Raw genomic sequence first — 57,671 nt, 5'->3', positions numbered from 1 at the left:
ATCTGCATCATTATCAGAAAGGTCGGCCCACTTGACAGTCTTGTTACCAAAACCGCCAGAAGCAATCAGCCTGATCGAACCGTCAGTTTTTCCATAACAGCTCGCATCAAACACAATCGGTTCTACGCTCAATTCATTGTCCGGCTGGTTGATGGTGAAGGACTTGTTAATCCTACATGCATTAGCATCGGAAACGTAAACTTTGTAGACGCCGGCAGCTTGGCCAGACAAGTTGCGGGAGGTTGCGACTTCGGTTTCTGAAAGGTCCGGATTTACCCTTACCCACTTAAAGTCATAATCTCTGGTACCCCCTTGTATATCCACCAAGTTGACACCACCAGTTTGATCGCCATGGCACAGCACATGCTGGACTTGGTCGCTTTCTATAGTAACCTGGGTGGCTCCTTGTACAAAGACCTCACCTTTGATACTACACTGCCCCCCATTGTTGGCATCATAAAGTGTAAAGGTGTACCGGTTTGGTAGTAATTCCTCTCGTAAAAAATCGTTGCCGGCGGGATCATCCCACACGATGGAATAGTTGCCCACCCCACCACTTGGGAAGATCTCTATTCTGCCATCCTGAACATTGAAACAGCTTTGGTCTCGAACCAAGGAGGTGAAACCCAAGGCCTCAGGCTCTTTAATTTCCACCTGTTGTTCTACACGGCACAACATGGCATCTTCCAAAATCACCTTGTAGGTGCCGGCCTTTAAGCCCCCCCTTGTCAAACCACTGCCTACTTCAACTTCCTGATTGTCAATTACCACAAACCATTTATAAGGCCCTATACCTCCAGCCCGGTTGCTGATGGAGATCGTACCGTTTGACCCATCATGACAGCTGACATCGGTAGCAGATGCTTCAAATCTCAAGTTGGCATCAAATACGGTTAGCTCTTCAATAGTAAAGCAGTCTTTGGCATCGATGACCTTGATTTCATATTCACCGGCCGAAATTCCTTCAAACCTAGCGTCCTCAAATATTACCTCTGAAGTCCCCTTCAGTCTCCACTCATATTTATACCCACCATTGCCACCGTTAGGGGTAACCTCAGCGACCATACTGGATTGCTCACCGCATACTTCAAGATTAGCAACCACTTGTGCTGAAAGATCAAATTCCGGTTCTTCGATGGTAATCGTTTCGGAAAACTCACATTTGCCGTCAGAAACGGTATAGGTATAGTTTCCGGCGGTTAGACCAGTTCTCTTCAAGGACCTGTTGCCGCTGTTTTCCCAAATCACTGAGTAATCACCGCTACCACCTTCAACCTTGAGCTCAATTTCCCCATTGGTCATTCCTTTACAGGTCACATCCTTAATTTCGGGGGTAACTGTTAGCTCGGTAGGCTCAGTTATGGTCACCTGTCCCATCGTGGTACAAAGATTTGCATCCGTCACCGTGTACTTATATGTACCCGGCTCTAAGCCAGTTCGGGTGGCCCCTTTCACATCCGTATCTTCCCAGCTAACTTCTCTGATCCCTGTGCCACCAAAAGGCGAAACTGTGATCGATCCATCTCCCGCCATATAGCATGAGATATTTTTAAATGTATGGCTGGCCGTCAATTTCGCGGCAGGCTGGGTGACCTGGAAAGTCCTATCAATCGAACATCCACTTAAATCCGTTACCACAACCAGATAGCTGCCTGCCTCTACATTGGCTAGATTTCTATCCGTGCTAATTACATTTTCTCTTTGGGTGTCGGAAGCCAAATACCAGTTATAGCTGTAATCACCTCTGCCACCGGATACGCTGATGTTTACACCACCAGTTTCATCACCATGGCACAACACAGGAACCAGCTCCTCTTGGGTAAACCTCATTTGCGTTGCCGCCTGAATGGTCACCTCCCCGTCGTAGAAACACTGGTTTTCATCGGTGATTCTGAAAGTGTGGGTTCTTGGGCTCAGGCTTTCCCGGAGGAAATCTCTATTTCCATTATCCCAGACAATACTCAATTCACCAACGCCTCCAAAAGCTCTAATCTCCACCATGCCATCACCAGCACTAAAGCAGGTTTCATGCTGCAAGGTTTCGAATTCAAAACCGATCTGCTCCGGCTGGTCAATTACCACTTCAATTTCTTCCTTGCATTCATTAGCATCTTCTACTACCACTTTGTAGGTACCGGCTACCAGGCCTGATCTTCTAAATGAACCTTCATCCAATTGTACTCCTGCTACAAAAAACTTGTAAGGCGACACTCCACCCTTGATGTCACTTAAAGTAATGGATCCGGTGTTGCCATCGTGGCAAAGAACATCTGTTGGGGTGGCGGTAAAGGTGATGTTGGCATCATAAACATCAAATGTCTTGGTGATATCGCAGCCTTTCCCATCTTCGACAATAACAGAATAACTACCCGGCTGTACGCCTTCTTGTCTGCTACCCGTCCAAGATGGATCAGACCACGTGTAGGAATAACCGCCATTTCCACCTTGGGCAGTGACTTCCACCACCATGGATGATTGCTCTCCGCATGTTTCCAGCCTCACCACAACCTCTGCTGTAAGGTCGAGTTCCGGTTCGTTAATAGTTACCGTGTTTTCAACAGTACATTTTCCATCGGAAACGGTGTAGGTGTAACTGCCTGGTGCAAGACCGATTCTATTGAAGGTCTTGTTACCGCTGTTTTCCCAGATGACTGAATAGTCGCCACTGCCGCCTTCTACAAGAAGTTCAATTTTCCCGTTATTGAAACCCTTACAGGTCACATCGGTCAGTTCTGGAGTAACTACCAATAGCGTCGGCTCCACAATTGTTACCTCACCATTTACGGTACATCCATTGGCATCCGAAACCAAGTACTTATATGTTCCAGGGGCAAGTTTATCACGGGTTTCCCCTACAAAATCTGTGTCTTCCCAGGTCACGTTCTTGTCACCAGTTCCTCCATTCGCTCGTACAGTTATGACTCCATCATCTGCTCTATAGCAGGTTATTTGGGTCACATCCTCGCTGGCAGTAAGGGCTGCTGTAGGCTGGGTGATCTGGAATGTTCTGGAAAGAATGCTACAATCATTCTCATCAAACACCCGAACTCTATAATTGCCGGCTACAACTCCGGAAAGGTTCTGCTCAGTGGATATCACACTGTTCATATCCAAAGTGCGATACCATTTATACGTGTAGCCAGGCTTGCCACCTTCAACCTCAATGTTCACCCTACCGGTAGGTTGGCCAAAACAGGCAACATTAATAATTTCTTCAGATGAAATCACAACCTGGGTCGCCTCTCCGATATTCACTTCCCCAGGGAATGTACAGCCGTTGCCATCCTTGATTTCGAATGTATGCCTGCCAGGAGCAAGTTTTTCCCTTTCGAAAAGGTCGGAATTATTATCCCACTTGATAGAATAGTTGCCCACTCCCCCAACTGGGGTAATCTTGGCTTTTCCATCTTTTGCCAAAAAGCAAGTTTCATCGGTAACATCTTCTATGAAACCAAGTTGAGCAGGTTCTCCAACAGCTACATTTTCTTCATGCACATTACAGCCTGTTGCGTCACGCACCGTGACTTTATAATTTCCTGCTGACAGCCCTGTTCTGGTCATTCCACTGGTTACCTGCTGATCATTGACAAACCAGGTGTATGGACCAACTCCTCCTGTGATATCTGAAACAGTGATTGAACCGGTGGAACCACCATGACACAATACAGCTTCAGGAGTTGCGGTAAAATCAATATTCGCATCATAAACCGTAAAGGTTTTGGTTATTTCACATTCATTTTCGTCAATGATTTTGACCCAATATTCTCCCGGAGTCACGCCGATCTGTCTTGAGCCGTTCCAAGTTGGCTCGGACCACACAAAGGTATAATCAGGCGTACCACCGATAGGGAATACCTCCACCACCATGGTGTTTTGATCGCCGCAGACTTCCAGTTCCACATTGACTTCAGCTCCAAGATGCTCAAGCGGCTCAGCAATAATTACGGTATATGTTTCCAAACAGAAGTTTCTGCTGTCAGTCACAATTGCAGTGTAGCTGCCAGCTTTAAGGCCAGTCTGCTCAAGCTCTTTGCTTCCATTGTGCACCCAGGTGACTACTGGAGTCCCCATGCCACCGGTGACATTAATTTTCACACGGCCATCATCCCCACCTTTACAGGAAACATCCTCGATTTCTACTGTGGTAATCACAATCTCCTGAGGCTCCTCGACAGTAAAAGTTTTATCTATCGTACAACCATTGGCATCAGTCACCGTCACAGTATAATCCCCAGCTGGAAGTTCCATGCGGTTACGAGTCTGGGACTCCTCTGTGGCTGGAAGGTCATGCCATCTCACATGACGGAAACCTGTACCGCCTTCCAACAAGAGGCGGATTTCACCATTGGCTTCACCATAGCATTTCACGTCGGATACCAAAGCGTCAACACCAAGTGCCTGGGAAGGTTGGGTGAGGGTAAAAGTCCTGCCAATTGTACATTCATTCGCATCCGTGATCGTAACCCTATAATCCCCCGCAGGCACATTGGTCAAATTCTTTTCGGAAGAAATCGCTTGGCCTGTAGCCAGGTTTTTCCACTCATATGAATACGTACCAGTACCTCCAGAGATGTCCAATTCGATTTTTCCGGTACTTTCTCCAAAACATAAGATGTTTGAAATCTGGGAATCCACCTGGATCGGCTCAGCCCTTTCAATTCTTACCGAACCAAAGACCTTACAACCATTTGCGTCAGTTACTTCATATTGGTACATGCCAGGGTAAAGGTTTGTCCTTACCGGACCAACGCCACCGTCAGACCATCTGGCAATCGCGCCGCCTGCACCACCCGCAATGGTCAAAGCGGCCGTTCCGTCATTGGCATTGTAACAGGTTTCAGGGGTTCCCGTTGCGCTTACAGTCAATAAAGGCGGTTCCTTTATTTCAACTTCGATGATATCTGAGCTACATTCTGCACCATCCATCAACCAAACCTGATAAGTCTGTTTTGCCCGCAGGTTGTTAACCGACAGCCCGGTTCTGGAAATTCCGTCAATGATCAAGCGGTAATTCCCTCTTCCGCCCTGGGGATTTTTGATGATGATACTTCCCGTATTGCCTCCGAAACAAAGTACATCCTCCACATCCACCTCAAAAGTAATTTCCTCAGGAGCTGTGATTTCATATCTTTCAACAATATCACATTGTCTGTCATCATAAACCCTCACCTCATACTCACCTTCCGCTAGGTTGCTTACCCGGTTGGTGTTTCCGATCATGTCACCAGTTGCCAGATTTGTCCATTCGTAACGGATCACGCCAGTGCCTCCGGTGACTGTTATTTCAATTTGGCCATCACCTCCTTCAAAGCAGGTGGTTTCAGTGACTTTTGCCTGGCTGATCTGGATAGGATCGGGCTGGGTGATGGTAATTTCTCCCTCCCAGTCACAACCTTTTTGATCCTCAACTCTCAGTTGATATTGTCCGGCAGGCACCTCATCAAACATGATTTGGTTGCCTTCCAAGGTGATTTCCCTTTCATTGAGGAAAGCAGTATAGATGCCGTTTCCACCTTGGATGTTAAACACCACATTGGTGGTACCCTCAAAACACCTTACATCTTCCTGGTACTGCAGGTTGACGGAAATCCCCGCCAAAGGCTGGTTTACTCTTATTGTCTTTGTTTCACTGATACAGTTACCTCTGGTAAAATAGGCAGTGTAATCACCGAATTTGAGATCCCTGATTTCAAAAACCCCACCCACGGCTGCAACTTCTCTGTTGTTGACAAAAAGTCGGTAATCCCCGGCAAGACCGCCCTCAGGTGTAAAACGGATACTGCCATCTTCCCCGCGGAAACAGGTCACATCGGTGACATCAAAATTGAAATCAAGCAAATCAGGCTGTGGCACATGGATTTCATCTTCAAATTCACACCCCTTATCATCTGTAAGTACATATTTATAATACCCCGCATAAGCGTTGGAAAGTGTACGCCCAGTTTCTGCAAGTTGGGTGAAGGTGACGTTATCTTGGGAGTATTGCCAGGAGACAGTAAATGGAAGTGTACCCCCCTGCACGGAAAGCTGGATTTCAGTAGTGCCTCCAAAGCAAAGAATGTCCTGGAGCCTGTGGGTAACCTTGAGTTCATCAGGCTGGGTCAGCGTTCTTGGGAACAATACCAACGCACAACCATTGGCATCAACTACATCGAAATTATACTGTTTTTCAGCCTCCAGGCCCTCAAAAACTTTCATTTCATTTTCCGCAAGGGAATAATCCATACCCTCAAAGGATACGGTATAAGGCGCCGTGCCACCACTCAGTTGCAGACTAATCGTACCATTTTCGGACTCAAAGCAACTCAGGTTTGTCTGGCTGTAATGGGTATAGGAGAAGGCCTGCTCAGGACCATCAATTACGACGGTTTGTGCAGGACTGATACAGCCGTCGGCATTCATTACATACACCTGATATTCACCTTTACCCAAACCTGTGATGGTGGGATTGGTGTAGGCGCGGTTGTTTACATAATATATATATGCCCCGTCATTGCTTCCCTCAGCAGCGATTTCAATTTGACCGTTGAAGCCATTGTAGCAGGTTTCATCGTCAGAAAGGAAAGTGAACTCTAGCTCCTGGCCTTCATCAATCACTATTGGTGTTTCTGACTCAACCAAACATCCGTTGCGGTCAGTGATTTCATAAACATAGGTGCCGGCACCTACATTATTATATACGCTTCGGTTGCCATTGATCAGGTGAGAAAACTCCTCAAACTTATCCCCATTTTCATTGAGGGAGAAATATTTCACATCGAAAGGTGCAATGCCACCGCTAAGGTTTACCTCAATAAATGTGGTTCCGCCCAAACATAGGATTGACCCGTAATTTTCCTGGGCGATAAAAGGATCAGGTGTGTTTATGGTGAAGGTCCGGGTGTCCATGCAGTTCTCCTGCTGGTCGGTCACCTCAATATGGTAATCTCCCACTTCCAGTCCTTCAAAAAGCACAGGATTTCCTTCACTGATACCGTCGATCTCTTGGCTGAAAGAGCTGTCCCCAACCTTGGTCAGGACCGCACGGTAGGTTTGCCTACCCCCAAAAATCTCAAAGGTGGCCTTACCGTCACCGGCTTCAAAGCAGGTGATGTCGGTTTTCATGAAGGAGGTAATCTCCAGCTCTCTTTCGGGCTCCTCAATGTCGATGACAAAATCCTCGGAAGAACAGCCTAAAGCATCAACAATGGCAACGATGTAGCGCCCAGGAGTCTTGGGACCAAAAATCATCTGGTTGCCGTCCATAATTGGGGATTCAGCCGTTCCATTTACCAAAACCTGGAAACTCCGGCCTTCTTCAACCACAGGATTGACAAAAATGAACCTTCCATCTGCAGCCCCTTGGCAAGTCACATCATCGACAATAACCTGATCCACTGCAGGTCGCTGAATGCTTTCAATATGGAAGGAACCGGTAAGCGGATCACAATTGACATCCTCAACTACATAGGAATAATCCCCACTTGGCAAATCGGAGAATATGTAGTCTGTTCTATTATTTACATCTTCAATGGTCTGGAAAGTATTATCCGGATAGGTTAGAATGATTCTTTTATCCGCATTTCCACCATCCACAGAGATGGTGAAAGTCCCCTTCTCATCCCAACATACTGGCTGAACCTCATCGGCCTTCACAAGCTCAAACTCAACCGGCTCAATGATGACGATGTCTTCGCTGTCTTCAAAGCAGTCATCCACATTATTATAGAATACTCTTAATTTATAATAACCTTCGCCTAAATCTGGCAACCTCTGCTCTCCCTCCTTAGTTTTGATAAAATCATATCCCGGTACCACTTCCCACACAGAGCCTCCGGCAGACTTCAACCAGCTGTATTGGGTTGCACCACGTATTTCATATAGGATTTCCCCGTCAGCTCTTCCCCAGCAGCTGATATCCTGAACTTTCTCAGCACTTACGAATGCTGGTGCGTTTTCTGTCAAAGTGATGGTTTTTTCATCTATACAGCCTTTGGAATCCACCACGCGGAATTCATGATCCCCAGCAATCAGGGAAGCAATCACCGCATTAGTAGCCCTCACCCACTGAGTGCCGTTAAAATACTCAAACCTATAGGCCGGGATACCGCCTTTGGCAAAAAGCGCGATGCTTTCAGGTCCACAGGTATTGGCTTCCATATCAATAACCAACTCAAGCGCCTCACTAGGTCCTCTTACTTGGAAAATTCTTACCAGCTCGCAATAGCCATTATTTGAATACCTCAGCTCATAAAAACCTGGAGTAAGGTTGTCGATTCTGTTGATTCCCTCGCCTTCAGCCACCACTGTTTCAGTAGTAAGATTGGTCCACTTCGTGGCTCTCTGCCCTTCAATTCCTCCCAATAAGTTAACTTCAATATGGGAAGGTGAGCCAAAACACTGGGGATCCAGGATTTCAGCCACCGTTATGCCCAGCTGTGCTGGTTCCACCAAGGTGATCTCCTCTGAAGTGACTTCACAACCATACCCATCCCTTACCGTGACGGTATAGGTACCACCGCCAAGGTTTACAGGATCCTGACGGCTGGAACCATGGCTCCAGGAGTAATTGTAAGGGCCGCCGCTTCCCCCCTGCACATCGATTTTGATGCTTCCATCATTTACACCAAAACAAGTCGGGTTGGTTACCTCTAATACAGTGATGGTCAATGGATCAGGATTCATTAATTCGACTTCCAAATCATCCATACAGCCATTCTGATCAACTACTTCCGCCATAAATTTTCCAGGCGCTAATCCGGCTAGCGTTGAGGTCGTCCCCGGCACTTGCTCATATGCGCTGCCGTTGAATTTATACCAAGAGATGGTTTTCACCCCTGTGCCGCCATTTACATTGATCTCTATTCGACCATTGGCACCGTTGTGACAGCTTGGATTTACGGCATTGATAAGGTTGATTTCAAGTGGACCGGCAGGTTCTCTCACCACCAAGTTGCTCATGGAGAATTGGCAAGACTTGGAATCAAGGATGGTTACTGAGTAAGATCCTGGCTTGAGTCCGGAGATGTTTGGCTGCACGCTGCTAAAACCATCAGGCCCTTCCCAAGTAATGAAATAATCCTCACCGGGAGTCAAGGTACCCCCGCTGATTGCTAGGTTTATGGCTCCATCCTGCTCATCATAGCAAAGAATATGTTCAATGGTAGGCACGGCCAAAAGTTCAGGGGTTCCCTCTATGGTATACTCCCTTGTAACCTCGCAATTGGGGTTATTCATGTCCCTAACCCTTACCACATATTCACCGGGACCCAGACCATTCAGCTCCTGATCGGTTCCAATAGTACTAGTGCTGCCCCTTCGCGTCCAGCGGATGTCGAGATCACCTGAACCTCCACTTATATCCAAATGGATAAAGCCGTCCCTGCCGTTGAAGCAGCTTTCAGGCTGGAGTTCGAGTTTTTCGATGATGATTTCATCAGGTTGCTCGATTTCGAAAACGATCGGAGCCAATTGACAGTTGTTGGCATCCCGGATTTGGATCACATTGTTATCCCCTGCCGGAAGGTTTGGGATGGAAAGCAATACGTTTGAGGTGGTGACTTCAGCACCACCGTTAAAACTATAGGTATAAGGAGCCACGCCGCCTGAAATAACAATGGCCGCACTCCCATCCCTAGCCCCAAAGCAGCTTGCATCGGTAAAGGTTTTGTCTACTAGTTTGAATTCGCCGGGTTGGTTGATCGTAAATACCTCATAAAGGGAACAGCCTTTTGCATCCGTAACATATAATCTATAAGATCCTGCACCGATTCCAAAAATATCAGACTGGTCTTCACCCTCTATTTTGACGAAGTTGCCACCGATATTTTTTCTCCATTCGTATTGGTACCCACCATTTCCACCAATGGCCTTAATACCGGTGATTGAGCCTGTCTCTTCACCAAAGCAAAGTACGTGCTCCCTTCTAAGCTCACTATTGTCGATTTGGAGCTCGGCAATATCGGGAACTGTAGCCCATTCGATAATTTCGCAACCATTTCCATAGCTGATCACTACTTCATAGGTGCCTGGAGAAAGGTTATTAAAAGCGATGTTGTTGCCAGGCTTGGTCTCTCCGTTTACTGTGGTTAGAAAATTGTGATCACTATTATCAATCCGTACATGAATTTCCCCATTGTCCTGGGCATAACATATGGGTGCGACTGGATTAACCTCTATTTCGGGAATTTCGGCGATAGGCACATTGAAAGGAAATTCTTGGGTACAGCCTTTTTCATCTGTGATCAAAACAAAGTTTTCTCCAGGGGGGAGATTCGTGGCTATTTGACCTTCTTGGCCATTACTCCACAAATAGGTATAAGGGCCACCCCATCCACCTGATGCTGTCACTGTAGCATTTCCATCAGCAGTACCCAAGCAAGTTGCCGGATCGGTGTCAAATACAGCTGTAATCGGTCCAGGAGGACCTATCACTTCTACTGAAAAAATTTCCTCACAGCCCTCTTTATCTGTCACAGTCACTTCATACGTACCTGCCCTTAAGTTTTTGGCAGTTGAGGTTTCCTGTTGAGCTGGATCATTCCACTTATAGGTAAAACCTCCCCAACCTCCTTCAGCAACCACCGTAGCAGTACCGTCTGCCCCATCAAAACAGGAGACTGGGGTACTCGAAATCTCACCAGCCGAAATTGGCGCATCAGGAGCCATTACCTCTACCTCAAAATGAAGCCAACAGTCGGTTACTTGATTGCCACCTTGTCTAATCCGGAATTTGTGAATACCAGCCTCCATATTGGTATATTCCCAATATGGGTTATTACCCAACCCTATCGACTGGTTAGGATCATGAATCTCTGTTCCACCAGGAGGTGTCCTATAAACTCTCAAGTTTTGTGGAACCCCTAACTGTTTATCCAAATGCCTATTTATTCTATGGAAGTCAAGAATGATTGTACCATCATTTCCTCCATAACAGGTCACGGGGGAGGTCCGGACACCAATTTCAATTCTTCGCCAATCAGGAATTTCTATACTGATTATTTCAGGACACTCCTCTCTTCTGTACTCATCTATTACGTGAAGTTCATATAAACCCGCTACCAAGCTGCCAACCTCTACATGATTACCGTCAATTGACACCCAACTTGAGGCTGGATGATCGCCATTTATTTCTCTACTTGTAATCCTAAAAAGCCTATATTGAATATTTTCCCCACCATTTTCCACAAAGTAGCTAAAGGAACCGTTAGCATCGCAGTCCTCAGGGTGTATATTGTCCAAGGCCAATTCAAATGTCTCAATTTCTTCAAAAACCACCTCCAAAATCTCCCTACAACCTGAATTGTCAATAATCTCCAAGGTGTAGGAACCCGAAGGTATTTCATCCAGGTAGACATCCCGTCCCACTCCGCTTTTCGAATATACCGGGCTGGAGGAATGCTCCCCATAAAGATTAAAGGCAAAGGGGGCGGCACCCCCGACAATATTTCCCACAATTTTGCCATAAGACTGCCCCTCACAGTAGTGATCCTTGTCAAAAGACAGATCATATTGGAAATTCCTACTGTCGACAAAGTTAAAGGTCTGCGTCAGCTGTTGGATAGGACTGCTGTTATCGAAAACGGTAACCGTATATGTTCCGGACTGGGCCATGGACAGGATAGACATGGAGCCATCAGAAATATTATCGACCTGCACCCCGACACCGTCCTTTTGCCAGACGTATTGATAGGGCGGCAATCCCCCTCTCACCCTAAGCTCGGCCGTTCTTGCGCATTGGGTAAATGACATGTGATCCACCTGAAGAGGGATGTCGTCAAAAGTGGCAGAGCTGAAGTGGCTGTACACCATTGTCCCCGAACCTACTAAAAGGAGGGTGGCGACTAAAAACTTGTAAAAAATACTACCGTAAAAGTTCTCCATATAATAATTTCACTACCGAAACCCCAATTTATCGTATAACCCACTGGTTTTTGGATATGAAAATTGGCGTTTTACTTAATTTTATTTGGATTTGGTGTTTTCAAATATCATTTTTTGCACTTTGCTAGTTATAAAATGATATTTGGATTAACCTCATTTAACTTAGAAATAAAGTAAATAATTGGCGTAATATCCAAATAATCTTGTGATTATATTTTCTAAGGTGTATATCAGGAGGAAAACTTCGTGGGACTTAAAGCAAAAAACGGGATGGGGAGGGCAAAATAAAAACCCCGGAGAGTTGGCTCCGGGGCTTCATGAAATAGTTACAACTACCAGGGCTATTTGCAGTGGTCAACTTGTTTTGTAAAAATATCAATTTGCTTTAAATCCTCAAAGCAAAATCTTGTTAAAATTTCAATAAAATCTATAAATATGAATAATTCAATTTATAGCTCAATTGCTATCTGATGCCTCAAAATATCCTCAAATGATTCCCTTTTCCGTATCAAATGGGCCTTGCCGTTTAAAATCATGACTTCCGCGGGCCTTAGGCGGCTGTTGTAATTAGATGCCATGCTGAATCCATAAGCTCCCGCATTTTTGATCGCCAAGATATCTCCCTCTTTCACTTCCTTCAATTTTCTATCCGCAGCAATCGTGTCTGTTTCGCAAATGTATCCCACTATAGTGTACACACGCTCAGGACCTTCCAGTCTGGAAATGTTTTCCACACCATGGTAGGCATCATACATCATCGGCCGGATGAGGTGGTTCAACCCGGAATCCACACCAATGAATGTCGAGGCAGGCGTGGCTTTGATCACATTTGCCTTTACCAACAAAACTCCGCATTCACTCACTAGAAACTTGCCCGGCTCAAACCAGATTTCAAGCTCCCGCCCGTATTCCTTACAAAACTCCTTGAAGGCAGCCGACACTTTTTCTCCTACCTCCAAAATATCCGTAGCGATATCTCCTTCCTTGTAGGCCACTTTAAAACCTCCCCCAAAATCAAGGAAAGTCAGGTCTTTAAATTCCCTAGCAGCATCAAAAAGGATTTCGGCACCTTTCAGAAACACCTCGGCATCCAAGATATCAGAGCCCGTATGCACGTGCAGGCCCGTCACATTTAGCTTGTGGGCCTCCACTATCTTTAGGATGTGTTTTAACTGGAGAATGCTGATGCCAAATTTGCTATCAATATGTCCTACCGAGATTTTGGCATTGCCACCGGCCAAAATGTGGGGGTTGAGGCGGATACAAATCGGCACTTTGCTGCCATACTCCGTCCCAAAGTGCTCCAACATGGGAATGTTGTCAATGTTGATCATTACGCCCAAATCCACGGCTTCCTGGATTTCCTCAAACGAAACACAGTTTGGCGTGTACATAATTTCATTAGGCTCAAAACCAACATGCAGGCATAACTTGACTTCCTCTATGGAAACCGCATCCACACCGGTACCCGACTTTTTCATCAATTTTAGCACATTGATGTTTGAAAGGGCCTTGGTAGCATATTTGATTTTCAGGTTGACAGTGGAAAAGGCCTGTTTGAGCAGATTGACCTGGTCTATGATCTTTTGCCCGTCATAGACATATAATGGTGTACCAAACTCTTTGGTCAAGTCCAAAAGGGACACCCCCTGAATTTCAAATTGCTGATTTCTGATTTCCATATTTCCTTATTTGCCGACAAATATATAGATTGCCCTACAGGAATAAAAAATAGTTTGTGAATTCTCTCTACCCCTTCCGTCCTCGGTCTCCTGTCTTCCAATTCAACCCAAAACCTTGGTTAAATATTGTTAAGCCAATAGCCCCCAGTGGATTTATACTATAAATTTGTAACATGTCCAAAACCAAAATGAACATAGTGATCGTCTTGATGTCCATCGCCACGTTGGGGCTGGTGGCCTTCCAGTACTACTGGGTCAACGACGCACTGAAGATTAACCAGGAAAGGTTTGAGCAAAATGTCTATCAATCCCTTGCCTCCACGGTGGACAAATTGGAGAAAAGCGAGGCCAAGGACATGTTTCTTAACAACCTTATTCAGGACACGGCCATGCAGGAGTCATTTTTTCAACGCATAGAGCCAATTGAATTTACAGTGAGAAGGCGGCAGGTGAGCCGCAAGCGCCCATCTATGGTCGACAGCATATTTACGACCACCATGCCGGAGATTTCCTCCTCCTTTGAAAAGCTGATCCAGTCATACGGTGGTGACCTCGAGCTCATCGTGGATGTGGAAAGCTTTTTCACCTACATGCCTCCCTCCGTAGCCAAGCAGCATCTAACCCCAGATGAATTGGAAATCCTGCTCAACGAAAAAGAGAGGGAATACCAGTATCTGCAGGATCAATCCAGAGGCAACAGGAACAGACGGGCTTCTAGACCTGAAGTCTTTCAGAGTGAAATCGTAGAGGATATCAGGCTTCCCAAGGATGCTGCAGACCGTATCGTAAAGGCCAACCTCAAAATTGAAGTGATGGAAAAGGTGTGGAATGAGATGATGGAAGGGCAGAAAAAGATCATGGACAGGATCGATTCCGATGAAGTAAAACATACCATCACCTCGCAACTCGCCCAGCGTGGCATCAACCAGCATTTCAAACTTGCAGTATTGGATGATTCCGATTCTATCATTGGATTGAGCGACCCCAACCTGAAAGAGGAAATGCTATATGGGGGTATCAAAGCCAGACTTTTCCCCAGTGATATTGTGGGACGGGAAAATTACTTGCTGATCCATTTCCCGGAAAAGCAAAAGTTTTTGCTCAAGCAGGTATGGATGCCTTTGATGAGTTCATTGGCATTTCTCGTGATCATCATCGGCTGTTTTGTATACGCCATCAGGGTAATAATTCGCCAAAAGAAGCTTTCTGAGACGAAAAACGACTTTATCAACAACATGACCCATGAGTTCAAAACCCCCATTGCTACAGTGAGTTTGGCAGTGGAAGCTTTGCAGGATCCGGACTTGTTGAATGCTGAAAACTTCCGCAACCGCTATTTGGGCATCATCAAGGAGGAGAACAAAAGATTGGGAGTGCACGTAGAAAAGGTATTACAGGCGGCGGCACTAGATAAAAAGGATTTTAAACTCAAGTTTGAAAAAGTCAACCTTGCGGAAATTTTAGAGAAAGCCAAACAACATATCGCCCTGCAAGTTGAAAAGAGGGATGGGGTGATCAAGTCGGAAATAGATCTCAAAAACCCTTATGTACAGGGGGATCCTTTCCATTTGGCCAATATTATCAACAACCTATTGGACAATGCCAACAAGTATTCTCAGGATAAACCTGAGATCACGCTATCGGCATTTGAAGATGACCACAGAGTGGTGGTCAAGATCCAGGACAAAGGGATTGGGATGAACAAAGAAGCACAAAGAAAGATTTTCGATAAGTTTTACCGAGTGCCTACTGGCAACGTACATGATGTAAAAGGCTTCGGACTTGGATTGGCTTATGTCAAAACGATGGTAGAGGCACATAGAGGGGAGGTTTTTGTAGAGAGCGAACCTGAGAGAGGAAGTATTTTCACTATATATTTACCCAAAAAGAAATGAGCAAAGCAAAACTTTTAGTAGTAGAGGACGATCCTAATTTAGGGGATATATTGCAGGAATACCTAACCATGAAAGGGTACGACACCACCCTGTGCAAAGATGGGGAAGAAGGCTGGAACAAGTTCAAAAAGGACAAATTCAATCTTTGTATCTTGGATGTGATGATGCCTAAAAAGGACGGCTTCACATTGGGAAAAGAGATCAAAAAAGTAGAGGAAAACATCCCCATTATTTATTTGACAGCCAAAAATCTCAAGGACGATGTGATCGAGGGCCTCAAAGTAGGCGCGGATGATTACATCACCAAGCCTTTTAGTATGGAAGAGCTCCTGTTGAGGATTTCGGCCATTCTGAAAAGGACCATGCGAGGTAGCGGTGCTGCCAGCAGCCTCAAAAGCTACAAATTCGGAGATTTCACCCTGCACTACGATCAGCAGATCCTCGAAAGCCCGAACGGCAAAAACAAACTCACCAGTAAAGAGAACGAACTTCTCCGCCTTCTTGCCGCTGAAGTCAACAACAACGTGAGCAGAAGCCATGCCCTAAAGCAGATCTGGGGGGATGACAGTTACTTCAATGCCAGAAGTATGGATGTTTATCTCAGTAAGATCAGAAAGCTATTGAAAGAAGATCCCAAAGTGCAGATCATCACGCTTCATGGCGAAGGGTTTAAGCTCGTGGTCGGGGAGGTATAAATGAACGGACAAAACAGAAAAGACATATCAATTGGCCAGCTGGTCAATGTGGTCCAAAAGCAGGACCAGAGGTCCGGAGACCTTACCGAGGGGGTGGTCAAGGCAATTTTGACCAAATCTCCCTTTCATCCACATGGCATCAAGGTCAAACTTGAAGATGGCACGGTGGGTAGGGTAAAGGAAATATTGGAGGAATAAATCAAAAAGCCTCACCGATGAATATATAAAACCCGGTTCCTTCCTGCGTGAAGGCCACATCAAGCCGGGTGTATATATCTTTTTTGGGAAAAAGCAGAAACCGCAAGCCACCCCCAGCGGAAAAGACTACTTTTTTGAACGCGGAGGCATCAAATTCAGGAAAAACAGTGCCCGCCCCTGCAAAAACCGCGGCTCCTATCCTATCAGTAAAACCCAACGGCAAAGGTAAAAACCTATATTCCACCTGGCTTGCCAATTGGTGATTGTCCCTAAACCGGCCATAATAGTAACCCCTCATGATACTTTCACCTCCCAGCAGGGCCAACTGATTGAAAGGGACCTGTCCAAAATTAAATTGACCAAGCAATTGGGCCGCCAGAACGTTATTTTTGCCCATAGGCCGATAAATCCGGGTGTCAGATATCACGCTGGTAAAATCAAAGGTACTCCCCCAGGCCCCATCAAATTTTAACAAAGCCAGTTCCGAAAAGAAAGCATCACGGACATTCAATACATTGTGTCGTGAATCATATACCAACCCAAGCCCTAAACCCAAATTATTGCTCCCTTCATATCCCAGTGGCAATTCGGCAACGGTGTCCTCTGACCTGGGCACAAAATTCACAGAGGAGGTTCGTTGAAAGTCCAATTCCGGTCCCACGAAAAAGTTTTTCCCCACCTTTCTAAGGGCCCTCTCCTTTATGATAATCTGGTTGGCATCTACCCTGGCGGTGTAATCCTCGGGGGTATCCATTCCAATGCCATGATAAAACAGTGGAAAGCTTTGGACCCTGATTCTCCCTAAAAACAACCATTTATTCTCATCGGTATACAAAGCGTGGTCAAACCAAAGGCCGTATTGATTTTCCAAGGTAACGAAGGTGAAACCATTGACCTCACTCAGTCGGTTGGTGGTATCACGATTGGCATAATACACGTAAAGTGAGCTGAGGCCTATTTCCCAGCTTGTTTCCGGTGCATAGGCGAGCGTGGGATACACCAAAAACTGTGGACGGGTAATATCGCTGGTATCCATGAGAATACTATTGATATAACGCTTGAAAAGACTTTGGCCAAAACTGTTGGGAATCTGAACAAAGAGAGCAATTAGGACCAGTAAAAGTGTAAACCGAAATTTCATTAAAGAGAATTAGGCTGCTAAATTACAACTCTCTCTTAACTGTTGGACCAACAGAATAGTTATTTTTTTACCCTGCGAGGCAAGCAATTATTTAAATCGCACCACTTTGCCATGGGCTTTGCTAGTCATGGCATGAGGAATGGCCACTGTGATTTCTTCAAAGAGAAGCTCCACAAGCTTTTTCTTTAAAAATGAGCGGGTCAAAACTATGCTAACTTCCCGCACCGGCTGTTCGAGCCCAACAAAGGTTCTTAACCTGGATTTTTCTTCCTCATTGAGGTCATGCGTGGCCAGCTCAGGCAATAATGTCACCCCCTGGTATCTGTTTACCATATTTTTGAGGCCTTCAAGTGAACCGCTTTCATAGTGAAAATTCATCCTGTGAAATTTTGCCTGGTCGCAAAGGTTCAAAACCTGGTCCCTGAAACAATGGCCCTGCTGAAGCACCCACAGTTCATCATCCAAAAGCTCCTCAATTTCCACTTGCTTTTTTTCCAGTAATTTATGTCCAGGAGAAAGGAAGGCATAAAAGTTTTCATAAAACATGGGCTTCTCCAGAATCCCCTGTTCTGCTAAAGGAGTAACCACAATCCCTAAGTCCAACTCATCGTTTCGAAGTCTTTTTACCACTTCTTCGGTCACCATTTCTTCCACCTCCAGCTGCACATTGGGGTATTTTTCGATAAATTGTCTTACAAACAAAGGCAAAAGATAAGGGGCAAGCGTCGGAATAATCCCAAGCTTGATCACCCCACTAATATCACCCTTCAGAGCAGCTACCATTTCGTAGATCCCCTTGCTTTCCGACACTACCCTTTTGGCCTGCGCCAAGATTTGGGCACCGACTTCAGTAGGTATCACAGGCATCTTGGAGCGGTCAAAAATGATGATCTCCAATTCTTTTTCCAACTTGCTGATTTGTGCGCTCAAGGTAGGCTGGGTCACAAAACAGGCTTCTGCTGCATGTCCAAAATGACGGTGTTTATCTACGGCAAGGATGTACTCTAACTGCTGTATAGTCATGCTATAGGGTTTTTTACTTACAGGGCGTAAATATAAAAATGTTTTTTCCTTTTATTTAGATTTGATTTAAATAATGATTAATTTCGCCTCAAATTAAATCGCATCATGCTTAAAACACTCAAAAAAATTGTACTTGGGGCCGGTGTGGGGATGTTTTTACTCTCTTGCCAATCCAGTGACGAAAACATCGTAAATGTTTACACCCACCGTCATTACGAAGCCGACCAGCAGCTTTTCGATAAATTTTCTGAGCAAACAGGAATAAAAGTAAATGTAGTAAGCGCTAGCGCGGATGAATTGATCCAGAAACTTGAATTAGAAGGTGCCGGCTCCCCAGCCGATGTCTTGATCACAGTGGATGCAGGCAGGCTTTACCGCGCCGAAGACAAGGATTTATTGCAGGAAATCTCCTCGGATGTACTGGAGAGCAACATCCCTGAAAAATACAGAAGCCCTTCCGGAAAATGGTTTGGCTTGACTTACAGAGCAAGAATTCTGGCCTACAGCAAAGACAGGGTCAATCCAGAAGAGCTTTCAACCTATGAAGATTTAGCTGACCCAAAATGGAAAGGCAGAGTGTTGACCAGATCCTCTGAAAACATCTACAACCAGTCTTTATTGGCTTCAATTCTTTTGGCAAATGGTGAAGAAAATGCCAGCCAATGGGCCAAAAATGTTTTAGGCAACATGCCAAGATCTCCAAAAGGCAACGACCGTGATCAAGTGAAGGCAGTTGCGGCTGGGGAAGGTGATGTAGCCATTGTAAACACCTATTACATCGGCATCATGCTGAATGACTCCAATGCTGAAGAAAGAAAAGCGGCAGAGCAAGTTGGAATTTTCTTCCCTAACCAAGACGGAAGAGGCACGCATGTCAATATCTCTGGAGCGGGAGTGACAAAGCATGCTCCCCATAAAGAAAACGCTATAAAACTCATCGAATTCCTTTCTGAAGCGGAAGCACAAGGCATTTTGGCCAACATCAACTTTGAATATCCTGTGAATCCGGCGGTAGATCATTCAGAACTGCTCAAGTCATGGGGGGATTTCAAAGCCGACGAAATCAATTTGGCCCAGTTGGGAGCCAAAAACAAGGATGCGGTCATCATTTTTGACCGTGTGGGCTGGAAATAAGTATTAATCTGAAAGTATATAGTAGTCTTGGACATAGCAAAACAAAACTATTATTGGTGGAATAAATGGTCAGGAGCTGCAGTCATCATATTGATGGTGATTGCAGTTCCTGTATTTACGATCTTTTTTAAAATCTTTGAGCCTCCGGGAAACAGCTGGAGGCATTTGTCAGAAAACCTCCTGGCGGGGTATTTTCTCGACACCATCCTGCTTTTATTGGGGGTGGCATTTTTCACCTTTCTAATAGGTGTTACCTCTGCCTGGTTGGTATCCAATTATGATTTTCCGGGCAGAAGATATTTTGAATGGTTGTTGATTTTACCTTTGGGCTTTCCCGGGTATATCATGGCCTACACCTACACGGGCATGCTCGATTATGCGGGTCCGATTCAGTCTTTCCTCAGAAACAGTCTGGACATCCACATTACCGGAAGCCTTTTGGACATCATGAATTTGCCTGGGGCGGTTTTCATCCTGTCCATCACCCTATTTCCCTATGTATTTGTCATCAGCCGCTCCTCATTTCTTCAGCAATCCAAAACGCTCCAGGAAGCCTCGGCCCTATTGGGCAGCAGTCGCTGGAGGACTTTTCAAAAAGTGGCGCTTCCTCTGGCCAGACCGGCCATCGTAGGCGGGATCGCTTTGGCATCCATGGAAGTCTTAAACGACTATGGCACGGTGAAGTATTTTGGAGTCAACACCTTTACTACCGGAATCTTCAGGGCATGGTTTTCTATGGGAGATGCCACCACGGCCATTTATCTTTCCGCAATCCTGATGCTGTTTGTGTTCACCATCCTATATCTGGAAAGTCTTCAGCGTGGAAACAGACAGTTTGGAAACGCAAACTCCCTGACAAAACCTCTGGAAAGAGTGCAGATCAATTGGCAAAAGAAAGCGGTATTTACCACTTTCTGCACCATGCTGTTTTTGATAAGCTTTCTTATCCCCCTGATTCAGATCATCTATTGGGTCTTATTGACCTATGAAAAAGTTATCAACTATGATTTTTTCCTGCTGATTTTCCGCAGTTTTAGTCTGGCAGCAGGTACTGGCATTGCCGTGGTCATATTGGCCGTAGTGTTGCTTTACGCCCTTCGCTTGAGCCCATTCAAGTGGATGAAAAATGTGACTAAAATTGCAACACTTGGATACGCCATCCCGGGAGCGGTGATCGCTGTGGGCATAATGGTTCCCTTGCTGGGGTTTGATAAATGGGTAACCGGGATCATTTCTCCTGACAATGTGAGGTTGCTGCTTTCCGGAACCCTCTTCGGGCTGGTTTTCGCCTACATCGTGCGCTTCATGGCCGTGGGATATAATCCAATCGATTCCGGATTTCAAAAAATAGGCATCCATATCAATGAGGCCAGCCGTCTACTCGGCAAAGGCTCGACCAAAACACTTTGGAAAATCGATTTGCCGCTGATCAAGCCCAGCCTGTTTAGCGGGATATTGCTGGTCTTTGTGGATGTTTTAAAAGAATTACCCTTAACTTTGATCCTTCGCCCGTTCAACTATCACACCTTGGCCACCAAGGCCTTTGACATGGCCACCAATGAGATGATAGCCGAATCGGCCAATGCTGCCCTGATCATCATTTTAACCGGTATTATCCCGATTATATTTCTCAACCGGATGATCAGAAGAAAAGAAGCTTAGGATAAAAAATGACGATCTTAGAACTACAGTCTGTAGAAAAAAAATATAGCCAGGCCGAAAATTTTGCGGTCAAAGATGTATCCTTTAAGGTTACTTCTGGGGAGATCCTCGCCTTAGTAGGCGAAAGTGGTTCCGGAAAAACCACTTTGCTACGTTTAATAGCAGGTCTGGAGCATCCCGACAATGGCATCATATATCTTTCAGGCAACAAGATCGTCGAAGGCAGAAAGTCTGTACCTTCCAATCAGAGAAAGGTTGGAATGGTCTTTCAGGACTACGCCCTCTTTCCTCACCTCACCATACTAGAAAATGTAAAGTTTGGGCTTCCCAAAAACCTCCCAGACCCTGAAAAAGTGGCCAAGGACACCCTCAAACTGGTGGGGCTTTCCGAAAATTTCAGCAAGTACCCGCACCAGCTTTCTGGTGGACAGCAACAAAGAGTAGCCCTGGCAAGAGCCATCGCTCCCCAGCCCTCGATATTGTTAATGGATGAGCCTTTCAGTAATCTGGACGCCATGCTCAAAGATCAGGTAAGGGAAGAAATAAGGCAGATTATCAAGAAAACCGGTGTGACGGCCATTTTTGTAACGCACGACACCAGAGATGCGCTTTCCACCGCCGATAGAATTGCCATTCTCCACAAGGGGCGTCTCCAGCAGATCGACTCTCCCCGCAACCTTTACGAAAAACCGGTGAATGCTTATGTAGCTAATTTTTTTGGCAAGCGAAATGAAATCCTGGCTACCCCAACTGTGGATGGCTTTTATACCCCATTTGGCTTTATTGCCGACGAACGCTCCAAACAATATTCCGAAAAAGTCAGGCTGCTTTTCAGACCCGAGCACGCCACACTATATAACGAGGTGGGTCAAGTATTGAATGGGTCGATTTTTAAGGTTTCTTATTACGGTGATCATCAAATTGTTAAACTTGCAGATGAGGATGGCAAGCGTGTCAGCATCAAGACTTCCCCACATTTGGATCTGAGCAACTTGACCCAAGTAGGGTTCAGTTTAGATTATTTTGAGGTGGAGCCTGCCTTTTAAGACCACAAAAGTGGTGTCCTTACCTATTTTTTTGGCAAAATGACCGCTGGTGTAATTTAAGCATTTTCATATTTTCAATTCCTTGAGCCAAAAACATGATCTTTAGCATGTTTTAAGACTTCTTTATTGCGAAATCTGGAAAAACACTAAAGTTTTGTTGTTAAAATTATTGATTGTGCTTCTTTTGTATTATATTTAGAATACTGTAATAGGAAAATAATGCCCTTATGACTCGAACAGTATTGTTATCGGTCACCTATTATACCCCATTTTATCACCTTGTAAATTCGTAATTATGTTTGAAATAATTCCATCTATTTGGCTAATTAATGGCAAGTGCGTCCGCTTGAAGAGAGGGGATTTTGCCACACAGGAGGTGATTTCCAACAACCCTTTGGAAATTGCGCAGGCATTCGAAGATCATGGCATCGAAAGGTTGCACTTGGTGGACCTTGATGGAGCAAGAAGAGGGGAACCTAAGAATTATCATATACTTGAAACTATTGCAGGATATACCAATCTAAAGATTGACTTTACGGGGGGTATCTCCACAGATGGCGATGTGATCAAGGTGTTTGAACATGGAGCTCTTACCCTTACAGCTGCTTCGATTGCAGTTAAAAATCCTGATAAGTTTACCCAATGGATGGTCTCTTATGGGCGCGAAAAAATTAACCTTGCCGCCGATACCAATCCTGTAGATCACAAGATAAAAATCCGTGGATGGCTGAAAAAGACAGAAATCGATCTTTTCGACCATATCCAATATTTCTATGACAGAGGGCTCAAGTACCTCAAGTGTTCTGACATTACCAGAGATGGTGTAATGGAAGGCCCTAACTTTGAACTTTACACCGAGATCCAGACCAAATTCCCCGACTTGAGCCTGATTGCCAGTGGGGGCGTGAGAAATGTGGATGATTTCAGAAGACTTAGAGACATGGACCTTAAAGGGGTGGTCTTTGGAAGGGCGTTTTATGAAGAAAAAATTAGCTTGGCCGACATCGACAAGTTCATGTCCGAAAAGGTGGAGAAATAAAAAAAGGAGATTAAATCTCCTTTTTTTATGCTTTATTATTTTACCTCAATCATTTTCTTTAAACTTATCCACAATGTATAGAAAGAGGTTGAAGGATAAGGTGGATACATTATCTTTCCTTACATCCTTTTCTCCGCCTTGCTTATAGATATTGTTACTAGCCCTTGGAGTGCTTTGCTTTTCCTTTACGGGATTAACTCTTTCAGACACCCGTGGCGTATTATATTCCTGAATAGCTTCTGGGCTTTCCATACCGAAATGTTCTTCAACACGTGGCTCCGGCATATTCCTATCTCCTTCATGGCTTTGCGCCATGGAAGTTACCGCCAGAGCTGTGCAAAACACCGCACTCAATGTAAATACTTTTTGCCAAAAAACCGAAATATTATTCTGTACAACCATTTTTGTTCTGAATTCTATATATTTCCAACGCCAACCTAGCAATGAAAGTTTCCAAATATACAAAATATAAAATGTGATGCAAACGATTGACTTTATTGATTTCCAAAAGGTTGAGATCAGAATCGGGACTATAATTGAGGCTCTGGACTTTCCTGAGGCCAAAAAACCAGCCTATAAGCTAAAAATTGATCTTGGTCCATTAGGGATAAAAAAATCCTCTGCGCAGATCACGGACCTTTATGAAAAAGATGACCTTATCGGCCGACAAGTTATCTGCATCTGCAACTTCAAACCACGCCAAATTGCTAACTTTATGTCAGAGGTGCTAGTTACAGGTTTTAGTGATGAAGGCGGCGCAATAATACTTGCCTCCTCTGACCAACCAGTGCCCAACGGGTCCAAACTTCATTAACCAATGATCAAACCACTTCCCCAGCCCTTGCTCCTTTCCGTGGTGGAAGGTAAAGTCATCCTTCAAGGTGAAACCTTCGATATTGACCATATCGTCACGGATACCCGAAAAATCACGGCAAGCCATAATTCCCTTTTCATCGCCCTCGCAGGCCCCCATTATAATGCTGTACATTACCTAGCCGAGGCATATGAGAAAGGGATCAGGATGTTTTTGATTCAAGAGGAACCAACTGACACTTCGAGCTTAAAGGAAGCCACCTTAATTCTAGTCAAGTCAACCCTAAAAGCCCTCCAACAGATCGCTGCCTATCAGCGGAGACATTTCAAAGGACGGGTAATTTCCCTCACCGGCTCCAATGGAAAAACTATTGTTAAGGAATGGTTGAGCCAGATTTTGGGCGAAAAATATTTTCATTATAAAAGCCCAAAAAGCTTCAACAGCCAAGTGGGGGTCCCCCTATCTATTATGGGAATCAAGGAAGGGCATAAATTGGCTATCTTGGAAGCAGGAATTTCCAAGCCAGAGGAGATGGAAAATCTCGAGACTATCATCAAGCCCAACTTGGTAATTTTCACTAACCTGGGTTCCGCCCATGCGGAAGGATTTGAGAGCAAATCCCAAAAGTTGAAAGAAAAAGCCAAGCTTGCCAAAAATGCGGATTTTATTATATATCGAAAAGAACATGCAGAGGTAGCCCACTTTCTGGAGGGCAATTTTGCGGATGCCAACTTGATCTGTTGGTCGGATAGTGTGGGAGTAGATTATTGCCTTACGGTAAAGCAGCAGGATGAGCAATCCAAGATTGTTTTGTTACAACCCAACCTCCAGATGTTTACTTTCACAGTCCTTTTCAGCGATCAGGCAAGCCTTGAAAATATCCGCCATGTGATAGCAGCAGCTTTGTCGCTCGGCATGACTCCTCCGGAAATACAGAAGGGACTGCAAAACCTCCGGCCGCTGGATATGCGCATGTCAATCAAGCAAGGGATAAATGATTGCACACTCATAGACGACACCTACAGCAACGACCTAGAAGGCCTAAAAGTCTCCTTGGAATTTATGCAGCTGCAGCGGCCAAAAAGACGTAGAGTTTTAATTCTCTCCGACTTTCTCCAAACCAATCAAGCAGATACCTACGCCGCAGCCGCCGATCTCATACAACAACATAGAGTGGATAAAGTCTATGCGATTGGGGAGCGGATTACCCATTTGCGGGATTATGAGGATTTGAACTGCATTTTTTTCAAAGACACAGGGGATTTTTTGGAAAACCTTTCTCTAGAAGATTTCCGACAAGATCTCATACTGATAACCGGAGCTAGGAAATTCCAGCTGGAAAGGATTGTCCACCAATTGGAACAGAAAGTTCATGGCACGTCCTTGGAAATCAACCTGAATGCGTTAGCCCACAATTTTCATTATTACAAAAGGCAACTTCATCCCCACACCAAGGTCATGGTGATGGTGAAGGCGTTTGCCTATGGGGGCGGTTCGGCCGAAATTGCCAATATGCTCGAGCAGGTAAAGGCTGACTATCTGGCCGTGGCTTATACGGATGAGGGCATTTACCTCCGAAACCATGGCATCACCCTTCCCATCATGGTACTCAACCCTTCTCCGGAATCCTTTCCCCTTCTTTTCACCCATCAGCTCGAACCTGTGGTCTACAGCTTTTCAATGCTTCAGCAGTTGGGGGCTTTTATGGAGGATAAGGAAAGTGCTATAAACATTCACTTGGATTGTGATACAGGCATGCACCGTTTGGGTTTCATGGAAAATGAGGTGGAACAATTGAATGGGTTTTTGATGCAGCACCCAAACTTGAGCGTTGCCAGCATCTACACCCATTTGGTGGGAGCCGATGACGATCATTTCAAAACATTTTCCCAAAATCAGCTGGATACCTTTTCCAGAATGGCTGAGCAAATTTGCTCAACACTGCCCGACCGTCCCTTATTGCATGCCCTTAATTCTGCTGGAATCATTAATTTCCCACAAAGCCAGTTTGATATGGTTAGATTGGGAATAGGCCTATACGGAGTGGAAGTCACAGGTAAGCATGAACCCCAACTGCTAGCCATCAGTACGCTGAGAACGACGGTTTCCCAAATTAAAACCTTGCCAGAAGGAAGTACGGTGGGTTATAGCCGCAAAGGTCAAATGCCAAATGGCGGAAAAATTGCAACCTTGGCCATTGGGTATGCAGATGGCTATGATCGAAGGTTTAGCAACGGAAAAGGGCATGTCCTAATCAATGGTCAAAAAGCCCCTGTGATAGGTAATGTGTGTATGGATATGACCATGGTAGACATCACCGGCCTGGAGGTCAAAGAAGGCGACCAAGCGGTAATATACGGCGAAGGCATCTCTCTCAAGGAACTGGCTAGTTCCATTGGCACCATTCCCTATGAATTGCTAACCAATATTAGCAGCAGAGTGCGGAGGGTATATTATTCGGAGTAAAAAAGATAGATCTATGGATTAGACCTATCACTTGTATCTTTTTTGGTGGGGGCAAAATTTCCAAGCCCTCTCCTTAAAAGATTTCTGGCCTCGTTGGCCGCTTTATTTTTGGCTTCCTCCACTTGGCGGTCGGCTTCGCGACGAACGCTGTCCCGCGCCATATCGGCTTTCTGCTTCAATTCGTTTTTCAGACTGTCCTCCTTGGCCCTGTATTGCTCTACCACATCAGCTTGCACCTGCTGAATCTGATCCTCCACACGCCCCCTTTCTGCGTCCACTCGTGAGCGAACGGCTTGGGTAAGGAGATTCTCAATACTATTCCCCCCAGCCAAGTTAAATCTAGGGTTTTGGTAAGAACCACCGAGATTTATGGCCACCGGAATTATAGTTGACTCAGCACCGGCACCGGCACCTGAAATGGTTGAAAGCAAATTGTTCACCTGCCCACCAAAACGTCCTGCAGGAACCTTCATGTTCAAAAGGTAATTAATAGTCCCGTCAAAACCTGTGCTTCCCTCTATGCTGGTTTCATAATCCCACAACCTCACAGTAAAAGGACTCACCAACAGTCGACCGTCCTCAATCTTTGTACTCAACACTACATCACGGAAATTAATGGATTGGGTATCTCTCAATTGCGTCAAAGATGTAATCCCCTGAATCAGTCTGCTATCCTCCACAGCGGCTTGAATAATTTTAATCAAACCGCTGCCATCCAAGCTGGACAGTACCGGCATCATATTAGGCCCAAGGTCGCCACTCAGGGCAAAATTGGTATTGAAATTTCCTTTTACATTTTGGGCTATGGGAGCAAAGGCCTGCACCGTGTTGAGGGAGGCAAAGGCTTCCTGAATGCTAACAGCATCAACCTTGAAATTCATGTCAAAAGATGGGGCTTTGATATCCCGTGAATCGTAGGTACCATTAAAAGTCACTTGGCCACCTAGTGTCTGCGTGGCCACGTCCTGAAGAGAAAGCACCCCGTCCCTAAGGGCCATCCTCCCACGGGCATTTTGCAGGACCAAATTATCATACAATACCTCATCAACTGCCACCGTCATGGCAAAATCTATATTTCTCGGCAATTCGATTACCGACAAAGAAGCAGTATCCTGCGTTTCATCGTCTCCAGTCATCCATTCATTGACATCAAATTTTGGCGACTTGATATCCAATTGCCCCTTCAGCACCTGATCCTGACTCATGGCATAAGCGATATAATTGCTCAAGCTACCAGAGGCAGTCACGGGGCTCTGACCTAGCCTTGCGTCAAAGTTTCGTAGGTTGATACTGTTAGGGGAAAAATCTGCTTGGGCATTTTTGATCCGCACACCTTGTGGAAGGTCCAGATCAGTATAATATAGATTCATGATTTCCACATCTCCACGTGTATCCACACGGTCATATCGCCCGGCTTCTACATCGACATACCTTCCTTTGGTATCAATATCCGCGCGGATCTTACCTTCCATGATTACATTTTCCATTGGGAAAATAGCCATCATTTTACCCAAATCCACGGTCCCATGCAGGCTACCATCCCAATTGAGTTGCTTAAGATGGGACACTTTCATGTTGCCACTAATAGACTCGCCCTCTAGATCAAAACCAAACTGGCTAATATCGACCTGCAAGTCATCCATGTTCCCGGTATTGTTAACAATACTGGTGTGCACCTGGAGGTTTTCGATAGGTGCAGGATATTCAGCGTTTCTCACAAAGCCATTTCTTAAGTTCATCGTCGCATTGATGGCGGGGATTCTATTAGTGGCACTGTCGTATCTCCCCTTGGCAGTGGCATCCACGGATAAGGTTCCGCGAAGCTCTGTCCCTTCGATTGGGAAGATACTGGTCAGCTCCTCCAGGTTAAGAGAGCCTTTTAGCTGCCCATCCATATCATAAGTCCTCAAGTTATCCACAGCCAAACGGCCTGAAACGGGATTCTGGCCAAAATTCATCCTAAATACAGGAATCTGGACTTGTGTGTTATCCACATCGGAGGTGCTATTCCTTACCAGCATTTCCATATTCACATCGCTGACAGGCCGTGGAAGATCTGGGTATTGAAACATCCCATCCTCGACTTTTAGCGACATTTCAAAGGATGGCATATTCTGCTCATCATAAACACCTCGCACAAATCCCGCAAAATCCATGGTGCCTGAGGTCTGCAAACCTTGGAAATTCTCATTATAAATACCGGGAACAAGTGAAAGTATGCTTCTAAAGGAATTATCCTTTCCCCCAAATGCCAAATCCATTTCAATGGCATCGGTAGGCATGGCCAGCCAGCCGGTCATATCAAAATTAAAATCATTGAGCCGGAAATCACCATCTGAGAAGGCAAACCTCATCTGGTTCATATCCACATTGATCTTCGTATCACCTTTGAACCTCTTATGCTGGAGGTAATTTACCCCCTCATAATCCACTCTTACGATATCTGCACGGGCATCAGCATACAGGTCATAAACATCAAGGGTGAAATCCCCTTCGCCGTCCATGTCAACATTGGCCAAAGCCATAAAAAAGTCCATTTCCCGATCGTCATACACGAAGTTCAGGTCTTTTACCTCAATTAGGTTGATGCCCATCCGGAACTCCGACGGCTCGGCGGTAGCTTCATCACCGGTATCCACGGCGATATCATAATTAGCCCTGCCATCTTCCAGCACCTTAATGTACATGGAACCTCCCAGAAGGTGTATGCCACTTAACTCAGGATAATCATCGAAAAGTACCGAACGCAGATTGACATCCACCTGCAGGGAATTGAGGTGCATCAAGGTGTCGTTTTCGAAGGGTTCATTGCCCCGAATGCCAAACTCCCTAATTGTCGCGCTTACATTGGGAAAGCGACGGAGCAAGCTAAGGCTTACCTTGTCGTAGTCATAGTAAACCTGGGCATTTACAGAGGCCGCAATTTCCTGGTCTATGCGTGCAAGGATTTTATCTTTAAAGAAAAAGGGAATGGCAATCAAAACCAGAATGATGAATAAAAAAATACTTCCTGTAATTATGAGTGCTTTTTTCATGAGAACACGTGTAGTTTAAGGGATTATCGCCAAAAAGAGGCCAACATCTATAACGTAAAAAGCCTTCCAAATGATTTGGAAGGCTTTAATGTTTTCAATGCTGCGAGCTTATACAGACATTAATTTGAAGTGATAATCTGATGAACTGTTTTTTACATGAGTAATTTCTTTTCTCAGGTGATAAAACGCCTCCAACAAGAACGCATTCTGAAGTTTTCCGGCATCAATAGCCTTGAAACCGATGAGTTCGATAAGCTTTTTCACCCTTGTTTTTTCATTTTCACAGTCGCCGCAGAAGTAAGTTTCCTTCAACAGCTCCAATGGATCTGATTTTGGGTAATCCAATCCGAGGTTGTTAAAAGCTTTATATATCTTCTGATGGCCGGCAGTCTGCTGAATGTAGGTAGTGTTGCATCCAAGATCCGGGCAATACTGTCCGTTGGTGCAATCGATAATGATTTTTTCTGAATTGTTGGAGTTGTTGAGGCAGGAAACTATTTTGGGTAAGTACTCATTTTCGCAGCATAACATTACTACATCGGCACTTTCTATAGCTTGGCAATATCCAAAGAGCTTGTCTTTCTGCATTTCAAGAATCTTCCATTCTATCTGCTTTGGCTCAAACTCGTCCCGCACACCGAAAATAACATCCACACCTCGGGACATATATTTGTTCCCTAATGTTACGGCTAATTTCGTTCCTCCTATTATTGCTAATTTCATTCTAATCTAGTTTAGTAAATTTAACTAAGCTCTATTGGTTAACGCTGTCTTTTGAGTATTGTGTTATTAGGTGAATAAAAACCTCAAAGATTTTTTTTGCTACTGCCTCGTAGCCTTTTCGTTAATCTTCTGAAATGTAGCGAAATACACCAATAATACCAAATTAATTACCGATAAAATGGTTAAAATATAGCACAATACAATTAATCATTCAAGAAATCCTTAATTTTGCCTGTGAAATACCTTAGGATTTTTTGAAGATTTTGATCTCTTCCAACATTTCTTCGTGAATATTGCCATTGCTGGCTATGATATTTCTTCCAAACACATGATTGGAACCTCCGTCAAAATCAGTCACTTTACCCCCAGCTTCTGACACAATGATCGCTCCTCCGGCCACATCATACGAGTTGAGGTTATACTCAAAATAGCCCTCCACACGTCCACACGCTACATAGCACAAATCCATAGCGGCACTACCCAATCTACGCACCCCGTGGGTCTTCTTCATCATGTTGGCCAATAAAGCCAAATACCTTTCCATCAATCCAAAATCGTAATAGGGAAAGCCCGTAGCCACCAGGCTGTCTCCCAAAGTAGGCGCCTTAGAAACCTTTATAGGTTTACCGTTGCAGAAAGCGCCCCCGCCCTTTTGGGCATAAAAGCACTCATCCCGATTTATTTCATATACCACACCTATCTGCAGCTCATTCTTGTGGATAAGCGCTATACTTACAGCGTACACAGGGATGCCATGGACAAAATTGGTAGTGCCATCCAGAGGATCTATGATCCAACTGTAGGCCTCCCCATTGCTTTCTGCAGTTCCCTCCTCGGTAATGAAACCAGCTTCAGGCAAAATTTGGCTCAAGTTATCCACAATGATCTTTTCGGCCTGCTTATCCACATAGGATACCAAATCATTGAAACCCTTGTGTTCTACTTTATCCACATTAAAACTTTCGCTTTCCTGCCGGATAAACTCACCGGCCTTTTTAGCTGTTTCTTTTGTTCTTTCTAAAATGACATTGAAGTCTAACATTATGCTTTGGGGTTTTTTCCAGCCACAGTAAGTACAATTTCTCCCTTGATGGGATGCTGGGTGTAATACGCTATTACTTCATCCAATGAGCCAGCAATGTTTTCCTCAAACATTTTGGTAAGCTCCCGGGAAACACAGGCCTGCCTATCACCACCAAACGCTTCCTTGAACTGCTCCAGTGTCTTCATGAGCCTGTGAGGTGACTCATAGAAGATCATCGTGCGCTGTTCCTCGATAAGCGCCTCAATGCGGGTCTTTCTACCCTTCTTATGGGGAAGGAAGCCTTCAAACACAAAACGGTCGTTAGGCAGTCCAGAATTGACCAAAGCGGGAACGAATGCTGTAGCTCCGGGCAGGCAGTTAACCACAAGGCCAGCTTCCCTAGCGGCCCTTACCAGCAAAAACCCCGGGTCGGAGATAGCAGGCGTGCCCGCATCACTGACCAAGGCCAATTGCTGGCCCTGTCTCATCCTATCAATCAGCTTTTCTACAGTCTTGTGTTCATTGAAAATGTGATAGCTTTGAAAAGGTCTTTGTATTTCAAAATGCTTTAATAACTTCCCCGTAGTGCGGGTATCCTCTGCCAGGATAAGATCCACAGATTTCAGCACATCCAATGCGCGTAAGGTGATATCCTGGAGATTGCCAATGGGGGTAGGGACCAAATAGAGGTCAGGCCTGGTAGCTTCACTCATACTTAAAGCTTATCGATGGCCTCAGCCAATTTGCGGTCCTTGTCAGTTACAGTATTGCCGGCATCATGAGTAGTCAGCTCTATATCCACTTTGTTATATACATTGCTCCAATTGGGATGGTGCTGATGCTGCTCGGCCAAAAATGCCACTCGGGTCATAAAAGCAAACGCTTCCTGAAAATCCTTGAATTCAAAACTCTTTCTTAATCTGTTGTTTTCTTCAGCCCACATAGGTTTACATTTTTTTAGGTTAAAGTGAAATAACTCCCTCAATGGATGAGGCTCTCTCATACACTTCCAGCACAGCATCGCTGCTAGGCATCATGGCCTTGATCGTGGCGCTCACATAGGTCCCCTTGGTGGATTCCTTTACCGTCATGTCACAATTGGGTAGCAAGGCCGCTATCTCATCCTGTCTGCCGTTAGGAAGGATAAATTTAAACATATAAATGGAAGGAAAGTTGGTTTGAGCCTCCAGCTTTTCCTTAAAACTCTCCTTATCAAATTTCTTCTGCATGTTTTCTTTAATTAATAAATGTACTAATCTGCATTTATCCCAGCTACCACGTGCTAACTTTACTTATCACTTTTATGAATGTTTCTCCGCGAAGGAGCTCTGTGCAACTCCTCTGTGCCCCTTTTTTCCGCGAAGCCGTCCCCTCATAACGCCCTGGCTTCCAAATAAAATCCCACCAACAAAAAAATCCCACCCTCAGCAAGAGGATGGGACTTAGTATATGTAGGATTCTCTTAGAAGAATCTGTATCTGTAATCTTTCACTTCAGCCAACTCCTCCATGGCCATCATGAGCATGTAGGCCGTTCTTTGAGAAGAATTCGTAGTCAATTGACTCTGGTACCTGGAGTAATCAGAAAGTTCACCCGCTGGGGTCACATTGTTTACTTTTACCAAAATCACACCTACATCTTCTTTAATAGGTTGGGAAACCTTTCCACTTTCAATACCAAATACTTTACCGATTGCTCTAGGAGCAAATCCAACACCTGGAATTACAGTAGAACCTAGTCTCAAATCAGGCGTATTACCCAAAGAAGCATCCCCGTCAAAAACGGCCTTCATGTCTTCAAGAGAGTTCTTCCCTTGCAATTTGTCAGCAATGATCTTAGCTTTCTTTTCGTTCTTCACCAAAGTGGTAACCTCTTCTCTCACTTGCTCCAAGGAAGCAGTTCCTTCTTCGGTTTTATCAGTCAATACTGCTACTACGTAAGCATTGTCCAATTCAAACACATCAGAGACTTTGTTCACTGAGGCGTCATTGAATGCCCATCTGATCACTTCTCTTGCATTAGAAATGTTGTTCAAGTTTCTAGATCCTTGATCAAGACCATTAGCCTGCAATACTCTATAGTTTTCCTGCTGAGCATTGTCTCTGAATTCTTTTTGGTTTGAGCTGCTAGCTGCGAAATAATCGGCATTTCTGTAAGCCTCGTTTCTTGTCATATCGCTGGCGATAAGTTCAAGTTCCACGGTAGCTATTTTATGAGCCTGAGTTTTAGGCATCTCAGTTACCTTGATGATATGGAAACCATACTCTGTTTCTACCAATCTTGGGATCACCCCGGTAGACTTGGCTGCATAAGTCACGTTAGAGAATTCCTCGATAAAATCATCCTTACCGAACCATCCTAGGTCACCACCTCTTTGGGAAGTGCCGTCCTGACCGTGCTGCATGGCCAAAGTGGCGAAATCCTCATCTCCACGGGCCTGCTGCAATACTGCCTCGGCTTGGTTTCTTACTTCAGCTTTTTGGTTTTCATCCATTCCCTCGGTTGCAAATAGGATGTGGCTTGCTCTCATTCTTGGAGTACCATCAAACTTGTCTGAAACTTTATAAGTTACGAAAGTGGATCTTTGTGTAAGGAATGGACCATATACAGCACCTTTCTCCAAGTTTTCCACATTTGTTGTCAAAGTGTTTGGAAGGGTCTCACCTGCTTGGTAAGTTCTGAAGGCATTGTTGGTCTCTGAGTTTCTGATGGCAAAAACTGAATCAGACTCCGTAGCTCTCAACTCTTCTGTCAATCTCTCGATCTCTCTTCTCACCTGGGCTGAATCCTCAGCACTTGGTGTAAGCGGGAAGGCCACATACTCGATGTCTCTGGAATTTCTTACCTGAAATTTATCCTTGTTCTTCTTGATGTAATCTTTCAGTTCACTGTCAGTAACCTGAACATCGTTATCAGATACGGCGTAGTAAGGGATGAACAAATGGTCCACATCTGCTACAGTGTTTTCCATTTTGTGCTCCAATTTACCTTCAGCCTTAGAAGCGTAAACAGCGGTAGATAGAAGGTTGTCATACTTGATTCTCAATCTGGCATCGGCAAACAATCTTTCCTGCTGGGCCCAGAAGGCTCTCTGCTGTGGGTCTGCATCGTCAAGAGACTGAAGGAAGGCGATCAATTGCTCCCTGTCAAACTCGCCCGTCTCCGGATTGGTCAATTGCTGACGCAACTCGGCTACGATATTTCTACCTTGTACCATGTCCACCAACTCTGCGTCAGAAACCATCATACCCAGTTCTTCATACTGCTCAGCAAACATACGCTCTACAATAAGCGCCTGCCATGCCTGCTCACGAAGGCTGTACATTTCATTCTCAGAAGGGGTTCTTCCAGTGTTTTGCTGAAAGGAGAACTTTGCTTCCTCTATCTTCTGCACATATTCCTCATAGGAAATTTTCTCACCCGCTATTTCACCTACGGTGTTTGAGCCTCTGCCCAAAAGCGTTGAATTCGGGCTCAATATATCTCCTCCTACAAGGAAAAATATTAAACCTACCGCAATAACACCTATTGCAAGACTCGTTCTCTGTCTGATTTTTTTAATTAATGCCATTCTTCTAGTTTTTGAAGTGTCGCAAAATAATTACATCTGGCCGTAAATTCAAAATTATATGCCTTCAATAATTATAAATTGAGTTAAGATACGGGGAGTATTTTCAATTTTACCGTATCAATCCGGTGCTCCTGCTTGGATACAACCGTAAAATGATAAGGTCCAAACGTAGCTGAAGCTCCTTTTTTGGGTATATCTTCCGTAATTGACAAAATAAAACCCGATAAAGTTTCAAAATCGCCAGAGGGAAGATTCCAGGAATATTTTTCGTTCAAATAATCTATTTCATGCCTCGCGCTGAGCAAATATTCATTGTCGCCAATCTGCTGCTCTATCAAATCGTCATTGTCATACTCATCTTCGATCTCCCCAAAAATCTCTTCGATGATATCCTCCATACTCACAATTCCACTTGTGCCCCCAAATTCATCCACCACCAAGGCCAAACTTTTCCGCTCAGAAATAAACTGCACCAAAAGGTCATTTGCAAGCGCTGACTCAGGCACGATGATAATGGGAGTCAGAATATCAGAAATGCTTTTGGGCTTTTTAAAGAGCTCAAGCAAATGGCAGTATCCGATCACATCATCAATGCTGTCCCTATAAACAATGACTTTGGAATGCCCGCTTTCAACAAAAGTCTTTCTCATGTCCTCTATATCATCCTCAATATCCACAGCCACCACATCGGTACGCGGCACCATGCATTCTCTTACCTTAATGGTCTTGAACTCCACGGCATTATCGAAAATCTTGGTGTCAAGATCCATCTTTTTATCGTCTCCCACCACTTCCAGGTTATTTTGGATAAAAGAATTTAGATCGGTGATCTTAAAAACCGGTTTATCCTCACTGTATTCCAGCTTTAAGACATAAACGATAAAAATCCTAGAAAGCCAGACTACCACCCACACAACGGGATACATCAAAGTATAGATTACCAAAAAAGGGGCTGCAAAAAACGCCAACAAGCTGTTGGGGTTCAACATAAAAATACTTTTAGGTATAAACTCGGCAGTTATCAACACTACCAGAGTGGCAATTACTGTCTGCAATATCAATAGAGAGGCTTGGTTTTCGAACGCTGACGGCAACCAACCCAATAAGGCAGGTTCCAATAGGTTGGCCATAAAAATACCATACAGCACCAGTGAGACGGTGTTTCCCAAAAGAGTAGTTCCCAAAAACTGTCCGGGTTTTTTATTAAACCTGGATAGGACCCTTCCGGTAAAATCCCCCTGCTTCCCCTGAAGTTCTATATGAAGTTTGTTTGCTGAAACAAAGGCTATCTCCATGCCAGAAAAAAAGGCTGAAAACAACAGCGTGACCAACACATAGCCCAAATACGAATAGTCCATTTAGCGTTTCTTTTTCCTTTGAAGCCTTTCCTCAGGCTTATGGTCAGGGTTATTCTCCTCTTGCTTGTTGCGCCTAAGCTTAAACCAAAACAGCAACGCCACAGCAAACATAAACATCGGGTAGGAGACCCCGACACCCTGCGTAATCGAAAGATGAACCCCGATAATAATCATTGCCGCCGAAAGGGCCAGCAGTAAAACTTCTTTTATTCCCATTACTCTTCCCCAGGGATTGGCAAAATCCCCGTTACTTTTTTGAATTGATATTCATTGAAACCTTCATCGGCCTCTAGACCGGTACCGTTGATAATACGGCCCTCTTCCTGAACGGTGACAAATTTTTCAGTATAAATGATCTTCTTATCCGGGTCCCAGAAAAGCTCTTCAGAGTTCAACTTCTGGTTTTTCTGAAGGTTGTTGACCCTCACATCCCCTTCGCCCCTATATAGATTAGATTGCCTATCATAAAAGCCTTTATCGGCTTGAATAGTACTGGACATCTCTCCATCCTTTTCAAAGAAATGGATTTCAATACCTTCAGGAAATTCATAATCCCCATTGGCAAACTCCATCTGCTTGTCACCCATCAGCTTGGTCCGCACGATGGCTGAATCGCTGTGATAAAGGACGATGTTATAACTCACGCTAGTAGGTCCTGTGTAATCCTCCAACTGGCTGGGATCCACATCTTCCCTACAAGAAAACAGACTTATACTTACCAGCATAAGCACGAAGAAAATTCTCATGATGCAAATTTAGAAAATAAATCAGGAAACTAAGCTTTGTGCCTCAACCACAAAAAAAAGAGCGGCATTCCTACCGCTCTTTAAATTTATGATTTTTTTGCAATTAATCTCTTGTTGCCAAGGTCACATTTTCACCTATCCAGCAGCCAGTATTGATGGTCTGTCCTACTTCATAGCCTTCAGTAAACAATTCCTCTTTAGAAGGGAATCTAGCTTTGGCATTGGACATGCCAGAGTTGTCACCAGCTCTGCGGAATGCGTCATAGGCAGCAATAAAGATAGAGTAATCTTTCACTCTACTCTGACCACCTCTACACTCTTGAGATGACTGCATGTATAGGTTACCGATCAACGTCCAAGCTTCAGTAGCCTTGTTGGAGTTGAGTTCAGCAGCTTTCTTAGCAGAAGATCTTGCAGATGACTTTTGTCCTTTTTGGGAATAAGCTTTAGCAATATCATAATGCACATCACCTTTCTGTTCATCGTTAGCAGCCAAAGTCAAAGCTTTTTCGAATAGCTCAATTGCTCTGTCATACTCCTGGTTCTGCATATATCTCATACCTCTTACTTGAGATGTGGAGAAAGTTGGGTCGTCATTATCGATGATTTCAAGTGAAGCTGTAAAAGCCTCAGTGCTTGTACACTTATATTTCACAGAATACTGGAAAATCTGCTGGGCAAGCTTGATGTTTTCCGGCTCGGCCTTCAATCTTGGACCCAACTTGTTTTCAATGAAATCACAATCGATCAAATCCATCGCAACTACCAATTGCTCAACTTGTCCTCTTTGAGTAGCCACATCGGTACCCTCAGCTTCAGCATTATCAATGATTTCGGTCACTTTGGCCAACTTATCCAGCAAATCATCCGTGGACAAGGATTTATTCATCAGATAATGTCTTCTTACCAAGTCAAAGTATGCAGGAGTCAAAGTATGGCTAATGCTACCATGTATTTCAATGGCTCTGTCGAAATCCTCCACAGCACCACCTACTCTGTCTTTGTCATCCTTGAAGTACTGATAGCCATAGTAAGCTTTATTCTCGATCCATCTGTCTTCATTGTCATAAAGCTCATTTCTCTTGTCATAGATCACCATTACAGAATCCTGATAAACTTTTTTCTGATCAGCATCATCTACAGCTTTCTGAGCTCCATCATACACTTTCACACCGTTGATGTAAAGAGCTTCATTCAAATCTGGTGCGTTGGTCAACAACCAGTTCAAAGGTTTTGTCGCGGCAACGAATTCGCCGGACTTCAAATAGTCATTATAGGCAGCGTTATACTCTCTGGCTTTAGACTCCTTTTCTGGATCTTCTGGCCAGTTCCAAGTTCCCTGAGCTTGAACCATCCCCACTACCATGAAGGACAGCACGCCTAATAAGGCTGATTTTGCTTTCATCTTTTTCATACTTTATTCAAATACTTTTTTATAGAACCAACTATTGTCATTTATTGAAAAACCCAAGGAAACCTTAAAATAGTTCTCTCTTACCAAACCATTATCTGCAGTTCCTCGAGTTCCCAGCTTCATTGCGACGTTCATCAGGGAGAGCTGATTCATAGGAATCGACGCTCCAAAATTAATGCCAAGGTCATTGATCGCGGTGTTGTTAACTAAATAAGGCGTTTGTTCAAATTCTACCCCCATTCGGTACATAGAGCGGGCAAACACACTTTCCAAAGAAAACAAATCCGGGATGTACTGACCTCCCAAGGCTACCCTGAACGAATTGTTCATCATTCCGCTTGCGCCATCAAAAGATCTATATCGAGAGAAATCCTGATGCTGGGCTTCAAGTCCCACTACGAACTTGTTGAGTTTTTCATAACTGACCCCATAACCTAACCTGTTAGGCAAATAGATGGATCCTTCCACATTATCTCTTAAAACGCTGCCCGGCGCATTCGGGTTGCTAGCTTGGCCAAAATCGCCAACTTTCGCAAACTCTTTTCCACTAATGTCTCCGTAGGCCTGATAAATGGCCCCAAAGTGCATATAACGCTGTTTTCCCAAGGGCAACATGTAGTGGGCACCACCCTTGAAAGCGATATCGTTCAATGTTAATCTTTCATAATATTCAGACTCCACACCGACTCTTTCTCCATTTTCATTCTCCAACCTCAGCTGGTTTGTTCTGACAGTAGAACCAAAAACGTAGGATGCCTGTAAACCCAGATGGAAATTTTTGGCCACCTTAAACCCGGTGTTCACATAAGTTTCGCTCAACCCGCCATTCCCTTGGATTACATTGTTGCTGAATAGGTCCGAATTCTGTACAGGTCCCCTTTGGGATAAGTCATAGTTGACCGCACTAATTTGGTTCAAGCCCACTCCAACTGACATCTTCGAAGGGCTCACCGGAAGGGACATGGCAGCATAGCTCAATCCGCCTCCATCAAGTTCGGCCGTCCTGTCACCAGAAGTGGCCGTCAGCCTGTTGTAATTGAAAGCTGCCTGAAAGTTAAATGCATAATTCTGCACCGAAAGAGCAGGATTGACGTGGTTGACTCCCAAGCTGTTTCCATAACTGATGCCCAAGCCTCCCATTGCCTGGTTTTGTGTCAAACCCGAGGTATTGAGCTGGCCTATGCCCAAAGAGCTGTAGGTAGTCGTCCCCGATTGGGCAAACACGGTAAATTGTATTAAAAAGGTGCTCATCACACCTAGGAAATTCAGTCTAGTTTTTCTCGACATTGTAAGTTAAAATTCTATTTAATCCATGAAGGACCAAATTGGGGATTACAAATATGTGGTCTTTTGTCAGACTTTCAAAGAAATTTGCGTCTCCACCACAAATAAACACCTTCAAACCTGCATGATTTTGAGCATATTGATCCACGAAGCCCAAAATTTCCGCCTTCACCCCGTGATAGATTCCGCTCTGTAGACAGGTCACAGTGGTGTCACCCACTTCCCTCACCATCGGATCCACCGAAACCATCGGAAGCTTGGCCGTAAACTCGTGCATGGCCCTGGCCCGCATCAACAAACCCGGTGAAATAGCCCCTCCCAAATAAGATTGCTTTTCATCTAATAGGTCGTAAGTGATACAAGTACCCAAATCAATGGTCAAAACCGGGCCTTCTGCCCAATCCAACGCACCGATCACGGCAGCAAGCCTGTCCAAGCCCAAAGTTTCCGGTGTGCCATACTTGTTATTAATAGGCAATGGGAGGGTGTGGTCGAAATACAGAAAGTCAAACGACCATTCGGCCTGCAGCGTATCCATATCATCTTTCACGGAACTCACCAGCACCTGGTCTTTTTCCAGCGACTCCACGTATTGTGTCACTTCGGAAAGCAGGCCAAACCAGCGTTCCTCCTGAAGCTTGTTGCCCCAGAATAGCCCGGTTTTGATGCGCGTGTTACCAATGTCAATGATTAGGTTTCTCAAAATTGCGAATGGGAGTAGATTTTGGCCATATCCGAAAGTTCGCTCTAAATTTAAGGAATAATAAAAAGGGGCGGGTTTTCAATAGAATAAATTTAACTTTACTGCCTTGTATTTAACAAACTTTAACCCAGCATGCCTACACGCAAAACCTATGGAATTATCGGCCTGATGTCAGGCACATCGGGCGATGGACTCGATATCGCCTATTGTGAATTTGAAAGAAACCAGGGTTGGAATTACAGGATTGCAAAAGCAAAAACGGCCATATTCCCAACAGATTTGGGACTAAAGCTTTCCAAAAGCCATCTATTGGGTGCCGAAGAGTTACGGATGTTGGATGTCGGTTTTGGAAAATGGATGGGGGAACAGGTTAGCATTTTTTGCAAGGCCGAAAACATCAAACCTCTAGCAGTAGCCTCCCATGGACACACCGTTTTTCACCGTCCCGATCAAGGCAATACTTTTCAGATCGGCAATGGGTGGAGCCTGCAGGAAAGCTGTGGCCTGCCTGTGATCAATGATTTCAGGATGCGCGATGTGCAGCTAGGCGGACAAGGCGCCCCCTTGGTACCCATCGGCGACATGCTGCTTTTCCAGGAATACGATTACTGCCTCAACCTGGGTGGCATTGCCAATATTTCATTTGAAACTGATGGACAAAGAAAGGCCTTCGATGTGTCCCCTTTTAATTTGCTTCTAAACCATTTTTCCCAAAAGCTTGGGAAGCCCTATGATGAAGGCGGGCAGTTGGCCAAAAAGGGCAATGTGGATAACCCTCTGCTTGAAAGGTTAAACAATATTCCCTTTTACACTTCCAAAAACGCCAAATCCCTTGGCCGGGAGGATATTGAAGAGGTTTTTCTTCCTTTGCTGAAGGCTGCTGGCCTAGCCCCAAAGGACACGCTGGCTACTTTAAATGCCCATTATGTAACACAACTCGCCGAGGCTATTCCCGTAAAAGACCAAAGCCGCTTGCTGGTGACGGGAGGGGGTGCTTACAATGCTTATTTTATAGAATGCCTTAAGGAAAAGTTAGCGCCCAGTATCCAGGTAGTGGTGCCTGACGCCGATGTGGTAGAATATAAAGAAGCTTTGATTTTTGCCTTCATGGGGGCTTTACACCTGAGAAACGAGCCTAATTGCCTTGCCAGCGTGACAGGAGCTAGCAGGGACAATATCGGCGGTGTATGTTATGGCAGGGAGCTTTTGAACGATCTTCCTTAAGAAAAATTATAGCCCATTGCCGGCACCCTTCTTATATATGTAAACAATTTTAATATTTTTGCCTGAACACTATAAACCCAAATGTAATGAAAGAATTATTAGCCAAGTTTGAAAACAAACAACCTGAAATTGTTTTTGAATGGAGCGATAGCGAAACCGAAGCGGAAGGCTGGGTTGTCATCAATTCACTCCGTGGCGGTGCAGCCGGCGGAGGGACCCGTATGAGAAAAGGTTTGGACAAAAGGGAAGTAGAATCCCTAGCCAAAACCATGGAGGTAAAATTCACCGTATCCGGCCCCGCAATTGGCGGCGCCAAATCGGGTATCAACTTCGACCCCGCTGACCCAAGAAAAGACGAGGTATTGAAAAGATGGTACAAGGCGGTGATGCCATTGTTGAAAAACTACTACGGCACAGGGGGAGACCTCAACGTGGACGAAATCCATGAGGTGATCCCAATTACCGAATCTTACGGCCTTTGGCATCCACAGGAGGGCGTAGTAAATGGGCATTTCCACGCCACCGAACCACAAAAAATCAGAAAGATAGGCCAACTGCGCCAAGGAGTTTCCAAAGTTTTGGAAGATCCCCACTATACCCCTAACGGACCAAAAAAATATACCGTAGCCGATATGATTACAGGCTATGGCGTAGCAGAAGCCGTAAGACACTATTATAAAACCTGGGGCGGAAACCTGAAAGGAAAGAGAGCTGTCATCCAGGGATGGGGCAACGTAGGGGCTGCGGCCGCATGTTTCCTTGCCGTAGAAGGCGTGAAAATCGTGGGCATCATCGATCGAGAGGGTGGATTAATCAACGAAAAGGGCTTCACTCTTGACGAGGTTCGCGAGCTGTTTGTAAACAGAGAAGGTAACAAGTTGGTGGCGGAAAACATGGTTTCCTTTGAGGAAATGAACCAGAGGGTTTGGGATCTTGAAAGCGAGATCTTTATTCCGGCTGCGGCTTCCAGGTTGATCACCAAGGAGCAAGTAGAGAGAATGGCCAATGCCGGCCTTGAGGTTATTTCTTGTGGTGCCAATGTACCTTTCGCGGATAAGGAGATTTTCTTTGGTCCTACGGGCGTTTTCGCGGATGAACGCGTGGCAGTTATCCCTGATTTCATCGCTAACTGCGGGATGGCAAGGGTTTTTGCCTATCTGATGTCTGAAAAAGCGGTGTTGACCGATGACGGAATCTTCAAAGACGTGAGCAGGACCATCGCCAAGGCCATGAAAAAGACCTATGAAAAGAACCCATCCAAAACCAGAATAGCCCAATCCTCATTTGAAATTGCGCTCAACCAGCTGGTATAAATTAAAGTATCCAAACCAGGCCCCTCCACAGGCCTGGTTTTATTTTTAAATGACTGCGGAGAAGATTATGGAGCCTCTATTTTCCGCTCACACAATTTTTTTTCTAAATGTAAAAATACACGCTTCGAATTTCTAAATTTGGATTCTATTATAGAATCAAACCTTAATGAAAAACTATGTTGCCGTTGTAATGCTGCTGTTGGGCATTTGTCTTTCACCCGGACAAGAACTTTTGGCACTGCAAACAACCCCATCGCAAGAAACCACCCCCGAGTACCAAGAAAATATCCAAGATTTAGACACAGATGAGGTTCCCGAATCCATATTGGAGCCTGAGCATCTGGATGAACATGGGCATGCTCCTGGTTGGTTGGTGATTCCCTTTGTGCTTCTGCTGCTGATGATCGCCACAGGCCCACTGTTTTATGAGCATTTTTGGCATCACCACTACCCCAAAGTAGCCGTGGGTCTGGCTTTCATAGTGGTTTGCTATTACTTGTTTGTCCTCCACAATGTGCACCACCCCGTGCATGCCATGGCGGAATACATTCAATTCATTGCCCTTTTGGCTTCACTTTATATAGCATCGGGCGGGATTTTGATTGAGATAGACAAGAAATCCACACCACTGGCCAATGTGGCTTTGTTGGTGATCGGGGCTTTGGTTTCCAACCTAATTGGTACCACAGGAGCTTCCATGCTATTGATACGGCCATTTATACGCCTTAACAAAAACAATATTAAAGCCTACCATATCATCTTTTTCATTTTCATGGTGAGCAATGTGGGCGGTTCATTGACTCCGATTGGTGATCCACCGCTATTCTTGGGATTCCTAAAAGGAGTACCCTTTTTCTGGACGCTGGAAGCCAACTGGCCGGCATGGGTACTGGCTCTGGCCCTGTTGTCCACAGCTTTCTACTTTATTGACCGCAAATTTGGCAAAACCGAAGATGAGTTGGCTTTGGAGGAGGAAGTGACCTACACCAATAAATTCAGAATGGTAGGGGCAAAAAACTTCCTTTGGCTGCTAATTGTGATCCTATCGGTCTTCTTGGACCCAAATGTACTGGACTGGGTTCCTGCCATCCATTATGATGGGCAGAAGTTTTCCTTTCTAAGGGAAATCATTATGCTCAGCGTGGCATTTTTATCCTACAAATTTGCTAACCAAGAAGCCATAAAGGGCAACGAATTCAATTTCGAGCCTATCCGGGAAGTTGCTTTTATCTTTATCGGCATATTTGGCACCATGATGCCGGCCCTTGAACTCGTCGGTAATTTTGCCAAATCCCCTGAAGGAGCCGCCCTGATTACACACAATACGCTTTACTGGGGCACAGGATTGCTTTCCGGGTTTCTGGACAATGCACCTACTTATTTAAACTTCCTGGCAGCTGCAATGGCCTCTCAAGGGGCAGATATCAACAGTGTGACCATGGTACAGGATTTTGCATTAAACAGGTACGAGGACTCAGCATTTGAATTGATGGCTATATCCATTGCTGCCGTATTCTTCGGCGCCATGACCTATATAGGCAACGGACCCAATTTCATGGTAAAATCTATCGCGGAACAAAACGGCATAAAAATGCCCTCCTTCTTTGGCTATATCCTGAGGTTTTCAATTCCTCTATTGCTGCCAATCCTGATAATAACTTGGCTGATTTTCTTCGCATTTGTCTAAAGCGGAATACAACCTCATAAAAAAGGTCGCAGAAAACATCCTGCGACCTTTTTTTTATAATTTGCATTAAAAGAATCATGGTTGCTCCACTTGGCTTTTCACCTTTAAAACCCTGGGGCTCAACAGCAAGACCTTTTGGGTAGTCTCAAGCTCATATGTGGATAAGTTTCCCGAAACCGGGTCTGTGGATAACTTTGCCATGGTTTCGGACTGGTAAAAAGTATTCTTGTCGAAAGCTTTCACCAATATTTCATCCACTCGATCCCCATCATATATTACCGTCATTTCCTCGATGTTTGAATTTTCACCTGGCTTGAGTCTATAGCTTGTAGTCCCGTTTTCATCCACAATATCGTAAGCGGTGGCCAAAGATGCTTTATTGATATCGGCCTGAATAAACCAATCCAGTTCACTCCTCCACTGCTCCCTAGTGAGTTGCTGCCTTACTTGTTCATGATCTCCATTCACATACAGATCCTTCCGCAAGTCTACCCCCTCCAATCCGTCTATCTGTTTGTTGATAAAGTCAGATATGGGAAAATAAGTATCTATCTGTGTGGGGTTCTTTATGGGCTTTTCCACCTGATTTCCACAGGAAGCCAGCATCCATACAACTGCACAAATTCCTAATTTTCTCCACATACTATTTCAAAAGCACTTCTCCGGTCATTTCTTTTGGGATATCCACACCCATCAGTTTGAGAATTGTGGGTGCAAGATCTCCAAGCTTACCGTCTTTTACCTCCAATTTATCCACAGGGTCCACCATTATACAAGGCACCAAGTTAGTGGTGTGTGCAGTATTTGGCGTACCGTCCTCGTTGATCATCATGTCGCTGTTGCCATGATCAGCGATCACGATGGTGGTGTATCCATGCGCCAAAGCTTTGCCAATCACTGACTCAGCACACTTATCCACAGCCTCACATGCTTTGACGGCGGCCTCAAAAACCCCTGTATGTCCAACCATATCCGGGTTCGCATAATTCAGGCAAACAAAGTCTACCTCTTCACGCTCCAATTCGGTATTAATCTTGGAAGTGATTTCAAAGGCACTCATTTCAGGCTTTAGATCATAAGTTGCCACTTTGGGCGAGCTGCATAGGATACGGCTTTCTCCTTCAAACACGGTTTCACGTCCTCCAGAAAAGAAAAAGGTAACGTGTGGATACTTCTCTGTTTCAGCAATCCTTATCTGGCTTTTTCCAGCTGCTGCCAACACTTCACCGAGCGTCTGTTGAAGATTATCTTTGTCGAAGATGACCTTCACGTTGTTGAAAGTTTCATCGTAATTAGTGAAAGTGATGTAATCCAGATCAAGTTTTCTCATCTGGTACTCATCAAAATCCCTCTGGGAAAGCACCTGGGTGATTTCCCTACCACGGTCGGTACGGAAATTAAAACACACCACCATATCCTTATCCTCAATCACACCCAAAGGCTTGCCTTCATTGTTCATGCCTATGATAGGACGGATAAACTCATCTGTCACCCCATTGTCATAAGATTTTTGGATCGCATCAATGATGTTTTTGGATCTTTCTCCTTCACCTTTGACCATGGCATCGTATGCCAGCTTTACCCTTTCCCAACGGTTGTCGCGGTCCATGGCATAGTATCGGCCAATTACCGAAGCAATTTTTCCGGTCGAATGCTCCAGGTGAGCCTGCAAATCCTTTAAATATGCCACTCCGCCTTTGGGATCGGTATCCCGGCCATCGGTAAAGGCGTGGATAAACGCTTCCTCCACCCCATTGGCCTTGGCTGCATCGCAGAGGCCTTTGAGGTGATCAATATGGGAGTGCACACCTCCATCTGATACCAACCCGATAAAGTGCACCTTGCCGCCTCTTTCCTTGACATTGGCAAATGCCTGCGCCAAGATTGGATTGCTGGCCAGCTCACCGTTCTTTACAGCATTGTTAATCTTAACCAGGTCTTGATAAACAACTCTTCCTGCGCCTATATTCATATGCCCAACTTCAGAATTGCCCATCTGCCCTTCAGGCAAACCAACAGCAAGACCGGAAGCTTCCAGTTTGGAGTGAGGGTATTTTTCAAAAAGAGAATCGATAAAAGGCGTCTTGGCCTTCGCTATGGCAGAAACCTCCGGGTTGGTGGCAATACCCCAACCATCCAGAATCATCAGTAACACTTTCTTATTCATATGGCAAATATAGCAATTTTGATTCAAGGCTAGAATCCTTCCTCAGGTTACCTTTTTATGAATCATTTTAGGTTCAAATGGTTTTTGAAATTGAAATATTTTAGGTTGCTTTGCACCCAAAACATCCAGAGTCCTATTTTTTCAAGATTAGTTAAATTGGCAAAGTATTTGAAGAAGCCATGGTAATGAAAACCCCTAATGCCCTTTCTGCTTTAGTTTTATCCTTTTTGCTCCTGCTTCCAGTCGTGGCAAACGGCTTGGCTGTGGAAGAAATTGTAACTTCCTTCAAGATAGGATCGAGCAGAGATTTGGCTAAATATTTCGAAAACACCGTTGAGCTGAATGTCAACGGCAGCCAGGGCGATTTTTCAAGGAGCCAAGCCGAATTGGTCTTCAGAGATTTTTTCAAACGCTATCCAGCCGAGGATTTTCAGGTCGTGCACAAGGGAGAATCCCTCCAAAACATCAAATATATGATTGGTTACTACTCCAGTCAAGAGTGTACATTCAGAGTGCTCATCAAGGCCCGTGAAGTAAACGACCAGATGAGGATCTACAGCATGGACTTCAAAAAAGACTAAATAACCAATTTTACAACCCCTTCCGTTTTGCGCTTATCGAGCATCAGGGACTTAGGTTTGCTGCCTGAATAAATGTGGACAATATTCTGCTGACCTTCAAAATATTTAAGCAGCAAAGTGTTCTTATACCTCACTTCTTTAGGTCTTTTCGCTTTTTCGCTTTCCAAATAGAACCAAGCCGCATCCTCCTCTACCTCAAAACCCAGATAGGACAATCGCAGAATGTTGCCATTGACCTCAAGGCTGTTGTTTTTCAAAAGGTAATCCTCCACCATTTTCTCCAAAGTCACATTATCCGCAGGATTGAGAAAATTGATAGACTCCCCGCTTTCACCGGCAAGGGCCTCCTCCAAGTCATCCCAAAAAATTCTTTGTGCGATTTCAAACCGTTGGGTGTCCGAATTATACCTAGCTTCGGTTAGGCTGATGTAAAAGGGGTGAAAATTTACCATCCATCCTAAAATGGCGGTTAAAATAAAATGGACAGGCATTTACTTATGGCTTTTGCTATTTTTGTGCAAATTATACATTAATATTACAATCCCGAAAAGGGCCATCTTAAAAAAATATAATACAAAATACAATTATGAGTCAATTTGAAGTTTATTTCAAATTAGGTATTGCCCATATCCTGGATTTAGAGGGTTTTGACCACATTCTTTTCGTCATTGCGCTCTGTGCAATTTATCTCGGAAGAGACTGGCGAAAGATCATCATTCTGGTCACTGCCTTTACTATCGGACACTCCATCACCTTGGCCCTTGCCACCTTGAACATCATCAAAGTCAATAGCGCAATGGTCGAATTCCTCATTCCGGTCACCATTGCCATCACCGCCCTTTTCAACATCTTCAAACCGCGCCCTACCAACGGTCGGGGAGTTCAGATAAACTATTTCTTTGCGCTTTTCTTCGGACTTATCCACGGTTTGGGTTTTTCCAATTACCTGCGATCCCTTTTGGGCAGGGAAGCCTCCATCTTCCAGCCTCTATTGGCTTTCAACCTCGGCCTTGAGGTTGGGCAATTGGCCATCGTCGCCATTTTCCTGCTCATCGGATCCATCTTCGTGGGCATATTTGGCAACCGCAAGGAGTGGACTCTGGTCACTTCGGCGGTAGTATTGGGTATGGCCGTGATGATGGTGCTGGAGAATAGGTATTGGTAAAGGGAGACCGGAGACCGAAAGCAAATATATTGAGGGAAGGCTGAGGGGGAATATTTATAAATCACACTATGAAAAAAACAATTCTATTCGTTTTAATGGGCTTTATGCTTTCCCCATTGGCCCAAGGACAGCACAGCGAACAAAACCATGCCGAGCGATTCGAGCAACTCGGCCCCATGTTGCGCTCACCAAACGTTTACCGGACCGCCTCTGGGGCGCCCGGACACATGTATTGGCAACAAAAGGCCGACCATGAGATCGAAGTAGAGCTGGATGATGAAAACCAGTCCATAACCGGTACCCAGAAAGTCACCTATTTCAACAATTCACCTGACCAGCTCAATTACCTCTGGATTCAGCTCGACCAAAACGAGCGGGCTAAAGATTCAGACACCCATAAAATTGCCCCAAGCAAAATAGATTCCCGCATGTCGCTCAGGCAGCTGGAAACGATCCTCTGGCATGACCTGGACCTGGGATACAAGATCAATTCGGTGAGAGACCTTCAGGGCAATGACATCCCGGTCACCATCAACAAAACCATGATGCGGGTAGACCTGCCCGAACCGTTGAAAGCAGGGGAGACATTTGAGTTTCGTGTGGATTGGAGCTTTAACATCCATGACAGGATGAGCTTCATCGGTGGCCGCCCGGGCTATGAGTATTTTGAAAAGGACGGCAACTACCTTTATACCATGGCCGAATGGTTTCCAAGAATGGCCGTTTATTCTGATTTTGAAGGCTGGCAAAACAAGCAGTTTTATGGCAGGGGAGAATTTGCCCTGACTTTTGGGGATTATAAAGTTTCGATCACCGTTCCTGCCGACCATATGGTGGGTTCCACAGGTGTTTTGCAAAATCCGGAAGAGGTGCTCAGCCCAACGGAACTTGACCGTTGGAATCAAGCGCAACAGACTTTCGACAAGCCGGTGGTGATCCGCACCCAGGCCGAAGCCGAAAGACTCGAAAAAGGCCGGGCCAAGGACAAGAAAACCTGGATATTCCATGCCGAAAACGTACGCGATTTTGCTTGGACCAGCAGCCGAAAATTCATCTGGGATGCCATGGCAGTGGAACTTGGCGGCAAGAATGTGATGGCCATGTCCTACTATGGCAAAGAAGGCAACCCGCTCTGGGAGCAATATTCTACAAGAGTAGTGGCACACACGCTAAAATCATATTCCAAAAAGACGTTTGATTATCCCTACCCGGTGGCCATTTCCGTGGAAGGCAGCAATGGCATGGAATACCCCATGATCTGCTTCAACTACGGCCGGCCTGATGAAGACGGCACCTACTCGGAAGCGGTGAAATATGGGATGATCTCCGTGATTATCCACGAAGTAGGCCACAACTTTTTCCCCATGATTGTCAATTCCGACGAAAGACAGTGGTCCTGGATGGATGAAGGGCTGAATACCTTCATGCAGTTTATGGCAGAACAGGAATGGGACAGGGATTATCCCTCCCGTAGAGGCCCAGCGCATAAAATCGTGCCCTACATGCGCTCCGAAAAGCACCTTTTGGAGCCCATCATGACCAATTCTGAAAACATCATCCAGTTTGGGCCAAACGCCTATGCCAAGCCAGCCACGGCGCTAAATATCCTTCGTGAAACTGTGATGGGAAGGGAATTATTTGATTATGCCTTCAAGGAATATTCCCAACGCTGGAAATTCAAACATCCTACACCGGAGGATTTCTTCAGAACGATGGAAGATGCTTCGGCAGTTGATTTGGACTGGTTTTGGAGAGGATGGTTTTTTGGCACAGAGCCAGTGGACATGGCCATCAGCGAAGTGAACCATTACAAAATGGACAGCAAGGATCCAAAAGAGATCAAAGCCCGCCAAAAAGAGGCTTTTGAAAGAGAAGAGGATTACATCAGCAAAGCCCACAACCGTAATGACATTGCCCAAACGGTGGTGGAATCAGATCCTGAAACCAGGGATTTCTACAATTCTTTTGACAGATTTAGGGTCACTCCTGAGGATGAAAAAGAATATAAGGAATTTATGGCCAGACTTTCTGAAAAAGAAAGGGAATTGTTGAATTCTGGCATGAATTTTTATGAAATAACTTTCGAAAACATCGGCGGCTTGGTAATGCCCTTGATCATTGAATTCAACTATCGGGACGGAACTTCAGAAATTGAAAGAATTCCTGCTGAAATTTGGAGATTGAACGAGTCGGAGGTTACCAAAGTATTCCCGAAAAAGAAAGAGGTCCAAAGCATCGTCCTCGATCCATATAGGGAAACAGCTGATATCGACGAAGCAAATAACTACTGGCCAAGACAACATTTGCCTTCCCGATTTGAGCTTTTCAAGCAAAACTCAGGAGCAAGGGGCGCATCCACGGGAGATAATCCCATGAAAAGGGCCAGAAGAAGATAATACCTTGATTACATAAACCAACTAATCCAGGTAAGGCGGACCTCTCGGGGCCCGCCTTTATTTTTATAGCTTTCCCCGTCAAAAGTCATTTACCCCAGCAGCTCCAAACTTTTAATGCTCAATTAAGCATTAAAAATGCTTTTTGTCGAAGAGGACCCGAAGAGGAGGCGAAGAGGAGGCAAAGAGGAGGCGTAGGAGCTGATAGACCGAATTAAAGTATGTGAAAGTTAATAATCGCTAATTTCACGCTAGTACCAATACGGATATTTACTCTGCAACAAGCGACACCTTTGGCGCAATTTATGGGGAATGGTGCACTATTAAAGTCCCTAATGGATTCCTAGCTTGGAATAAATTCTTTAGTTTTGGGCTTTTGATCAGAAAACGAAAATAAGATATAGAAAAATGAGCAAACCAACACTTTTAGTACTGGCCGCCGGAATGGGCAGCAGATATGGAGGAAATAAGCAGATAGACGGATTCGGACCAAATGGGGAGACCATCATCGAGTATTCCATTTACGATGCCATCCGCACGGGTTTTGGCAAGGTAGTTTTTATTGTGAGAAAAGAAATATTGGAAGAAGTGAAGGAGAAATTTCTTCCAAAGCTGGAAGGAAAGATCGAAGTGGAATTTGTGCTTCAATCCCTGGATTCGTTTGTTCCTTCTGAATACAACAATCCAGAGAGGTCCAAGCCATACGGAACGGCCCATGCAGTGCTTTGCGCTCAAGATGTGATCAAGGAGCCTTTTGCGGTCATCAATGCAGATGATTTCTATGGACAGGAGGCTTTCAAAGTGCTTTCGCAGTTTCTGAGCAATGGCGTGCAGCCAAACCTCCACTGCATGGTAGGGTATGAGCTTCAAAACGTGCTTTCCGAAAACGGAACCGTTTCTAGAGGCATCTGCGAAACCAACGAGGAAAACCAGTTATTGGGCATGGTAGAGACGACCGATATCGGTAGAGACGGTGATAAAATCGTGACCAAGATGAACGGTGAGGCTATAGAGTTAGCGCCTACTGCCCAAGCTTCCATGAACTGCTGGGGCTTTCATCCTTCCTTTATGGAGGCCATCAACGACATGTGGTCGGAGTTTTTGAAAAACAACTACACCAATCCCAAGTCGGAATTTTATATTCCCACTGTGGCCAATCACCTGATTCAGGAAAACAAGGCTGCTGTGGAAATCCTTGCCGGCGGCAAGACCTGGTTTGGCGTTACCTACACAGACGACAAGCCTGAGGTGATCAGCTCACTTAAAAAACTTCACGAGGAAGGGGAATATCCCCAAAACTTGTGGAACTAAACACCTTCAAGCCATGCGAACAATAGCATGGCTTTTTTTTATTCCTTCCTGCCAAAATACGGATAAGCATGCATGCTGTGCTCATGGATATCAAGTCCCTCTTTTTCCACAGATTCGGGGACCCTCAAGCCGAAGACTTTTTTGATGGCAAGAAAGAATATCAAACTGAACCCTACGCAAAATCCTCCCACAATTAATATACCCAGCCCTTGAGACAAAAGCTGGCCCAAACCAGCCTTTTCACCAATCAGCCCCACTGCCAGAGTGCCCCATATCCCACTCAAAAGATGGACAGGGACCACACCTACGGGATCATCTACTTTGATTTTATCCATAAAAATCACCCCAAATATCACCATCACCCCCGCCACAAAGCCTATCAGCCCTGCCTGCCAAATATTCATCACATCGGCCCCGGCAGTAATGGCCACCAGTCCAGCCAAAATCCCATTGAGGACCATGGTCACGTCAAAGGTTTTGAATTGGTAGTAAGAGGTAAAATGCGCCCCCACCGATGCGGCCGCAGCAGCCACACCCGTGGTGACAAAGATCCTGGAAAGCTGCCCCGGCTCTGCGGAGCCCAGGGAACCACCATTAAACCCAAACCAGCCGAACCAAAGAAGAAATACGCCCAAAGTAGCCAAGGGAATGTTGTGCCCAGGAAAAGCCTTGATTTTTCCATTGGTGAATTTCCCCAGTCTTGGCCCTACCACTATGGCACCTATCAGGGCCGCCCAGCCTCCCGCACTGTGAAGCAGGGTGCTCCCGGCAAAATCATAAAAAGGAACCTCCCAATTATCCATAAAGCCACCTCCCCACTTCCATCGGGCCACTATAGGAAAACAGAGGCCGATGTAAAAGGTGGAAAAAAGCAAAAAGGGCCGTAATTTTATCCGCTCCGCCACTCCTCCCGAAACGATAGTGGCGGAGGTAGCCGCAAACATGGCCTGAAAAATAAAATGCGTGTAGTTGGTATATTGATCATCAATGGTATCAAACCCGTCATTTCCGTCGGGAAAATAGACTCCAATTCGGAGAAGTCCTTTTAAGTCTTCGGCATGCATGATATTATACCCAATGAAAGCATAGGTAAGAATGCCAATGGAGGGGATAATGGAATTTTTATAAAGGATGTTGATCGTGTTTTTCTGCCGGGTTAACCCAGCCTCCAGGGCCGCAAATCCAATATGCATGATAAAGACCAGAATGGTGGCCATGATCATCCAGAGGTTATTTAGCATCAGGTTTTCCCCCATTACGCCTCTGTTTTGGATGGGATAAGAAATTCCCTGATTTCTACCACTGCTATTCCCACATTGGGCTCCAAATGGTTTTTTATTAAACTGATGACCTCGTCAAGCTGTTCGGAATGGATAATCAATTCGATTTTGATCCTATCAGAAAAATTTGTCGAAGAAGGCACTCCCCGATATTGCGTGCCTTTGCCTTTGATCAGGGATACATTGCTTACCTGATAAAAATTAATGTTCAGGACCTTTTCAGAGCCTATCTTATCAAGAAAGGCATCCAGCTCATCCATCGGCAAGTAAGACTCTATTTTTAGCATAGGCTTTTCGGTCATCATTATTGCCCAACTAAGCCCTAAAGGGAATTGTTTGATAAACGGCCTTGAGACTCAAACATAAATATCTTAAAATTGGTATTCTTTAAACGGAATATTTATTGCGGGGAAGTTTTTCTAAATAACACGCTCATGAAACAATTGATATTTTCCACCCGACCCTTCTTCACCGATGTTGGACTGTTGATTTTCCGCGTTGGGGTGTCATTGATGATGATGACCCATGGCTGGGCAAAGATCCTTAACTTCAGCGAAAGGCTGGGCTCCTTCCCTGATCCATTGGGCATAGGGTCTGCTTTCTCCCTTCAGCTGGTGATTTTTGCGGAGTTTTTCTGCGCTATCCTTGTAGCACTGGGTTTTGCCACCCGATTGGCTTTGATCCCTTTAATCATTAACATGTTCGTGATTTCCTTTGTCGTCCATGCTGGGGAGGGATTTTCGGACAAAGAATTGCCTCTCCTATTTTTGCTTTCCTGGATATTTTTATTCTTGCGGGGAGCAGGCATCTACTCCATGGACGGGCAGATGATGAAACGAAAAAAATATTAATCTTCGGCCCGAATGGTCCCGTTATCAATTCGGAAAAAGGCCTTTTCGGAATCAATAGATGCCAAAATCTGCTTGGACCTTTCCGGTCTGGCGTCGGTGATAAAAAGTTGCCCAAACTGATGGTCGGCCACCAGGCTGACCATTTTTTCTATCCTGGCATCATCCAGCTTGTCAAAGATATCATCCAAAAGCAGAATCGGCTTCACGCCCATCCCCTCTTCCAAAACCTGGAACTGGGAAAGCTTCAAGGCAATCAAATAGCTTTTCTGCTGACCCTGAGAGCCGTATTTTTTTAAGGGAAACCCATCTATTTCAAAAGCAAAATCATCTCGATGAATCCCTTTATTAGTTCTTTTCAAAGCTAAATCCCGGTGCAGGGAGTCCCTAAACACTTTTTCAAAGCCCTCCGGTTCACAATGGCTTTCATAGCCAACCGAAACCGCCTCTTTACTATCCGAAATCACCCTGTAATGATGCTCAAACTTAGGACTGAAGTTTTCAATAAACTCCAACCTTTTCTGGGAAATCACCTTACTGAGGGAAATCAACTCTATATTATAGGGTTCCAACAATTCTTTATCAAATCTACCACCCTCGGCAAACTGTTTCAAAAGCGCGTTTCTCTGCTTGAGAAAATGCTGGTACCGCACCAGAGATTGCAGGTAATTACGGTCTAGCTGCGAAAGCATGCTGTCGACAAACTTCCGCCTATCCTCGCTTCCGCCTTTGATCAGCTGTATATCATCGGGGGCAATCATCACTACGGGAAATTGCCCGATGTGGTCACTCATTTTCTCATAGGCCTTTCCGGCCAAGACAAGCTGCTTCTTTTTTCCCGCCTCAAAAATGCACCGCAGCTCCAGATCTTTTCCCTCCCTATCAAATTCCCCTGCTATAGTAAAGAAGCTTTCATTATGCAGGATGTTTTGGGAATCAATGGAATTAAAAGCACTGCGGGTAAAGCATAGGTAGTGGATGGCATCTAGCAGATTGGTTTTCCCGCTTCCGTTCATTCCCAAAAAGCAGTTGATCTCTTTTGAAAACACAGCCCTTTCCTGTTTATAATTCTTGAACTGGTTGAGCTTGATGTTTTTCAGGTGCATAAGGAATGGTTTGGGAGCATAAAAGTACATTTATTGTACCAATATAGAAAACGGAAAAGCCTTTACTAATAGGTCCAAGGCAGGCTCCAAAACATGGAAAGGTTTTGCTAATCAGCGAAACATGGCCTATATTTGACCCGCAAACTTAGGCTATTTATACAAAATTCGATATGGCGAAGAAGAGTTCGAATAAAACCAAGGCGAAAGCAAAATATTCAAAGGAGACCTATACCTATTGGTATGAGAGCATGTTGCTCATGAGAAGGTTTGAGGAAAAGGCAGGCCAACTTTATGGACAGCAGAAGATCAGAGGTTTCTGTCACTTATATATTGGCCAGGAGGCCTGCGCTTCCGGTGCCATCACGGCACTTGAAAAGGATGACAAGTGGATCACTGCTTACCGTGACCATGCCCATCCGTTGGGACTAGGCACTGACCCGGGTGCTGTAATGGCTGAACTTTATGGCAAGGCTACCGGTACCACTAAGGGTAAAGGTGGCTCCATGCACATCTTTGACAAGGAAGTTAACTTCGTAGGTGGACACGGTATCGTGGGTGCCCAGGTGCCTATGGGTCTTGGAATCGGCTTTGCCGAAAAATACCAAGGAACCAAAAACCTTTGCATCTGCCACATGGGTGATGGTGCGGTGAGACAAGGTGCCGTCCATGAAGCATTCAACTTGGCTATGCTTTACAAAGCTCCGGTGATTTTCGTCATAGAAAACAACGGTTATGCCATGGGTACAGCCGTGAAGAGATCCTCTAACGTGGAAGACCTTTCTACCATTGGTGAGTCTTACGATATGCCTTCTTTCCCAGTGGACGGTATGAACGTGGAAGCTGTTCACGAGGCAGTAGCTGAAGCAGCGGAAAGAGCCAGAAAAGGTGATGGACCAACATTGTTGGAATTCAGAACTTATAGGTATAAAGGGCACTCCATGTCCGATCCCCAGAAATACAGAACCAGGGAGGAAGTGGAAGAATACAAGCAGCGTGACCCAATCGAGCAGGTGAAGAAAACCATTTTGGACAACAACATCCTGACCGAAGAAGAAATCGAGGCAATCAACAAGAAAGTGAAAAAGCAGGTAGAAGATGCGGTGAAATTTGCCGAAGAATCACCTTGGCCTGATGGACAGGATGCCTTCAAGGACGTGTATGTTCAGGAAGATTATCCTTTTGTGATGGAATAAATTGGCCATATAAGATATTTTAACCCCCAAAATGAAATCATTTTGGGGGTTATTTTTTTATTAGACAAAAGAATGTCCTAATATTAGGGCTTCATTTGCCAAGCTCCTTTAGTTATTGGCGAATGAGAGGGGAAATAAGATATTGCTATTAAATAAAACATCCTCTATATTTGCGACTGAAAATTAGTAAAAATGGCGAAGACAGACATTAAAAACGTAAAAGCACAACAAGAGCAGGCAAATGAACTTCTGGAAAATCCAGATGTGATTGCCGACAGGTTAGGAAGAGGAGAGGCGTTCTTGAAAGAGAATTCCAAAATTGTAGGTGGGATAATCATTGCTATTGTTTTGGTCATCGCCGGTGTTATCGGTTTTCAGATCCACAAAGCAAACCAAAACAAAGTGGCCCAAGCCGAAATGTTCCAGGCAGTATATTACTGGGAGCAGGACGAAGCTGACTTGGCTTTGAACGGTGACGGTGAGCATGCCGGTTTCCTAACTATCATTGACAAGTACAGCGGTACGGACGCTGCAAACCTGGCGCACTTCTACACCGGATCTCTTTATTTGGCCGAAGGCGAGCACCAGAAAGCCATCGATCACCTTAAGAAATTCTCTTCGAGCGACTTCTTTGTTCAGGCCAGAGCTTATGCCTTGATCGGCGATGCCCAGATGGAACTTGGACAGGTTGGCGATGCCATCAGCTCATACAAAAGAGCTGCTGATTACAAGGAAAACAAGTTTTTCACCCCTCGTTATTTGAACAAACTGGCTATTGCCTATGAGGAAAACGGTGATATCAACAATGCAATCAAGACTTACGAGCAAATCGAAGAGAAATACTTCGAGTCATATGAATTTACTGCAGCACGAAAGCATAAAGCGCGC

General features: G+C 44.9%; 43 protein-coding genes (2 of these 43 running past the window's edge). 19 read left to right on the top strand and 24 right to left on the bottom strand.

The window, feature by feature from the left end:
• Both KI659_RS05945 and lysA read right to left on the bottom strand, forming a co-directional pair.
• Nucleotides 1-11,862 carry the 5' portion of a T9SS type B sorting domain-containing protein gene (locus KI659_RS05945; RefSeq protein WP_213944446.1) on the bottom strand. It extends 2,325 nt beyond the left edge of the window, so 11,862 of the gene's 14,187 nt are visible here — the first part of the coding sequence; it begins with the start codon at nt 11,860-11,862; its stop codon lies beyond the left edge, outside the window.
• 449 nt (nt 11,863-12,311) lie between these two features.
• Complete coding sequence (lysA, locus tag KI659_RS05940) at nt 12,312-13,544, bottom strand: diaminopimelate decarboxylase (RefSeq protein WP_213944445.1); 1,233 nt, start codon at nt 13,542-13,544, stop codon at nt 12,312-12,314.
• A 173-nt stretch (nt 13,545-13,717) separates the two neighbouring features.
• Here lysA and KI659_RS05935 point away from each other — a divergent pair, with 173 nt between their 5' ends.
• The 3 genes from KI659_RS05935 to KI659_RS05925 are packed head-to-tail and all read left to right on the top strand — an operon-like array spanning nt 13,718 to nt 16,332.
• Nucleotides 13,718-15,439, top strand: coding sequence for a sensor histidine kinase (locus KI659_RS05935; protein ID WP_213944444.1), 1,722 nt, complete (start codon nt 13,718-13,720; stop codon nt 15,437-15,439).
• On the top strand, nt 15,436-16,134 hold the full coding sequence (locus KI659_RS05930; RefSeq protein ID WP_213944443.1) for a response regulator transcription factor: 699 nt from the start codon (nt 15,436-15,438) through the stop codon (nt 16,132-16,134). The genes KI659_RS05935 and KI659_RS05930 overlap by 4 nt, the downstream gene beginning before the upstream one ends.
• Entirely contained in the window at nt 16,135-16,332 is a 198-nt protein-coding gene (locus KI659_RS05925) for a YwbE family protein (RefSeq protein WP_213944442.1), read from the top strand. It begins immediately after the preceding gene.
• Between the two features lies 1 nt (nt 16,333).
• On the opposite strand, the gene KI659_RS05920 is transcribed toward KI659_RS05925, so the two are convergent.
• On the bottom strand, nt 16,334-17,473 hold the full coding sequence (locus KI659_RS05920; protein WP_213944441.1) for a BamA/TamA family outer membrane protein: 1,140 nt from the start codon (nt 17,471-17,473) through the stop codon (nt 16,334-16,336).
• An 87-nt stretch (nt 17,474-17,560) separates the two neighbouring features.
• The gene (locus KI659_RS05915) at nt 17,561-18,496 is read right to left on the bottom strand and encodes a LysR substrate-binding domain-containing protein (RefSeq protein ID WP_213944440.1); all 936 of its coding nucleotides are present in this window, start codon (nt 18,494-18,496) and stop codon (nt 17,561-17,563) included.
• Nucleotides 18,497-18,646: 150 nt separating this feature from the next.
• Here KI659_RS05915 and KI659_RS05910 point away from each other — a divergent pair, with 150 nt between their 5' ends.
• The 4 genes from KI659_RS05910 to KI659_RS05895 all read left to right on the top strand — a co-directional run bounded on the left by KI659_RS05910 (nt 18,647) and on the right by KI659_RS05895 (nt 23,377).
• Nucleotides 18,647-19,630 (top strand): Fe(3+) ABC transporter substrate-binding protein, encoded by a 984-nt coding sequence (locus KI659_RS05910; protein WP_394369811.1) that lies wholly within the window; start codon nt 18,647-18,649, stop codon nt 19,628-19,630.
• 27 nt (nt 19,631-19,657) lie between these two features.
• Entirely contained in the window at nt 19,658-21,292 is a 1,635-nt protein-coding gene (locus KI659_RS05905; RefSeq protein WP_213944438.1) for an ABC transporter permease, read from the top strand.
• Nucleotides 21,293-21,300: 8 nt separating this feature from the next.
• Nucleotides 21,301-22,338 carry an ABC transporter ATP-binding protein gene (locus tag KI659_RS05900; protein WP_213944437.1) on the top strand — a complete coding sequence of 346 codons (1,038 nt, stop codon included), beginning with the start codon at nt 21,301-21,303 and terminating at the stop codon, nt 22,336-22,338.
• A gap of 295 nt (nt 22,339-22,633) precedes the next feature.
• Entirely contained in the window at nt 22,634-23,377 is a 744-nt protein-coding gene (locus KI659_RS05895; protein WP_213944436.1) for a 1-(5-phosphoribosyl)-5-[(5-phosphoribosylamino)methylideneamino]imidazole-4-carboxamide isomerase, read from the top strand.
• 45 nt (nt 23,378-23,422) lie between these two features.
• Here the strand turns inward: KI659_RS05895 and KI659_RS05890 are convergent, their stop codons facing one another.
• Complete coding sequence (locus KI659_RS05890; protein ID WP_213944435.1) at nt 23,423-23,779, bottom strand: hypothetical protein; 357 nt, start codon at nt 23,777-23,779, stop codon at nt 23,423-23,425.
• A 76-nt stretch (nt 23,780-23,855) separates the two neighbouring features.
• Here KI659_RS05890 and KI659_RS05885 point away from each other — a divergent pair, with 76 nt between their 5' ends.
• Entirely contained in the window at nt 23,856-24,191 is a 336-nt protein-coding gene (locus KI659_RS05885; RefSeq protein WP_213944434.1) for a tRNA-binding protein, read from the top strand.
• A gap of 3 nt (nt 24,192-24,194) precedes the next feature.
• A complete protein-coding gene (locus KI659_RS05880; protein WP_213944433.1) occupies nt 24,195-26,657 on the top strand; it encodes a bifunctional UDP-N-acetylmuramoyl-tripeptide:D-alanyl-D-alanine ligase/alanine racemase in 2,463 nt (820 codons plus the stop codon).
• An 11-nt stretch (nt 26,658-26,668) separates the two neighbouring features.
• Here the strand turns inward: KI659_RS05880 and KI659_RS05875 are convergent, their stop codons facing one another.
• The 13 genes from KI659_RS05875 to KI659_RS05815 all read right to left on the bottom strand — a co-directional run bounded on the left by KI659_RS05875 (nt 26,669) and on the right by KI659_RS05815 (nt 40,515).
• The gene (locus KI659_RS05875) at nt 26,669-29,692 is read right to left on the bottom strand and encodes an AsmA-like C-terminal region-containing protein (protein WP_213944432.1); all 3,024 of its coding nucleotides are present in this window, start codon (nt 29,690-29,692) and stop codon (nt 26,669-26,671) included.
• A 108-nt stretch (nt 29,693-29,800) separates the two neighbouring features.
• The gene (locus tag KI659_RS05870; RefSeq protein ID WP_213944431.1) at nt 29,801-30,415 is read right to left on the bottom strand and encodes an NADPH-dependent F420 reductase; all 615 of its coding nucleotides are present in this window, start codon (nt 30,413-30,415) and stop codon (nt 29,801-29,803) included.
• Between the two features lie 244 nt (nt 30,416-30,659).
• Nucleotides 30,660-31,457 (bottom strand): inositol monophosphatase family protein, encoded by a 798-nt coding sequence (locus KI659_RS05865; protein ID WP_213944430.1) that lies wholly within the window; start codon nt 31,455-31,457, stop codon nt 30,660-30,662.
• Nucleotides 31,457-32,152: a 16S rRNA (cytidine(1402)-2'-O)-methyltransferase gene (gene rsmI, locus KI659_RS05860; protein WP_213944429.1), complete on the bottom strand. Its 696-nt coding sequence runs from the start codon at nt 32,150-32,152 to the stop codon at nt 31,457-31,459. The genes KI659_RS05865 and rsmI overlap by 1 nt, the downstream gene beginning before the upstream one ends.
• A gap of 2 nt (nt 32,153-32,154) precedes the next feature.
• A complete protein-coding gene (locus tag KI659_RS05855; protein WP_213944428.1) occupies nt 32,155-32,382 on the bottom strand; it encodes a 4a-hydroxytetrahydrobiopterin dehydratase in 228 nt (75 codons plus the stop codon).
• 19 nt (nt 32,383-32,401) lie between these two features.
• Nucleotides 32,402-32,668, bottom strand: a complete 267-nt coding sequence (locus tag KI659_RS05850) for a DUF493 family protein (RefSeq protein WP_213944427.1) — start codon at nt 32,666-32,668, stop codon at nt 32,402-32,404.
• A gap of 233 nt (nt 32,669-32,901) precedes the next feature.
• Complete coding sequence (locus KI659_RS05845; RefSeq protein ID WP_213944426.1) at nt 32,902-35,010, bottom strand: peptidylprolyl isomerase; 2,109 nt, start codon at nt 35,008-35,010, stop codon at nt 32,902-32,904.
• 83 nt (nt 35,011-35,093) lie between these two features.
• Nucleotides 35,094-36,368 (bottom strand): hemolysin family protein, encoded by a 1,275-nt coding sequence (locus KI659_RS05840; protein WP_213944425.1) that lies wholly within the window; start codon nt 36,366-36,368, stop codon nt 35,094-35,096.
• Entirely contained in the window at nt 36,369-36,584 is a 216-nt protein-coding gene (locus KI659_RS05835; RefSeq protein ID WP_213944424.1) for a hypothetical protein, read from the bottom strand.
• Complete coding sequence (lptC, locus tag KI659_RS05830) at nt 36,584-37,114, bottom strand: LPS export ABC transporter periplasmic protein LptC (protein ID WP_213944423.1); 531 nt, start codon at nt 37,112-37,114, stop codon at nt 36,584-36,586. Before lptC ends, KI659_RS05835 begins: the two co-directional genes overlap by 1 nt.
• A gap of 103 nt (nt 37,115-37,217) precedes the next feature.
• Complete coding sequence (locus KI659_RS05825; RefSeq protein WP_317195927.1) at nt 37,218-38,528, bottom strand: tetratricopeptide repeat protein; 1,311 nt, start codon at nt 38,526-38,528, stop codon at nt 37,218-37,220.
• 3 nt (nt 38,529-38,531) lie between these two features.
• A complete protein-coding gene (locus KI659_RS05820; protein ID WP_213944422.1) occupies nt 38,532-39,815 on the bottom strand; it encodes a hypothetical protein in 1,284 nt (427 codons plus the stop codon).
• Entirely contained in the window at nt 39,799-40,515 is a 717-nt protein-coding gene (locus tag KI659_RS05815; RefSeq protein WP_213944421.1) for a type III pantothenate kinase, read from the bottom strand. Before KI659_RS05815 ends, KI659_RS05820 begins: the two co-directional genes overlap by 17 nt.
• Nucleotides 40,516-40,647: 132 nt before the next feature.
• Here KI659_RS05815 and KI659_RS05810 point away from each other — a divergent pair, with 132 nt between their 5' ends.
• The 3 genes from KI659_RS05810 (at nt 40,648) to KI659_RS05800 (ending at nt 44,739) form a co-directional block, all read left to right on the top strand.
• Nucleotides 40,648-41,739, top strand: coding sequence for an anhydro-N-acetylmuramic acid kinase (locus KI659_RS05810; RefSeq protein WP_213944420.1), 1,092 nt, complete (start codon nt 40,648-40,650; stop codon nt 41,737-41,739).
• A gap of 86 nt (nt 41,740-41,825) precedes the next feature.
• On the top strand, nt 41,826-43,052 hold the full coding sequence (locus KI659_RS05805; RefSeq protein ID WP_213944419.1) for a Glu/Leu/Phe/Val dehydrogenase dimerization domain-containing protein: 1,227 nt from the start codon (nt 41,826-41,828) through the stop codon (nt 43,050-43,052).
• A 166-nt stretch (nt 43,053-43,218) separates the two neighbouring features.
• Nucleotides 43,219-44,739 (top strand): sodium:proton antiporter, encoded by a 1,521-nt coding sequence (locus KI659_RS05800; protein ID WP_213944418.1) that lies wholly within the window; start codon nt 43,219-43,221, stop codon nt 44,737-44,739.
• A gap of 75 nt (nt 44,740-44,814) precedes the next feature.
• Here KI659_RS05800 and KI659_RS05795 read toward each other — a convergent pair whose 3' ends face one another.
• A complete protein-coding gene (locus tag KI659_RS05795) occupies nt 44,815-45,381 on the bottom strand; it encodes a hypothetical protein (protein ID WP_213944417.1) in 567 nt (188 codons plus the stop codon).
• Nucleotide 45,382: 1 nt separating this feature from the next.
• Nucleotides 45,383-46,906, bottom strand: coding sequence for a 2,3-bisphosphoglycerate-independent phosphoglycerate mutase (gene gpmI, locus KI659_RS05790; RefSeq protein WP_213944416.1), 1,524 nt, complete (start codon nt 46,904-46,906; stop codon nt 45,383-45,385).
• A 185-nt stretch (nt 46,907-47,091) separates the two neighbouring features.
• On the opposite strand from gpmI, the gene KI659_RS05785 reads away from it, so the two are divergent.
• Nucleotides 47,092-47,487, top strand: coding sequence for a DUF4783 domain-containing protein (locus KI659_RS05785; protein WP_213944415.1), 396 nt, complete (start codon nt 47,092-47,094; stop codon nt 47,485-47,487).
• Here KI659_RS05785 and KI659_RS05780 read toward each other — a convergent pair.
• Nucleotides 47,484-47,978 (bottom strand): DUF6702 family protein, encoded by a 495-nt coding sequence (locus KI659_RS05780; protein ID WP_213944414.1) that lies wholly within the window; start codon nt 47,976-47,978, stop codon nt 47,484-47,486. The genes KI659_RS05785 and KI659_RS05780 overlap by 4 nt on opposite strands.
• Nucleotides 47,979-48,073: 95 nt before the next feature.
• On the opposite strand from KI659_RS05780, the gene KI659_RS05775 reads away from it, so the two are divergent.
• The 3 genes from KI659_RS05775 (at nt 48,074) to KI659_RS05765 (ending at nt 52,356) form a co-directional block, all read left to right on the top strand.
• Entirely contained in the window at nt 48,074-48,652 is a 579-nt protein-coding gene (locus KI659_RS05775) for a HupE/UreJ family protein (protein ID WP_213944413.1), read from the top strand.
• A gap of 68 nt (nt 48,653-48,720) precedes the next feature.
• Nucleotides 48,721-51,048: a M1 family metallopeptidase gene (locus tag KI659_RS05770; protein ID WP_213944412.1), complete on the top strand. Its 2,328-nt coding sequence runs from the start codon at nt 48,721-48,723 to the stop codon at nt 51,046-51,048.
• A 405-nt stretch (nt 51,049-51,453) separates the two neighbouring features.
• Entirely contained in the window at nt 51,454-52,356 is a 903-nt protein-coding gene (locus KI659_RS05765) for a sugar phosphate nucleotidyltransferase (protein ID WP_213944411.1), read from the top strand.
• A 38-nt stretch (nt 52,357-52,394) separates the two neighbouring features.
• Here the strand turns inward: KI659_RS05765 and KI659_RS05760 are convergent, their stop codons facing one another.
• Both KI659_RS05760 and KI659_RS05755 read right to left on the bottom strand, forming a co-directional pair.
• Nucleotides 52,395-53,612: an ammonium transporter gene (locus KI659_RS05760; protein ID WP_246535303.1), complete on the bottom strand. Its 1,218-nt coding sequence runs from the start codon at nt 53,610-53,612 to the stop codon at nt 52,395-52,397.
• The gene (locus KI659_RS05755) at nt 53,612-53,923 is read right to left on the bottom strand and encodes a P-II family nitrogen regulator (protein ID WP_213944410.1); all 312 of its coding nucleotides are present in this window, start codon (nt 53,921-53,923) and stop codon (nt 53,612-53,614) included. The genes KI659_RS05760 and KI659_RS05755 overlap by 1 nt, the downstream gene beginning before the upstream one ends.
• A gap of 147 nt (nt 53,924-54,070) precedes the next feature.
• Here KI659_RS05755 and KI659_RS05750 point away from each other — a divergent pair, with 147 nt between their 5' ends.
• Nucleotides 54,071-54,487, top strand: coding sequence for a DoxX family protein (locus KI659_RS05750; RefSeq protein WP_213944409.1), 417 nt, complete (start codon nt 54,071-54,073; stop codon nt 54,485-54,487).
• Here KI659_RS05750 and recF read toward each other — a convergent pair.
• Nucleotides 54,484-55,590 carry a DNA replication/repair protein RecF gene (gene recF / locus KI659_RS05745; RefSeq protein ID WP_213944408.1) on the bottom strand — a complete coding sequence of 369 codons (1,107 nt, stop codon included), beginning with the start codon at nt 55,588-55,590 and terminating at the stop codon, nt 54,484-54,486. The genes KI659_RS05750 and recF overlap by 4 nt on opposite strands.
• 170 nt (nt 55,591-55,760) lie before the next feature.
• Here recF and pdhA point away from each other — a divergent pair, with 170 nt between their 5' ends.
• Nucleotides 55,761-56,783 (top strand): pyruvate dehydrogenase (acetyl-transferring) E1 component subunit alpha, encoded by a 1,023-nt coding sequence (gene pdhA / locus KI659_RS05740; RefSeq protein ID WP_213944407.1) that lies wholly within the window; start codon nt 55,761-55,763, stop codon nt 56,781-56,783.
• A 192-nt stretch (nt 56,784-56,975) separates the two neighbouring features.
• Nucleotides 56,976-57,671, top strand: partial view of a tetratricopeptide repeat protein gene (locus KI659_RS05735; RefSeq protein WP_213944406.1) — the 5' portion only. Its footprint extends 24 nt past the window's final position; the window shows 696 of its 720 coding nt (coding positions 1-696); it begins with the start codon at nt 56,976-56,978; the stop codon falls past the right edge of the window.

The organism is Litoribacter ruber (assembly GCF_018449405.1).
In the GTDB taxonomy this organism is placed as follows: domain Bacteria; phylum Bacteroidota; class Bacteroidia; order Cytophagales; family Cyclobacteriaceae; genus Litoribacter; species Litoribacter ruber.
Note: the sequence above shows the minus strand (reverse complement) of the source record. Positions and strands in the feature narration are given on the sequence as shown.

Bases quoted from the DNA above. Each gene is read 5' to 3' on its own strand.
- lysA (WP_213944445.1), bottom strand. From the start codon at position 13,544: ATGGAAATCAGAAATCAGCAATTTGAAATTCAGGGGGTGTCCCTTTTG.
- KI659_RS05935 (WP_213944444.1), top strand. From the start codon at position 13,718: ATGTCCAAAACCAAAATGAACATAGTGATCGTCTTGATGTCCATCGCC.
- KI659_RS05930 (WP_213944443.1), top strand. From the start codon at position 15,436: ATGAGCAAAGCAAAACTTTTAGTAGTAGAGGACGATCCTAATTTAGGG.
- KI659_RS05925 (WP_213944442.1), top strand. From the start codon at position 16,135: ATGAACGGACAAAACAGAAAAGACATATCAATTGGCCAGCTGGTCAAT.
- KI659_RS05920 (WP_213944441.1), bottom strand. From the start codon at position 17,473: ATGAAATTTCGGTTTACACTTTTACTGGTCCTAATTGCTCTCTTTGTT.
- KI659_RS05915 (WP_213944440.1), bottom strand. From the start codon at position 18,496: ATGACTATACAGCAGTTAGAGTACATCCTTGCCGTAGATAAACACCGT.
- KI659_RS05910 (WP_394369811.1), top strand. From the start codon at position 18,647: ATGTTTTTACTCTCTTGCCAATCCAGTGACGAAAACATCGTAAATGTT.
- KI659_RS05900 (WP_213944437.1), top strand. From the start codon at position 21,301: ATGACGATCTTAGAACTACAGTCTGTAGAAAAAAAATATAGCCAGGCC.
- KI659_RS05895 (WP_213944436.1), top strand. From the start codon at position 22,634: ATGTTTGAAATAATTCCATCTATTTGGCTAATTAATGGCAAGTGCGTC.
- KI659_RS05890 (WP_213944435.1), bottom strand. From the start codon at position 23,779: ATGGTTGTACAGAATAATATTTCGGTTTTTTGGCAAAAAGTATTTACA.
- KI659_RS05885 (WP_213944434.1), top strand. From the start codon at position 23,856: ATGCAAACGATTGACTTTATTGATTTCCAAAAGGTTGAGATCAGAATC.
- KI659_RS05880 (WP_213944433.1), top strand. From the start codon at position 24,195: ATGATCAAACCACTTCCCCAGCCCTTGCTCCTTTCCGTGGTGGAAGGT.
- KI659_RS05875 (WP_213944432.1), bottom strand. From the start codon at position 29,692: ATGAAAAAAGCACTCATAATTACAGGAAGTATTTTTTTATTCATCATT.
- KI659_RS05870 (WP_213944431.1), bottom strand. From the start codon at position 30,415: ATGAAATTAGCAATAATAGGAGGAACGAAATTAGCCGTAACATTAGGG.
- KI659_RS05865 (WP_213944430.1), bottom strand. From the start codon at position 31,457: ATGTTAGACTTCAATGTCATTTTAGAAAGAACAAAAGAAACAGCTAAA.
- rsmI (WP_213944429.1), bottom strand. From the start codon at position 32,152: ATGAGTGAAGCTACCAGGCCTGACCTCTATTTGGTCCCTACCCCCATT.
- KI659_RS05855 (WP_213944428.1), bottom strand. From the start codon at position 32,382: ATGTGGGCTGAAGAAAACAACAGATTAAGAAAGAGTTTTGAATTCAAG.
- KI659_RS05850 (WP_213944427.1), bottom strand. From the start codon at position 32,668: ATGCAGAAGAAATTTGATAAGGAGAGTTTTAAGGAAAAGCTGGAGGCT.
- KI659_RS05845 (WP_213944426.1), bottom strand. From the start codon at position 35,010: ATGGCATTAATTAAAAAAATCAGACAGAGAACGAGTCTTGCAATAGGT.
- KI659_RS05840 (WP_213944425.1), bottom strand. From the start codon at position 36,368: ATGGACTATTCGTATTTGGGCTATGTGTTGGTCACGCTGTTGTTTTCA.
- KI659_RS05835 (WP_213944424.1), bottom strand. From the start codon at position 36,584: ATGGGAATAAAAGAAGTTTTACTGCTGGCCCTTTCGGCGGCAATGATT.
- lptC (WP_213944423.1), bottom strand. From the start codon at position 37,114: ATGAGAATTTTCTTCGTGCTTATGCTGGTAAGTATAAGTCTGTTTTCT.
- KI659_RS05825 (WP_317195927.1), bottom strand. From the start codon at position 38,528: ATGAAAAAGATGAAAGCAAAATCAGCCTTATTAGGCGTGCTGTCCTTC.
- KI659_RS05820 (WP_213944422.1), bottom strand. From the start codon at position 39,815: ATGTCGAGAAAAACTAGACTGAATTTCCTAGGTGTGATGAGCACCTTT.
- KI659_RS05810 (WP_213944420.1), top strand. From the start codon at position 40,648: ATGCCTACACGCAAAACCTATGGAATTATCGGCCTGATGTCAGGCACA.
- KI659_RS05805 (WP_213944419.1), top strand. From the start codon at position 41,826: ATGAAAGAATTATTAGCCAAGTTTGAAAACAAACAACCTGAAATTGTT.
- KI659_RS05800 (WP_213944418.1), top strand. From the start codon at position 43,219: ATGAAAAACTATGTTGCCGTTGTAATGCTGCTGTTGGGCATTTGTCTT.
- KI659_RS05795 (WP_213944417.1), bottom strand. From the start codon at position 45,381: ATGTGGAGAAAATTAGGAATTTGTGCAGTTGTATGGATGCTGGCTTCC.
- gpmI (WP_213944416.1), bottom strand. From the start codon at position 46,906: ATGAATAAGAAAGTGTTACTGATGATTCTGGATGGTTGGGGTATTGCC.
- KI659_RS05785 (WP_213944415.1), top strand. From the start codon at position 47,092: ATGAAAACCCCTAATGCCCTTTCTGCTTTAGTTTTATCCTTTTTGCTC.
- KI659_RS05780 (WP_213944414.1), bottom strand. From the start codon at position 47,978: ATGCCTGTCCATTTTATTTTAACCGCCATTTTAGGATGGATGGTAAAT.
- KI659_RS05775 (WP_213944413.1), top strand. From the start codon at position 48,074: ATGAGTCAATTTGAAGTTTATTTCAAATTAGGTATTGCCCATATCCTG.
- KI659_RS05770 (WP_213944412.1), top strand. From the start codon at position 48,721: ATGAAAAAAACAATTCTATTCGTTTTAATGGGCTTTATGCTTTCCCCA.
- KI659_RS05765 (WP_213944411.1), top strand. From the start codon at position 51,454: ATGAGCAAACCAACACTTTTAGTACTGGCCGCCGGAATGGGCAGCAGA.
- KI659_RS05760 (WP_246535303.1), bottom strand. From the start codon at position 53,612: ATGGGGGAAAACCTGATGCTAAATAACCTCTGGATGATCATGGCCACC.
- KI659_RS05755 (WP_213944410.1), bottom strand. From the start codon at position 53,923: ATGCTAAAAATAGAGTCTTACTTGCCGATGGATGAGCTGGATGCCTTT.
- KI659_RS05750 (WP_213944409.1), top strand. From the start codon at position 54,071: ATGAAACAATTGATATTTTCCACCCGACCCTTCTTCACCGATGTTGGA.
- recF (WP_213944408.1), bottom strand. From the start codon at position 55,590: ATGCACCTGAAAAACATCAAGCTCAACCAGTTCAAGAATTATAAACAG.
- pdhA (WP_213944407.1), top strand. From the start codon at position 55,761: ATGGCGAAGAAGAGTTCGAATAAAACCAAGGCGAAAGCAAAATATTCA.